We start from the raw sequence: 47643 nt of genomic DNA on the forward strand, positions 1-47643 counted from the left end.
TGCAGGGATTGGGCCAGGGTTTGGGCGTTGTTTACTATCTGCTGCTGGTAGGCTTTAAATTCCGGCTTCAGCGCTTCCCCAAAGGCCGCTGCCTTGGCGGCAATAACGTGCATCAGCGGGCCGCCCTGGCTGCCGGGGAATACCGCTTTATCTATATCTTTGGCATATTTTTCTTTGCACAGTATGGCACCGCCCCGGGGACCGCGCAGCGTTTTGTGGGTGGTGGTGGTTACCACATCGGCATAGGGCACCGGGTTGATGTGCAGACCGGCGGCACACAGGCCGGCAATGTGGGCCATATCCACCATTAGGTAGGCCCCCGCTTCCCGGGCAATTTCAGCCATTTTGGCAAAATCTATTTCCCGCGGATAGGCGCTGGCGCCGGCCACAATCATTTTGGGCCGGTGTTTTAGAGCCAGTTCGCGCAGCCGGTCGTAGTCGATGCGCTGGGTGCGCTCATCCACACCGTAGGCCACGATATTGAAATATTTACCGGATACGTTTACCGGGCTGCCGTGGGTAAGGTGGCCGCCGTGGGCCAGGTTCATACCCAGTATGGTATCCCCCGGTTTCAGCAGCGCCAGGTACACCGCAAAGTTGGCGTTGGCCCCGGAGTGGGGCTGCACGTTAACATGCTCGGCACCAAAGAGTTTTTTCAACCGCTCCCTGGCCAGTTCTTCGGCAATATCCACAAATTGACAGCCGCCGTAGTAGCGCCTGCCCGGGTAGCCCTCGGCATATTTGTTGGTCAGCACTGAGCCCTGGGCTTCCATCACCGCCCGGCTGACAAAGTTTTCTGAGGCAATCAGTTCAATGGTGCTGCGCTGGCGGTCAATCTCCTTGGATATGGCCTGGTAAAGTTCGGGGTCTGTTTCCATTAAATGTCTCACATCTACCAATTTCTCTTCTCCTCTCCAGAATTAGCTTGCTCTACTTACTATACTTCTGCTCTATGCCGGTAATTTTATCCACCCGGCGCTGGTGCCTGCCGCCGGCAAAGTCTGTTTCTAAAAAGGTTTTAACCAGTTCTTTAGCTGTTTGGGCGGTTATTACCCGGGAACCAAAGGCTAAAATGTTAGCGTTGTTGTGCTCCCGGCACATTTGAGCTGTGTATTGATCGTGGCAGTTAGCCGCCCTGATGCCGGGCACTTTGTTGGCGGCAATACTTATGCCGATGCCGGTGCCGCAGATAACGATCCCTCTTTCGGCATCGCCAAAAGCCACCGCCTCGGCCACTTTCAGCGCTAAATCCGGGTAGTCCACCGAGTCCCCGGAATATGTACCGTGGTCTTCCACTTCTACTCCGTCAAAGTTCTTCAGGTACTGGATTATTTCGTTTTTCAGCTCGTATCCTGCGTGGTCGCAGCCGATAGCCAGTTTCAATTGTGTCACTCCTATTCTATTCTAAAAAAGTTATTCTGCTGGGCCGGCAGCTTTTTAACCTGCGCTGAATAATGTTTTTGTTTTTATTCTGTATTTAAATTACTTTTTCCTTCATTGTCCCACAGCCTGTCCAGGGCTTTTTCCAGCAGCTGTTCCAATTTGTCGGCACAGCTTTTGTATACTTCCACCGGCTGTCCCACCGGATCCGGTATATCCCCGGTTTCCCCGGCATAATGGGACAGGGTGTATGTTTTCTCTGCCGCTTCCGGAGAAAGCTCAAGCACCTGCTGTTTTTGGGCAGAGGTCATGGTCAGTATCAGGTCGGCAGATTTTACCAGTTCTTCGCTCAGCGCCGCTGCCCGGTGTTTTTTTATGTCTATACCCCTTTCGGCCAGGGCTTGCACCGCCTGTTCCGCCGCCGGGCTGCCCGGCCAGGCCATGGTGCCGGCAGATATAACTTCTATTTCCGTATCTAGGCCCCGCCCGGCCAGTATGGCCCTGGCCAATCCTTCGGCCATGCTGCTGCGGCAGGTGTTGCCGGTGCACACAAACAGGATTTTCATTCTTTTACCATCACCTCGCCTTCCATAATACGGGTTTATTGTTTTAGAAAAACAGCTTAATACCTATCCCGATCAGAATTATTCCCCCCGCCATCTGCGCCCGCCGGCCTATTTTGTTTCCCACATAGCGCCCGAAGGTCAGCCCGGCGTAGGTCATCATTCCGGCCACCGCTCCCATTACAGCAGCGGCTTGATAAAGATTTACCGTCCGGGTGCCCAGGGTAAAGCCCACGCTTAAGGCGTCCATGCTCACGCTGGCCGCCAGCATCACCAGGCCCCCGGTGTTGGCCAGCAGTATTTTCTGCTCCTCTTCTTCAGAGAGCATATCTTTAATCATTTTCACTCCCAGGTATATGAGCAGCAGCGCACCGGCTATGGCGGCGGCACGACCGATGTATCTTCCCACCAGCTCGCCCGCATAGTAGCCGGCAATGGGCATAATGACGTGAAACACCGCTATGGTAAAGGTAAGAACATAAACCTGCCGCCGTAAAACACCGGACATACCGATACCCACGCACAGGGACATGGCATCGGTGCCCAGTGCCGCCGCCAGCAGAAACAGGGTTACCAGACTCATTATGTACCTCCGTATTTATCACTCCGCCCGAGTTTTAGTTTATGTAGGCGGGTTAAAAAGTATCAGTTTCGGCCGCTGCAGCTTTTACTATCTTCCCGGCGGCTCTTCTTAAACGATCCATTACCGCTCTGCCCAGGCCGGTATCGGGCATTCCCTCGGCTATGATGACATCAACGCCCAGCATGTCAAACCGGCGCAGGGCTGCGTAAAGAACGGCGGCAGCAGCAGCGGGATTGCCGCGGCTGCCGTAAGACAGCACCTCTGCCCCCCGGTAGCGGCGGGCATTTTCTGCGCTGGCCAAAACACCCACTTTTTTATTTTCCCCCTGATAACGTTTAATCAGCTCTTCGGTGTGCCGGGCAATGTCCTCCGCCCTGCCTTCCAGCAGCACCACGCCGGCTTTGGGCGCGTAGTGTTTGTATTTTAATCCCGGTGAGCGGGGTTTGATGTTTTGCCGGTCTTTTTCCAGGGCAGCAGCATATTTTACCTGCCCGATCACCGGAATCAGCTGTTCAGCGGTGATCCCGCCGGGGCGCAGAATAACCGGTTCACCGGTGCTGATATCCAGCACGGTGGATTCCACTCCCAGGTTGGAGGGCCCGCCGTCCAGCACGCCGTCAACGCGCCCCGCCAGGTCTTCCAGCACGTGGCGGGCGGTGGTGGGGCTGGGACTGCCGGACAGATTGGCACTGGGGGCGGCCACCGGCACCCCCGCCGCGGCAATTAACTGCCTGGCCACCGGGTGGTCGGGCATGCGCACCGCCACCGTGTTTAACCCGCCGGTTACTTCGGGGGGTACAAGCCGGCTTTTGGGCAGCACCAGCGTCAGCGGCCCCGGCCAAAAGGTGTGCATCAGTTTTAACGCCCTGGGGCTGCAGCCCGCGGATAGTTTTTTTACTTCGTCGATACCGGCCACATGCACTATCAGCGGGTTGTCTGAAGGACGGCCTTTGGCTTTAAATATTTTTTTTACCGCTTTCCCATCCAGGGCATTGGCTCCCAGGCCGTATACCGTTTCGGTGGGAAAGGCCACCAGTCCCCCCCGGGCAATGATGGCACCGGCTTCTTTTATAGCTTGATTATCCCGGTGGATATCGTCGATTTTCCAGTACCGGGTGTTATTTTTTTGCATTTTCTGCCACTCCCATCTCACGCAGTAGTATAGCACAAAATATGCTGGCATAAAACCGGCAGCAGTTAAATATGGATAAGTGCAGCGGAAATTCATGCCGGTGCAAAAGCCACCGGCCTTGGAACTGCCAATATTTTAAGCGGGGGGTTGGCATGGGTTTTATTGCTATGCTTGTTTCTGCCTTCGGCATCGGGGCGCTGCATGCCCTGGAACCGGGGCACGGAAAAAGTATTATGGGGGCTTATTTGGTGCTTTCCCGGGGGCGGGCCGTTCACGCTGTGGTGCTGGGGCTTACTTCCGCCGTTACTCACACCGGCGTTATTGTAATAATGTCCCTGGCCGCCCATGGTGTTTTGGGGGCGGCAGCGGGGCCCACGGGAATGTCCGGTGAAAGGACGGAACTGTGGCTGAAGGTGATTTCCGGGCTGTTTATTACCGTCATCGGGCTGCGCATGGCGCTGCGGCGGGCGCCGGGGTGCAGCTGCGGCTGCAGCACCGGGCACCTGCCCGCCGACAGCAGCACGGTGGAGTGGCCCACCCTGGTGCTGCTGGGGGTAACCAACGGTTTAATACCCTGTCCCAGCGCGCTGGCAGTGCTTTTGATGAGCATCAGCACCGGGGCGCTGGCCAGCGGTATGGCGCTGGTGGTAGCCTTCGGTGTGGGCGGGGCGGCAGCGTTAATAGCGGTGGGGTTGGCGCTTTTAAAGCTATCTAAAGGTGCAGTTAATTTAACCGGCCGCCGGGGCTGGTCCCGGCTGGCTAATTTAAGCGGGGGGATTATCGCCGCCATCGGTTTCTTTACCTGTTACGGGGCGGTAAAGGCATTACTGGTTTAGATTATCTTTTTTCAGCCGCTATCAGGCGCTCCCTGCCGCCCAGGTCGCGGTACAGCTTCGCCTGCCAATTATTAAGCAGGTTTAGAGCCGTTTCCCCCTGTCCCGGGCCTATTTCCAGCAGCAGGTGCCCCCCCGGTTTAATTAGCTTTTGGGCCTGGGGTATCAGCTGGCGGTAAAGGTCCAGGCCGTCGGGGCCCCCGTCCAGCGCCAGCAGCGGTTCCCGCCGCACTTCCCTGGACAGGCCCGGTATATCACCGCTGGGCACGTAGGGTAGGTTAGCTGCAATTATGTCCACCGGCTCACCGTTCAGCCGCTCCATCACCGGCTCCAGCAGGCTGCCCTTTAAAAACACCACCCGGTCATCCACAGCGTGGGTGCGGGCGTTTTTTTGGGCTACTTCCAGGGCCGGGGCTGAAATGTCCACCGCCAGCACCCGCAGGGTTGGAACCAGGTGGGCGGTACTCACCGCAATGGCACCGCTGCCGGTGCCCACATCCACCATCAGGGGCCGGCCGCCGGCACGCTTTGACAGCAGGTGTACCGCCGTTTCCACCAGCAGCTCGGTATCCGGCCGGGGAATCAGCACCGCGGGGGTAACGGTAAAATCCAGGCCCATAAATTCCTTATGCCCCACCAGGTAGGCCACCGGGTGGCCCTGGGCCCGTTTCTGCACCAGCCGGTTGTAGTGCTGCAGCTGGCCCGGCTCCAGCCGGCGGTGGGCACCGGCATATAGAGCGGCCCGGCTGCAGCCCAGCACGTGGGCCAGCAGTACCTCGGCATCCAGCCGCGGCTGCTCGATGTCTTTTTGCTGCAGCAAAGCCCTGGCACCGGCCAGGGCTGTTTCTATGTTAGTGTATCGCACGTTTTTCTACTCCAGCTCTTTCAGTTTTTCGGCCTGTTCCGCCGTGGTCAGCGCTTCTATAATTTCGTCCAGCCGGCCCTGCAGCACTTCACCGAGCCGGTGCAGCGTTAAACCGATGCGGTGATCCGTTACCCGGTTCTGCGGGAAATTGTAGGTGCGGATGCGCTCGCTGCGATCGCCGCTGCCGATCATTGATTTACGGGCACCGGCAATTTGCTCCTGCTGTTCCCTCTGGGCCTTTTCATACAATCTTGCCCGCAGCACTTTCATGGCTTTGTCTTTGTTTTTGTGCTGGGACTTTTCGTCCTGGCAGGAAACAACTATCCCCGTGGGCAGGTGGGTAATCCGCACCGCCGACTGGGTGGTGTTCACCGACTGACCTCCCGGACCGCTGGAACAGAACAGGTCTATCCGTATATCGTTGGGGTTAATTTCAATTTCTACCTCTTCTGCCTCCGGCATTACCGCCACGGTGGCGGCGGAGGTGTGAATGCGCCCACCGCTTTCGGTAACCGGCACCCTTTGTACCCGGTGCACACCGCTTTCAAATTTCAGCGCGCTGTAGGCACCTTTACCCACCACCATGAAAACGATTTCTTTAATGCCATCCATATCCGTGTAGTGGGTATTCATGATGTCAATTTTCCAACCCCGTTCTTCGGCAAAGCGGCTGTACATGCGGAACAGGTCGGCAGCAAACAGCGCCGCTTCTTCCCCGCCGGTACCGGCTCTGATTTCCACAATGACGTTTTTCTCGTCGTTGGGGTCTTTGGGCAGCAGCAGCACTTTCAGCTGCTGCTCCAACTGCTCTTTTTTCTCCTTCAGTTCCCGCTGCTCCGCTTCGGCCATTTCTTTCAGTTCCGGGTCCAGGTTTTCTTTGAGCATCTGCTTGGTGTCTTCCAGCTCCTGCAGCACTTTTTTGTACTGCCTATATACTCCCACTATTTCCTGCAGCTCGTTGTGACTTTTCACATACTGCTGCCAGCGGTTGTGATCGGCTATTACTTCCGGATCGGAGATTAGTTTGTTTAGCTCTTCATATTTTTCTTCCAATTGATCCAGCTTATCCAACATGGGTTTCACCTTCCTCCAAAACGGCCTTTAATGCTGTAATGGCTACCTCCACCTGCCGGTCGTCCGGTTCACCGGTGGTCAGTTTCTGCAGCCACAGCCCGGGGGCAATGACCGCTCTGCACAGGCGGTTATGGGCGTACCTGCCCGATAGTTTAAGCAGTTCGTACGACAGTCCCGCCACCACCGGCAGCAGCAGTACCCGGGACAGCACGCGCCACAGTATGTCTTCGTTGTGCCCCAGAATGGCAAATACAAATATGCTCACCACCATCACAATGAGCAGAAAGCTGGTGCCGCACCGGGGGTGCAGTGTAGAGTAGCGCTGTACGTTTTCCGTTTCCAGCGGTTCCCCCGCCTCGTAGGCATTTATTACTTTATGTTCGGCACCGTGGTATTGAAACACCCGCTGAATGTCTTTCACCCGGGATATGGCCACCACGTAGGCCAAAAACACCCCGATGCGCACTATTCCCTCTATGACGTTGTTCCAGAAGGGATTTTGCACTGCGGCCGCCGCCCAGTGGGTTACCGCCGTAGGCAGAACCACAAACAGCAGTACGGCCAGCCCCAGGGCAAACAGGATGGTTAAAATCATTTCTTTTTTGGTCAGCTCTTCCTCTTCATCTACAGCCTGGCTGGCTGAATAGCTCAGCGCCTCCAGCCCCATGGCCAGGGATTCAAAGAGAACCACCACCCCGCGAATGCCCGGCCATTTTAAAAAGGGCAGTTTTTGGGTAATGGAGCCGATGGGACGCTTATCGGTAACGATGGAATTATCCGGCCTGCGCACGGCAATGGAACGGGTTTTGGGACCGCGCATCATTACCCCTTCAATAACTGCCTGGCCGCCGTATTGAAAGCCGCCTTTCACTTCAATAACACCCCTCTTGCGTTACTAAGCCGGTGTCTTTTGCAGTAAGCCACCGCTTTGATATTATAAATTAAAATTGGTATTTGGGGGTTTAAGTACCTAAAGAAATAGCAGAGCATTCTGCTCTGCTATCTGTTCACTTTTACTTCTTATCCAAACCGTATTTTTTGCGGAATCTCTCTGCTCGGCCACGGGTTTCCACCATGCGCTGTGCCCCGGTGTAGAAGGGATGGCAGTTTGAGCAGATGTCTACACGCAGCTCCTTCTTGGTTGAACCGGTGGTAAAGCTGTTGCCGCACACGCAGGTTACTTTTGCCTCGTGGTATTCAGGATGGATTTTTTCCTTCACCGAAATCACCTCTTTATATTAAACTTGGGGTATTTTAGGCATCGTTTTCAAAACACTAAGATATTGTAACATACTCTTTTAATATCTGCAACTAAGATTATCAGGTTTGTTATAATTTGCTGCCCCGGTCATCTTTACCGGCAAGGGGTTTGCTGTAGCTGCCGATTAACACCCCCGGCAGCTGGCGGCGCAGGGTTTGTATAAAGGCCGGGATGCCTAAGATTTCCTGCTCTTGGCCGGGCGGCAGTTTGCTTAAAAGGTAATCGGGATCTATGTTCAGGTTTCTTATCTGCACCATGTCCACCGCCGTTTCCTGTATTAACCGGATCAGGCTTTCTGTTTCCTCCACCCGGTCGGTTATGCCCGGCATGGTCAGCAGGTTTAACGATACAAACACACCGTTTTCTTTGGCCAGTTTGATGCTCTCCTTCACGTTATCCAGGCTGTAGCCCCGGGGCCGGTAGTAGGCATCGTATATTTCCCGATTGGCGCTGATAATGCTCACCCGCAGGGAGTTCAAACCCGCCTGCACTATCTTTTTTATCCCCGCGGTGTACCCGGCGTTGGAGTTCATGTTGATGGTGCCCTTTGGGGTTCTGTCCCGCATGGCCTTCACTGCCGGGGCAATGGTTTCTGCCGCCAGGGAGGGTTCTCCCTCACAGCCCTGGCCAAAACTGATGATGGCATCTTCGGCCCGCTCCAGGTGGCAGGCCCCCACTTCCACCAGCTCCTGTACGGTGGGCTTAAAGTCTATCCGCCCCTGGGGCGAGGGGCAGCATTCCGCCGGCTGCTCGGATATGCAGCCCAGGCAGCGGGCGTTGCAGGTGGGAGATACCGGCAGCCCCCCTTCCCACCGGGCGTAAAATATGTTTTGGGCGGTGAAGCAGCGGTACTGCACAGCGCAGCGGGACAGGTGCCGCAGTATCCTGTTCTGCGGGTGTTCCGCCAGGCGTTTTTCTATCAATTCCGGCAGGGCGGCGGTGCTGTAATGTTCCGGTTCCCATTTGTTTAGTTCATCCGTTTGTACCGCCGCCACGTACAGCCGCTCTCCCTTGGAAACCACCGCTGCGTACCCCAGCAGCGGCAGCGGTTTTTTCGCCGTTCTGCGGTATGCCGGCAGCAGAGTTCTGGTATAGCCCTGGGGCAGGGTAGCCCCCACCGCAAAGGCGGGTTCCCCCGGTTGGTAGGGATTTGTTGACAGCAGTTTAAATTCTCCCCGGCCGTTAATCCCGATGGGGCGGCCCTCGGGTATCAGCACCAGCCCGGCATTTTCCGGCAGCGGTATGAGGTCTTCATCCATTATTTCTACAAATCGATCTCCCATTCGACCCGCCGCCCGCAGGCGATAATCGAAAAATTCTCCTTCCCGGTTGGCAAAGATAAGATTGTACATGGTCCGCTCCTTTGTAATATTGTCCTTATTAGGTTTATCCTTAAATTATAGCATAAAAATAAAGGAGACCCGGTGGTACACCAAGGTCTGCTTTAAAATATTAGGCCCGGTCACTGCCTGCGGCCAAATAAAGTTTTTCCGCTTCGATGCAGAAGGTGGGATCAAAGGGCACTCCTTTATACCGCACTTCCCAGTGCAGGTGGGGGCCGAAGGAGCGGCCGGTGTTGCCCACCGTGGCTATGGTGCTGCCCCGGCCCACCCTTTGACCGCATTTTACATACAGTTTTGAGCAGTGGGCGTAAAGGGTACTTGTTCCGTAACCGTGGTCGATGATTACGGTGTTGCCGTAGCCGCTGTAATAGCCGGAATAAACAACCACACCCTCCCGGGGGGCCCTAATCGCTGCCCCGCAGGGGGCGGCAATGTCCACCCCGTGGTGGGGGCGTCCTTCCTTTCTAATGCCAAAGGGAGAGGTAATTTCACCCTTCAGCGGCCACTCCATAACCATAACCGGTATGGGCAGTCCTCTGCCGCTCATCGCGGGCACCACCGGTTCTGCCGGCTGCCGCAGCGGTATGGTCAAGGTCTGTCCTATTTTTACAAAGTCCGGGTTTTTGATGCTGTTGGCTGCCAGCAGCTGGGCCATGGTTACCCGGTACCGGCGGCAGATACCGTAAAGGTTGTCGCCCGGTTTTACGGTATACTTTACACTGCTGCAGTCAGCTTCCACCGGCAGCTCTATGACCTGGCCGGCATAAAGTATACTGTCTTCAGTGAAACCGTTTACCGCCGCCAGCAGTTCCATTGAAACGCCGCACCGCCCGGCCAGTTCCCAAAGGGTGTCCCCTGCCTTCACCCGGTAGAATTGGGTGGCGGTTTGCCGCGGTTCCAGCGGTATCATCTGCAGCCGGCAGTGCACCGGGTCCACACCGTAGGGTTTGTTGTCTATAACCATTTCATCCAGCCGGGCCTGGGCGGGAAGGGCAAACAGGGTGCCTGCCAGTATTAAAGCCGCCAGCGGGCCGGTTATTTTTTTAATTTTGCTGAACATTTCTCTTTCACCTCAAAATGGCAATATCCGGTTTTATTATTGCCCTTTTGAGGGAATTTTATTCATTACTCACTCTTCACTGCTGCCGGCGGTTAAATGTCTGCTGCCGGTCTTACTTACCCGGGTGGGCGGGTAGCCGGGTACAATGCTGCGGGCTTTTTTGCGCTGTTCTAACATGGTGGCAATCATTTCTTCGTTATTTTTGCTGTTTTTTATCCGCTCCAGCAGGCTTTCCAGCGCTTCGTAGGACTGGGCGCTGCTGAAAGCCCGGCGGAATCCCCATACCCATTCCAGCTCATCCCTGCTCAGCAGCCCTTCCTCCCGTCTTGTGCCGGATCTTTTTACGTCTATGGCCGGGAACAGCCTGCGCTCGGCCAGTTTGCGGTCTAAAATCAGCTCCATGTTGCCGGTTCCTTTAAATTCTTCAAAAATCACCTCGTCCATGCGGCTGCCCGTTTCCACCAGCGCGGTGGCCAGGATGGTTAAGCTGCCCCCTTCTTCCACATTTCTGGCCGCGCCGAAAAAGCGCTTGGGCCGGTGCAGAGAAGCGGGGTCAACACCGCCGGACAGCGTTCTGCCGCTGGGGGGTACAACCAGGTTGTGGGCCCTGGCCAGCCTGGTAATGCTGTCCATCAGTATTACCACATCCCTTTTGTGCTCCACCAGCCGCTTGGCCCTCTCCAGCACCATATCGGCTACCTTTACATGGTTTTCCGGCGGCTCGTCAAAGGTTGAACTGACCACTTCTCCCTTTACCGAGCGCTCTATATCGGTAACTTCCTCCGGCCGTTCATCAATGAGCAGTACCATTAATTCGATTTCGGGATGGTTTTGGGTAATACTGTTGGCTATTTCTTTCAGCAGGTAAGTTTTGCCCGCTTTGGGAGGTGAAACGATCAGGCCCCGCTGTCCCTTTCCCACCGGGGCAATCAGGTCTATAATGCGGGTGCTTTTGTTATTTGATTCCGTCTCCAACTTGATTCTTTCTTCCGGGTAAAGAGGGGTTAAACCGTCAAAGTGCAGTCTTTCCGGGGAACTTTCTGGGGGATCGCCGTTAACCTTTTCCACACGCAGTAAAGCAAAGTAGCGCTCGTTGTCCTTGGGCCTGCGCACCTGCCCGCTTACCCGGTCACCGGTGCGCAGGTCAAATTTTCTGATCTGGGATGCCGAAACGTAGATATCGTCGTTGCTGGGGTGATACTTAAAGGGCCTTAAAAACCCATAGCCATCGGGCAGTATTTCCAGCACCCCTTCGGCTTGAATGATACCCTCCTGTTCAATTTTGGCCTTTTCAATTTCAAAAATCAGTTCTTTTTTGCGCAGTTTGTAATAACCGGGAATTTCCATGCTGCGAGCTATTTTGTACAGCTCTACCATGGTTTTGCTTTCCAGGTTGTTGATATTTACATCCAAAGTTATCCTCCTGCCTTTATGAAATTTTTATGCTTCCATTCACTGTGCAACATGAAAACAAACGTAGGTGGGATAGAAAAGTTAAGAAAGAACTGTTGAAATATTGTGTATATGCACAATAAGTAGTATACCGATATTTATTTTCCACTGTCAAGGTATTTCTATTTGGGAGCGGGAACTTTTTTCCAGTCGGCTAAAAACTTCTCTATCCCTATATCTGTCAAGGGGTGTTTAATCATTTGGTTCAGCACTTTGGGTGGTACGGTGGCAATGTGGGCACCGGCCTTGGCGGACTGCAGCACATGCAGGGGATGACGAATACTGGCGGATATAACCTGGGATTTGAGGCCGTAGTTTTCAAATATTTCTATAATGTCATAAATCAGCTGTATGCCGTCGTGCCCGGCATCATCCAGGCGTCCCACGAAGGGGCTGACGTAAGCGGCCCCCGCCAGGGCAGCCAGCAGCGCCTGGTTGGCAGAAAAAATTAGGGTGACGTTGGTTTTAATACCCTCCCGGCTGCAGGCTTTGGTTACTTTTAAGCCGGCGGCGGTCATGGGCAGTTTAAACACAATATTGGGGTGAATTTCAGCCAGCTCCCGGGCCTCAGCCAGCATTTTGTCCGCTTCTGTGCTCACTGCCTCGGCACTGACGGGGCCGTCCACTATGCTGGCGATTTCTTTTACTACCCGGGTAAAATCCCTACCTTCTTTGGCTATCAGCGAGGGGTTGGTGGTAACCCCGGAAATTACACCCAATTGGTAGGCTGCGCGGATTTCATCCACGTTGGCAGTATCCAAAAATATCTGCACTTTACGCGATCCCCCCTATTTTTTAAATTTAAATCACGGGGCGCGATTTATCGCGCCCCTGCAATCTATTCTATGCTCTGCCGCTGGAACCAAATACCCTGATTTTTTCTCTAATTATCTCCATGGCTGCTTCCCTGGCCGGGCCCAGTATCTTCCTGGGGTCAATTTCACCGGGCTTTTCGTTTATCACCCGGCGCATGGTGTTGGTAAAGGCTTCTCTGATGTTGGTGTCGATGTTTACCTTTCTTACCCCCAGGGAGATGGCCTTTTTAATTGCTTCATCGGGCACCCCTGAAGAGCCGTGCAGCACTATGGGAACGTTGACCAGCGATTTAATTTCTTTTAACCTTTCAAAGTCCAGTTTCGGTTCTCCTTTGTACTGGCCGTGGGCGGTGCCGATGGCCACCGCCAGGGAATCTACACCGGTGCGCTCTACAAATTCTTTTGCTTCCTGGGGATCCGTCAGCATGGCCTCCCGCTCGCTTACAGTGATATCGTCTTCGGTACCCCCTATTTTACCCAATTCCGCTTCCACCGATACTCCCACTGCCCTGGCCACTGCCAGCACGCGGTTGGTTTCGGCGATATTTTCTTCCAGCGGCAGCTTTGAACCGTCGAACATTACAGAGGTAAAACCTGCTTTAATGCACTGCATGCACTGTTCAAAGCTGGTGCCGTGATCCAGGTGCAGGGCCACCGGCACCCCGGCCTGCTGGGCAGCCAGTTTGGCCATGCCTGTAATCCAGTCTAAACCGGCGTACTTAATAGCCCCCTGGCTGGCCTGAATAATTACCGGGGACTTCTCAGCCTCCGCTGCGCCGATAATGGCTTGAACAATTTCCATGTTGTTGCAGTTAAATGCACCCACTGCATATTTACCCTCTTCTGCCCTCTGTAAAATTTCGCTCACTGTTACCAGTGCCATATGCATAGCCTCCTCTTATCTTTATTGGCGGCACCTTAAAAAATTACCCTGCTGAAGCCCGGCAGCATCTGCACGCTGCCCACTCAAAGGTGTTTGCCGCCTGCTTTTTCAGCCCCTGCTGTTACCCCGCAGGCGTGAAAAATTACTAAAAGCCCGAACCGCTTTGTCCGAGCTTTTGGGCTGCGGTCACCATCATTATGGCCATACCTGCAGGTGTTTATGTACATTTAACGTTTATTATGCTTGCGGTGGTTTTTTTTGTTTTTGGACTTACCGCTGCTGTTGGACAGGCTGTCTAAAAATTCAAAACCATGCCTGGTGAGCTCGATATATTCCACCTGTTCCATTACTTTTAAGTCTTCCTCCGTTTCGGCATAAATAATGCTTACACTGTCGCACTCCCTGCAGTGCAGTTCCAACCGGTCGGGGAATATATCCACTTCAATGTCATCGTTGCCGCACTGACAGTACAGGGCACCTGCTTCCGCTATATCGTGCAGGTAATTTATTGCCCGGTACATTACGTCACAGTTGACAAAGTAATCGTCACCTTCAAACTGCTCTACCAGCGCCTTAAGGTCATAATCATAGTTTTGAACCGCTTCTCTCACTTTCTCCTCCGGACCGATGTGGCCAAGCTCTATACCGGTTTCCTGGCAGTAGAGGTTAATAACCTGCTGGGACCACATTTGGGCACCGGATACCTGCCGCTGGTGATTGGTCTCGCATATTACACAGGGCAGCTGCAGCCAGTAATTTTTTTTCTTTTTACGGGCCAACAGCAGCAGGGCACCGCAGGAACACCTGATCTCCAGCACCCGTTGGCCGGAAAAAGAAAACACTGACAGCTTATGAAATTCTAACTTGCCGCATTCCGGACAGCGCATGGCCAGCACGGTGCTGGTGCCAACAAGCATTTAAATTCCCTCCCGTTTTTTCATTCATTAAATGCATAATTCGCCACCTGTGTATAAAATCCTTTTTTCTGTATGCACTATACACTGCAAACAGTACCGGATCTTTCTGCTTCCACCAGCAGCTCCTCAACCATCCTTTTGATGTCATTGAGGTCAAAGGGTTTGTTTATGTAGTAAACCGGTGCTAATTCCCTGGTTTGATCTATTACCTCTGTTTCATCAAGACCGCTCATCATCACCACCGGCACGCTGTGGTTAATTTCTCTAATCAGGCGCAGTGTTTCCGGCCCGCTTAAACCGGGCATTTTCATATCCAGCAGTATTAAAGACGGGTTTAGTGCCCTTAGTTTTTCCAGCGCCTCTGTTCCGCTGCCGGCTGTTTCCACGGTATACTCCCCGGAAAAGATCTCGGTAAGTAAAATTCTTATCCCCCACTGGTCGTCTACTATTAACAACTTATGTTCTTTAGACAAACCGCCTGCCACCTCCAGCAAATTAAACCCCTTACTGTTTCGTTACAGAGGTGGAAAAAACCTTTAAAAATTTTTAAAAGGTGCCTCCGGTGCCAGGGAAGACATAGCCGTTATGAATAATACCAGGACCGCAGCAGCCAGCATCAATCCCACCGCCCAGGGAGTAATTACCACCGCCAAGGCCCTGCCGGTGCTTAACCGCTGCGCCTCTCTCAGGCCGATGGTCAGCAGCACTATACCCCAAATCACCACCGCCGCGGTAACAATAATGGACATAACAGCGGTAAAGTGGGAATTGGATACGATTTCCAAGCCCTGCACCGGTATCAGTGCCACCGCGGGCAGACCGGCCAACCCGTAAACTGTAAAAGTGGTCACAGCCCTGCCCCGGCCGCCGTAAAACTCTGCTATCAAATGCAGCAGGCCGCTGTAAACAAACCATATTACTATGTTTATTATAAACCCGGTGGCAGCTATCACCGGTGCCGCTGCCTGCACGGCATTTACCATGGTTTCGTTCATAAAGCCGCTGTTCAGACTTTGGGCCAGCTGGTTGTCCGCAGAGAACATGTCCATCACTGCCAGCACCAGGTTTAACCCAATTACCAGCAGCAGGGTGGAAGCCACCGGGGGGGCTTCCGCCACTCTGCGATATGTTTTCACCGGAGAAAACAGTATTCCGTATATCAGATCGGCCATGGACAGTTTAAGCGGTGCTTTGGGCTCTGTCTCCGGCTTTGCTTCCGGCATATCAGGGGGGGATTCCGGCCCCTGGGGTTTTTGTTGTTCCGTCAAAATTAACACCCACCTTTTACTAATAATTAAAACACAGCTTCCTTCTCAGGCAGCAGCAGCAGACCGAAGTAAGGCAGTTTAAAGCGGTACAGCTGGAATTTACCCCCGGCGGACAGCTGCCCAAACAGTTCATCCCATACCGTCCTGGGGCTCAGATCCACCACCGACGGCTCCCCATCAACACCGGCCAGCTCGGCGGCAATTTGAATGGCGCGGTGCATGTCGCCCAGTTCATCAACCAGGCCCAATTCCAGTGCCTGGCGGCCGGTGTATATCCTGCCGTCGGCCAGCTCTTTAACCCTTTCCACATCCATATTTCTACCGTTGGCCACCACTGTTACAAATTGCTGGTAAATGTCATCAATCATACTTTGAAAGATGGCCCTTTCTTCCTCCGTTACATCCCTGCTGGCAGAGCCCATATCTTTATGGGGGCCGCTTTTATATACATTGGTATCTATGCCCAGCTTGTCATAAAGGCCCTGCAGATCCATGGTCTGCATAATAACACCGATACTGCCGGTGATGGTGGCCGGGTTGGCCACAATGCTGTCTGTTTCGCAGGATATCCAATAGGCACCGGAGGCTGCTATGTCACCCATGTAGGCCACCACTTTTTTTCCCGATTGGCGCAGTCTTTTAATTTCGCTGCCGATTTCCAGCGACCCGGCGGCGCTGCCGCCGGGGCTGTTGATATGTAAAACCACCGCTTTAATATTCGGGTTTTCCCTGGCCTCCTGCAGCTGCGAGATAACGGTTTGGGAACCGGCACTGACATCGCCGCCAAATCCTCCGCTGCCCCCGGTGGTAATTACACCGGTGATGTCCACAATGCCTATATCAGCATCCGCACCGCCGGCAGCCCTGTTTAAGACCGGTTCTTCTTTAAAAACTGCCGCCGCAAAAAGGGACAGCATCACTACGCCTATTATAAGGCCGGCTACTATTTTTCTCTTCAAGAATTTACACCCCCGTGTGTTTAGTAAAGAAATAAGTAATAGTTTTTGCCTTTAGTCGGGTTATTCGACACCGTCACCCGGTTTCCCTCTAGCTAAAAATAAGAGCTTTGGTATCGGTACCAAAGCTGCTTTTGACACGTCGGTATTTATTTTTCTTTTTCTTTTTCATTTTTGTACTGTATTGCCGCCCCGACAAAATCGCGGAACAGCGGATGCGGGCGGTAGGGCCTGGACTTGAATTCCGGGTGAAACTGGGTGGCCACAAACCACGGGTGATCGGCCAGTTCAATTATTTCCACCAGCTCCCGTCCCGGCAGGGTGCCGGAAAAGATCATTCCCTTTTCCGCCAGGGCCTGACGGTAGCGGTTGTTAAATTCATAACGGTGGCGGTGGCGTTCTGAAATTTCTTCCCTGCCGTACGCCCGGTAGGCCAGGGTACCGGTTTTCACGGTACAGTGGTAGCGGCCCAGGCGCATGGTGCCGCCCATATCCTCCACATCTTTTTGTTCCGGCAGCAAATCTATTACCGGGTATTCCGTATGGGGGTCAAACTCTGCGCTGTTGGCATCCTTCCAGCCCAGTATGCTGCGGGCAAATTCCACCACTGCCAGCTGCATGCCCAGGCAGATGCCCAGCATGGGAACACCGTTTTCACGGGCATATTTAATGGCGTTGATTTTACCTTCAATGCCCCGGTCGCCGAAACCCCCCGGCACTAAAATGCCGTCCACGTCGCGCAGGTAATCGGCGGCGGGCATGCGCTCTAAATCTTCACTGTTGATCCAGCGGATGTTTACTGCCGTGCCGTGATGCAGCCCGGCGTGACGCAGTGCCTCCGCCACACTGATGTATGCATCGGGCAGTGCCACATATTTGCCCACCAGGGCAATGGTGGTAGACCAGCGCAGGTTCTTCATGCGCTCCACCATATCCCGCCAGTCGGTGAGATCCGGCTTATCGCATTTCAGCTTCAGCCGGTTGACCACATAATCATCAAAACCTTCTTTTTCCAGCTGCAGGGGCACTTCATATATGGAGTGGGCATCCAGGGCCTGTACAACGGCTTCTTTTTCGATATCACAGAACAGAGCCAGTTTTTCCACCATTTCTTTGGAAAGGGGTTTTTCGCTGCGGCATACTATCATGTCCGGTTGAATACCAATGCCTTTCAGTTCTTTGACACTGTGCTGGGTGGGCTTGGTTTTTAACTCATTGGCCGCTCTTATGTATGGTACCAGCGTAACGTGTATGTACATAACGTTGTCCCGGCCCAAGTCGCTTTTCAGCTGCCTGATGGCTTCCAAAAAGGGCTGGGATTCTATATCGCCAACGGTCCCGCCGATTTCTGCAATTACCACATCGGCGTTAAATTCTTTTCCCATGCGCAGCACTTGCTCTTTTATTTCGTTGGTAACATGGGGAATAACCTGAACGGTGGCGCCTAAGTAATCTCCCCGCCGTTCTTTGTTTAATACCGACCAGTAAATTTTACCGGTGGTAACGTTGCTGCTGCGGCTGAGATTTTCATCGATGAAACGCTCATAGTGACCTAAATCCAGGTCTGTTTCCGCACCGTCTTCGGTAACAAATACTTCGCCATGCTGGTATGGGCTCATGGTGCCCGGATCTATGTTAATGTATGGGTCTAATTTTTGTATAGCTACTTTTAAACCTCTGTTTTTTAATAACCGACCCAGTGACGCAGCGGTTATACCTTTCCCCAGGGAGGATACAACACCCCCGGTAACAAAGATATATTTGGTCATAACTTCCTCCTATTACTGTTTAGAAATTGTTGATGATAAACTACCTGTTACATTCTATATCTTTGCCAATGGGGTGTCAATATGTTAACGTACCCATCCCAGCCTTACCGCCAGCAAATATCCCAAAAAGATGCCCACAATTCCCATCACCCCGGCCAATGTGGGCGGGGCGGGAATGGGCAGTTTCAGGCGCGCAAAAATCAGGCCTAAAAACAACCCTGTGACTAAGGCTAAAACTATTTCTTTAAAATTCTGCATTTTTAATGCCCCCCTTATTCTCCTCTGGAAAAAGCTGCGGTTCTAAAGCCGGCAGCCTTTGCAGGTCCGCCGTGCCGCACAGGAAGTGCGGCACGGGGATTTACATTTTTTCCGGCGCGGAAACGCCGATTAATCTCAAGCCGTTTCTCAAAACTATGCCGGTGGCATTCACCAGCACCAACCTGGCCGCGGATAACCGGGGGTCGTCTACAATTACCCGGCTGCTGTTGTAAAAGCTGTGGAACAGCCCGGCCAGCTCGTGCAGGTATTTGGCAATGCGGTGCGGGGCCATTGTTTGGGCGGCCATGGATATTTCCACCGGGAAGTGGGCCAGTTTGCGAATTAAATTTATTTCCTGCTCGTTCTGCAGCACTTTCAGGTCCACTTCTTTGGCGGTGGGTTTTTCACCGCCCCGCTCTGCCAGCTGGCGGAAGATGCTGCATATGCGGGCGTGGGCATACTGGATATAAAACACCGGGTTGTCGTTGGTTTGGGATTTGGCCAAATCCAAGTCGAATTCCAGGTGGCTGTCAGGACTGCGCATAATAAAGAAGTAGCGGGCGGCATCTTTACCCACTTCGGCAATTAGTTCCGACAGCGTTACAAACCGGCCGGTGCGCTTGGACATGCGCACCACTTCTCCCCCCCGCAGCAGGCGCACCAGCTGCATCAGTATTATTTCCAAGCTGTCTCTGTTATAACCCAGGGCTTCCATGGAACCTTTCATCCGGTTGACATGGCCGTGATGATCGGCACCCCAGATGTTGATTACCCGCTGGAAGCCGCGCTGAAACTTATTTTTATGATAAGCAATGTCGGCAGCAAAGTAGGTGGGTATACCGTTGGAACGGACTACCACTTCATCTTTTTCATCGCCAAAGGCGGTGGCTTTAAACCACAGGGCATTTTCGTGCTCGTAGATGTAACCCTTTTGCTGCAGTTCCTTTATAGTTTCTTCAATTGCGCCGGATTGATGCAGGGATTGCTCTGAAAACCATACGTCGTATATCACACCAAAATCTAACAGGGTGTTTTTAATGGCGGTGAGTTTTTCTTTCAGGGCAAATTGAACCAGTTTTTCCCGGCGGGTGGCCCCGTCGACGTTTAAATATTTATCCTGGTACTGCTGAATAAAGTTCTTTACCGTATCTATCAGGTCTTCACCATGATACCCTTCCTCCGGCAGGGGCACGTCCTGGCCCAACTGCTGAAGGTAGCGGGCTTCCAGGGATCTGCCGAAGTTCTCAATTTGGTTGCCGGCATCGTTTATGTAGTATTCTCTCTGCACGTCATAACCGGCAAATTCTAAAATTGAAGCCAGGCTGTCGCCTAGGGCCGCCCCCCTGGCATTGCCCATGTGCAGAAGCCCGGTGGGGTTGGCACTTACAAACTCCACCTGTACTTTAGTGCCTTCTCCCAGGTCTACCCTGCCGTAATGCTCCCCCTGTTCTTCCACCTGGAGCAGCACCCGGTGCATCCAGTAGGGATCAAGGTGAAAATTAATAAAGCCGGGACCAGCTATTTCTACCTTCTGCACCGAAGTCCCAGCCAGTTCTAATTTATTTACTATTATTTCCGCCAGTTTGCGCGGTGCATTTTTGGCCGGCTTGGCCAGCATTAAGGCCAGGTTGGTGGCAAAATCTCCATGGCCCTTTTCCCGGGGCACCTCTACTATAAATTCGGGCACGGTCAGCGGCGGTATTTCTCCATCTTGGATGGCCTTTTCCACCGCCTGGGCCAGCCTCTGTGCCAGTTGTGACTGCATTTGTGCAACTATACCGCTCATATCGAGAGTTAAACCTCCTTAACGGTGATTATCAGCTTATTACGGCCTATTTTTTGCTGATTTAGCTCTAATTCATAGTCTAGATTAATACTTCCACCGGTCTCTGTCAAGTTAACCTCCAGTTTCCGGGCCTGCACCCTGGTTTTAAAGCTGCCGTACGGTGTAACGTAGGTTCCCCGGCATCCGGTCCCTTCTTTAAACAGTTGTTTTTGTCTTACGGCACCCACGCGGTTTAATGTCACCCGGTGGGGTTCCACTTTCAATGTGGTTGTGGTGCCTTCCAGGCCGGAAACGGCACTTTCTTTGTACATGATGTAAATGCTGTTGTTTTTGGCAAATAAACTGCCCGTGGTGACAAATTCAATGGTTTCTCGTTCTCCCCACTGGTTGATTTGGGTATTTTTTATGCTCACCCGTACTGCTTTACCCATTTTAAACACCACCGGTAATTATATCTGAATATTTTACAATATCGCCGGGGGTTTTGCAACGTCATTCCCATTTGTCTGCAGGCCGGCCGCGGCAGTGCTCAGCCGGGCAGCTGCCCGCTCTATTCGGTCTTATGTACACCGTGAAAAGAATAAAGAGCAGGTTTTACCCTGCTCTTTAGTGCTTGTTTTAGCCTTTAGGAGTATGGTCTTTACCGGCCAAGGTAATGTAGGAAGTACCGATGTAAAGGTATTCCACCTTGCCTTCTTTGGCCAGCTCAGCGCAGGCTTTATCTACCTCACGCTTTTTAGCACCAATTTTTTCGGCAATTTCCTTACTCTTAGCCTTGCTGACGGTACCCAGGTACTCCAGAATTTTGGCTTTTAATTCTTCCATGGAATTTTCACCACCTATCGGACTTTACCACAAACAGATGTGGTGCTTAAACGGTAGTTTACCTGTTTACGACCGCTTCTATCCTACCACTTGAATTGAGTGGTGGAACGGAAGGTGGTTACAGCATGGGTGAAGTCGTCAATGTGCTTGTCGGTGAACTCGAGGCCGGAAATTTCGAAGAATTTCTCCCAACCGATGCGCTCGATCCACTCACCCATTCTTTCACCTTTCTTAGCATTGGCTGCGTATACTTCAACCAGATGCTTAACTGCGTCAACAACCTCTGGCCAGCGCGGAGGATTGTTAGGCAGATAAGGAATAGCCAGACGTGAGAACATCGGAGCTGTACGAGCGTTGGATACTTTACCACCTACCCAGATGGACACAGCATCGTTTTCAGGGTCGATGATGTGGATTGACGGGCACATGGTGTAGCAGTTACCGCAGTACATGCAGCGCTCTTCCTTAATTTCAACCGATTTCAGTTTCGGGTTTGGACGAATAGCAGCTGTGGGACAGCTGGCAATAACAGTGGGGATCTCACAGGCGCTCTTCAAGTTTTCATGGTTAACTACAGGAGCTTTTCTGTGGATACCCAGGATAGCAATGTCGGAGCAGTGAACAGCACCGCACATGTTCAAGCAGCAGGCCAAGGAAATTCTCAGCTTGGCAGGCAGCTTCATGTTTTCGAAGTACTCGAACAGTTCGTCCATTACAGACTTCACAATCCCGGATGCATCTGTAGCCGGGGTGTGGCAGTGTACCCAACCCTGGGTGTGAACCATGTTGGAGATGGAGTTACCGGTACCACCAACGGGCAGACCTTTTTCTTTCAGTTCTGCAATTAACGGTTCAACGTTTTCTTCCTTGCTCAGCAGGAATTCAACATTGTGACGGCTGGTAAATCTGAGGTAACCATCACAGTATTTATCAGCCAGATCGCAGAGATCGCGAATGAAGTAAATGCTAACCAATCTCGGTGAGCCAACCCGCACGGTGTACAGTTTGTCGCCGGTTTCAGATACGTGTACCAGCACACCAGGCTTCAGAATTTCGTGGTACTTCCATTTACCGTAGTTTTCCTTAATAATCGGCGGAAGCATTTGTTCATAATGCGGAGGGCCGATATCAGTTTTAGCCATTTGCGTCACCTCTCCCCATATAATAATTTATTTATAATACTTTTTAGTTAATTAACCTTAACCGGGTGTTATTTAACTTCTTCCGGCCACCAGAATACGTAGGGGTTAGCCCGTGGACGGAATACCATTTGCGGAATGGGATCAAGTTCAACGGCACGCAGGAAGTTGCGCATACCGAGGCGGCAGATGGTTTCACCCACACGCTCACGGACTTTACCGTTTTCATCCCACCATTCCCAAATCTTATCCAGCAGGTCTTTAATTTCTTCGTAATCGTTGTCTTTGTTGATTTCCATGAAGGGAACCAGTACCCAGCCCAGGAACGCGGACTGCAGAATGGTAGCCTTACCACCGATCAGGATGGAAGCACCCTTTTCTTTGCCGGGGCGCAGAGCCTTGGGCATAACGTTGATGCAGTGCATGCAGCGCACACACTCTTTGCCTTCCAGCTTCAGCTCATTGCCGTCCCAGCTCAGAGCGCCGGTGGGGCAGCGATCGATTACCAGATCTTCAATATCTAAACCGTTCTTAACGTACTCGCGTACGCCTTCCTGGTCGATTTGCAGATCATCTTTCCAAGTACCGATGATGGCAAAGTCAGAACGCGCGATTGCTGCAACACAGTCGTTGGGGCAGCCGGAAATCTTGATTTTGAACTTGTACGGCCACATGGGACGGTGCAGCTCGTCTTGGAATGCATTAGTCAGGTTGTGGCACAGATCCATGGTGTCAAAGCAGGAAAACTCACAACGAGCCATACCGCAGCAGCAGCTGGGGGTACGCAGGTCGGAACCTGAACCGCCGAGGTCGAAACCCTGCTCGCTGAATTCATCGAAAGTGGGTTGTAATTCTTCTGTGGTGGTACCCAACAGAACAATGTCACCAGTAGAGCCGTGCAGGTTTGTCAGACCGCTACCGTGTTTTTCCCACAGGTCACAAATTGTGCGCAGAGCTTTGGTGTTGTAGAACCAACCGCTGGGTTGATTCAGACGTATGGTGTGGAACTCAGCTACGTTGGGGAATTTTTCCGGAATGTCACTGTAACGCCCGATTACACCACCGCCGTAACCCATAACACCGACGATACCGCCGTGTTTCCAGTGCCCTTTTTTCTCCTCATAAGATACCTCTAATTGACCGAGGAGGTCTTGGGCGGCGGGCTTTTCAGGAGCCATTTTCTTGATTTCTTTCACAAAACTTGGCCACGGTCCTGTTTCCAGTTGATCCAAGAGTGGAGTCTTGGAATCTGCCATTAAGCTCACCTCCAGTTTTTTTACAGTGGGGACAGCACTGCCGTCCAACCTAGTTATAAATTGCTAAAGCCTGAAACCAATGTTTAGACATTAAATTGGGACGAGTTCAATCACCCGGTGGTTAACTCGCCTCGGCAATGTCCAACATATGGTTTTCAGACACAGCTTACCGCCGTTTGTACAACAATGTGTACAAAATACAAAAAAAACGCAATGTTATATAAATTCGCTATATATAATTCTAGCTTGCATGTACAAAGTTTAACATCTTCCAGTTAGTCTGTCAACCGGCAAACTACCATTATATCCGGCAGATTTTTCAACAGTTAGAATTTTAAGATAATTCGCTGGCAAACTATAATAATTCTACAAACAGCATTAACAATGTAACTTTGTTCCAAAAATGCAGCGGGTTGTTTACAGCGGTTGGGGCACAGGGGCGCCAACCGCTGTTTTCTATTAATTGTGTATATTCTACATTTATATTCCGTATCCTGCAGCAAAAGCAGATTTATTTACTTCCAAAAACCTATCCGGGACCACTTCTTCCAGTGCCTGTTCCCATATTTCCCGCTCTATGGGCATGTGCTTGGCCAGCACACCCAGGAGCACCACGTTGGCGGTACGGGGATTGCCGCAGTTCAGTGCTATGTCCAGCGCCTTTACCACTTTAGTATTATGCACTCTGCCGCCAATATATTCCAGCACCCCTTCGGGATAAGCGGCAGCACCTGTCAATACCGGGACGGGGTTTATGGCTTGATTATTGATAATTATCGTCCCCTCCGGCTTTAAGTATGAAAGCCAGCGCAGCGCTTCCAGTTTTTCAAAGGCCAGTACGACGTCGGCACCGCCTTCTGCAACGAGGGGCGAGTGAACCTCTTGGGCCAGGCGCAGCTGGGTTACAACACTGCCTCCCCGCTGGGCCATCCCTTTAATCTCGGATACTTTAATATCGTATCCCTTTTTTCGGGCCGCCCGGGCCAGTATTTTAGTGGCTAAAATGGTGCCCTGCCCGCCTACGCCCACCAGCATTACATCAAAGGGTTTAAGCATCCTTCTGCCCCCCTTTCTTTATGGCTCCCTGCTTGCAGACACTGGCACACAGGCCGCAGCCGCTGCATTGAATGGCACTGATCTCCACTACCCCGCCGCTGCCGGAAATGGCCGGGCAGCCCAGTTTTAAGCACAGTTTGCATCCTATACACAGTTCGGCATCCACCGTCACCGGCTGCTGCCGCTCTTTATTCAGCAGGGCGCATGGATGGCGGGCTATGATTACCGATGGCTCATGTGCCGCCGTTTCTTCCTTCACCACCTGTTCAAACCGGGCAATGTCCAGCGGATCTACCACTTGTACCCGTTTTACTCCCAAAGATCTGGCCAGGGCTTCCAGGTCCACTTCCGGGGCCGGTTGTCCCATCAGCGTGCGCCCGGTGGCCGGATGTTCCTGGTGACCGGTCATGGCGGTGGTGCGGTTATCCATAATTATCACTGTGGCACTGCCGCCGTTATATACCACATCCATCAGGCCGGTAACGCCGGAATGCAGGAAGGTGGAGTCACCAATCACCGCCACTGCTTTATTCTGCATGGACGGGTTGGCCAGCGCCATGCCGTGGGCCATGCCCACACCGGCACCCATGCATACGCAGGTATCCATGGCTGACAGGGGAGGCATTGAACCCAGGGTATAGCAGCCGATATCGCCGGTTACTGTAAGTTTAAGCTTTCTTAATACATGGAAGGTGGCCCGGTGGGGACACCCGGCACAGAGCACCGGCGGCCTTGGCGGTGTTTCCGGCGCGGCATCGTCAACCGGTAAGGGGCCGGCATCCCGGTACCGCTCGCTGACCGGTATACCGGCTTTCTTTAACGCCCGGGCAATTATTTGGGGATTTAGTTCTCCAATGCCGGGCAGTATGTCTTTGCCCATTACTTTTATACCCAGGGCTTTTATTTGGGTTTCCAAAAAGGGTTCCAGTTCTTCCACCACTACCAATCGGGAAACTTGGGCGGCAAAATTTTTAATTAAATTTTCCGGCAGCGGGTTGGTAAGGCCCAGTTTAAGTACCGAAGCCCGGGGAGCTGCTTCGCGCACGTACTGGTAGCTGATGCCGCTGGTAATGATGCCCACTTCTTTTTCGCCCCAGTGGATGGTGTTTAGGCTGCAGGTTTCACTGTAGCGCCGCAGTTTTTCCATCCGCTCTTCCACCTGTACCCGGCGGCCCCGGGCATTGGCCGGAGTCATAACAAATTTGGACGGGTTTTTTTGATATTCTTTAATTTCCGGAACGCTGCGCTGTGCCGTTTGCACCATGGATTGGGAATGGCTTACCCTGGTGGTGGTGCGCAGCATCACCGGGGTGTCAAACTGCTCGCTGATTTCCAGCGCCCTGGCCACCATATCCTTGGCCTCCTGGCTGTCGGAGGGTTCCAGGCAGGGAATTTTGGACATTAACGCATAGTAACGGTTGTCCTGCTCGTTTTGGGAGCTGTGCATGCCGGGGTCATCGGCAGACAGCAGTACTAAACCACCGTTTACCCCGGTATAGGAAAGGGTAAAAAGGGGGTCGGCGGCCACATTTACACCCACGTGTTTCATGGTTACCAGCACCCTGGCTCCCCCCAGGGACGCACCGATGCCCACTTCCAACGCCACTTTTTCGTTGGGAGACCACTGGGCGTAAACGCCGGGGTAGCGGGCAAAGTTTTCCAGCACTTCGGTGCTGGGCGTGCCGGGGTAACCCACTCCCACCGTCACTCCCGCTTCATAGGCCCCGCGGGCAATGGCCATATTTCCGGACATAAGTTCTTTCAAGAAAAGCACCTCCAATCCCCCCATCGGGAGGAACGTTGTAAGTCACTGGTTAGTAAATTGCTGAAAATGAATAATTCTATATTAACTTTACATTTTGCGTTTGTCTATCACTCTTTTCGCCTTTCCTTCAAAGCGCTCCAGGGAACCCGGCTCCACCAGCTTTACCTTGGCCCGCAGAGATAAAACGGCGGCCAGGCGGTTTTTCACTTTTTCTTCCAGTTCTTTCAGGTCTTTAAAATGGCCGGTAAAGGATTTTTCCGCCGGTTCCACCTGTACTTCCAAGGCGTCCAGGTAACCTTTTTTGGTTACTATAATTTGATAGTGGGAAGAGATGCCGTCAATTTCTAATAACACGCTTTCTATTTGAGAAGGAAAGACATTTACCCCGGAAATTATCAGCATGTCGTCGGTGCGCCCGCTTACTTTTTTCATCCGGATGGTGGTACGGCCGCATCTGCATGGTTCCGGGTTTAGGGCGGTAATATCCCTGGTGCGGTAGCGGATGATGGGCAGCGCCTCTTTGGTCAGGCTGGTAATCACCAGTTCACCTTCCTGCCCGTAATCCAGCGGTTCTCCCGTTTCCGGATCTATCACTTCTACCAGGAAGTGATCTTCGGCTATGTGCATGCCGCAGGTTTCCAGGCATTCCCCCGCCACGCCCGGCCCCATTATTTCACTGAGGCCGTAGTTATCGGTGGCTTTAATGTGCCAGGTTTTTTCTATTTCCGCACGCATATTTTCCGTCCATGCTTCAGAACCAAAGAGTCCCACCCTTATGGGCAGCCGCGCCGGGTCTACACCCATCTTCCGGGCCACTTCGGCCATATGCATGGCATAGGTAGGGGTGCTGATTACTGCCGTTGTTTCAAAATCCTGCATCAGCATGATCTGCCGTTCTGTGTTGCCGGTGGAGGTGGGAACCACCATGGCTCCCACTCTTTCTAAACCGTAGTGCAGGCCAAAGGCCCCGGTAAACAGGCCGTAGCCGAAGCACACCTGGGCCACATCATCACTGCTTACCCCGGCCATGGTAACCATCCTGGCCACCAGTTCCGCCCAGGTGTTGAGGTCATTTTTGGTGTAGCCAACCACCGTCGGTTTGCCTGTGGTGCCGGAGGAGGCGTGAATGCGCACTATTTTCTTTTTCGGCACGGCAAACATGTTAAAAGGGTAGTTCTCCCGCAGGTCTGTTTTGACAGTGAAAGGAAAACGGGATAAGTCTTTTAAACTGCGGCAGTGCTCCGGTTTTACTCCGTACTGATCAAATTTTTGACGGTAAAAGGATACGTTTTCATAAACATTTTTTAGGGTTTGCTGCAGCCGTTCCAATTGGATAGCCTGCATCCGGCTGCGGCTCATGGTTTCTTTTTCCACATCCCAAATCATAACTTTCCACTTCCTTGTTTTTATTAGCACCCTGAAAAAGCCATCTTACCGGGACGGCGGCTCTTGCAGAAACGCCTGCTCCCGCAAGGGGCTGCCCGGGTTTTCATATTCAGCACAGCCAGGCCGGGTTTGCTCGCCAAACACAAAGGCCAGGTGCTTTTGGGGCAGCGGTTTGGTAACCATGCTCACCGCCGGCACCACCAGCAGCGAAATCAACATGGCCGCCGAACCCACCGTGGGAATGGCTGACGGGTAGATTACCGAAAAAACAATTGATATGGTTAAGCCGGCCAGCGCCCCGGCCCAGGCCCCGGTTTGGGTGGCACCGCGCCAAAACAGCCCGTACAGGTACGGGGCCAAAAAGGCTCCCGCCACCGTGGACCAGGAAAGGGCCATTAAGCTCAAAATAACAGCCGGTTTCGCCAGCGCCAGCACCAAAGACAGCGCTATAAATACGGCACAGAGCAGTCTTAATATCATTACCCGCCGTTTGTCGGACAGCTTAGGCAGCACCGTCGGCAGCAGATCAACGGCCACTGCCGAACCGGATACCAGCACCAAAGAAGCCAGGGTGGACATGGAGGCTGACAGCACCAGTATTAAAATCACCGCCGCCACAAATTCCGGCAGCACGGTACTTATCAGCTGGGGCATCAGTAAATCCACAGTGGGTTTACCGGTGAGCGCGTCCACCGGGGGCTGTTTAAAGAACAGCCGGGTAAGGGCCCCGGTGCAGTATGCCCCAAAGGTGATGACCAGGGCAAAGGTGCTGGCCACAATGGTGGCCGGTTTGATAGAGTGCTCGTCTTTAATGGCGTAGAATTTCTGCACCATCTGCGGCAGCCCCCAGGTTCCTAAACTGGTAAGTATAACCAGGGAAATCATGGGCAGCCATCCCGGGGGGCCGATAATTTGGGCCAGCTGCGGGTCTATGGCAGACATTTTTTGTACCGCCGGCACCAGCCCGCCCACCTGGGGGGCTTTAAAAACGTACCACAGCATTAATACTATTCCCAGCAGCATCACACAGCCCTGGACAAAGTCGGTGAGGGCCATGGCCCGGTAGCCGCCCAGCACCAGGTACACCCCGGTAAGGGTGGCCATAGCCACAGCGGCGTAAATATAGGGAAGGCCAAAGATTTGTTCAAAAAGATAGGAAAGCCCCATGTAAACCGATGCAGAATAAGGAACCATAAATACAAAAATGACCAGTGCCGCGAATATCTTCATACCCGGGCTTTGGTACCGGGCACCAAGAAACTGGGGCATGGTCATGGTGTTTAATCTGGTGGTAATTAATCTGGTGGGCTTGGCCAGTATCATCCAGGCTAAAAGGCTGCCCACCAAAGTGTTTCCTACAACAATCCACAGGCTGGATAAGCCGAAGGCCCAGCCCACTTTACCGGCATAGCCGATAAAGATTACCGCGGAAAAGTACGTGGTTCCATAGGCAAAGGCGGACAACCACGGGCCTACGCCCCGCCCGCCCAGCAAAAAGTCGTTCACGGTACGGGCTTTGCGCATGTTAGCCAGCCCGCTGTATAACAAGAAACCAACAAACAAAAACAGCAGTACACCTTTTATCATTTTTTAACCATCCTCCCATACTACTTTTCAGTTCTGGAAAAAGAAACTACCCTCTTCCCCCCTTCCGTCCTGCCATCCTGCAAAATTAAAATGGGCGCAAAAGTTTATATAGCCGGTGTTATTCTATATTTATATGCAAATTCCTGCCATAATGACAAAATATTTTCCCCGCCGTCTTCGCCCCGTAAATCTACCTTATCCTGCTGACAAAAGCAGCAATTCTTTTTAACGCCTCTGTCAAATCCGCCAGCGATGTGGCATAGGAGCAGCGTACAAATCCTTCTCCCGATTGCCCGAAGGCATTGCCCGGTATCACAGCCACTTTTGCCTCTTTTAACAATGCCTCGGCAAACTCTTCGGAACCCATACCGGTGGAAGTGATATCGGGAAAGGCGTAAAACGCCCCGCCCGGCTCAAAACAGGCGAGCCCCATTTCGTTAAAAGCGTTTACCACCATCCGCCGGCGCCGGTCATACTGTTCCACCATTTTAAGCATGGCCCGGCGGCCGTTTTGCAGCGCCTCTACAGCGGCCATTTGCGCGGTAATGGGAGCACACAGCATGGTATACTGGTGAATTTTGGTCATGGCCGCTATAAAGTCCGGGTTGGAGGCAGCGTAACCCACCCGCCAGCCGGTCATGGCATAGGTTTTGGAAAATCCGTTCAGCAGGATGGTGCGTTCGCGCATGCCGGGCAGCGATGCAAAGCAGGTATGCTCACCGGTATAGGTCAGTCGGTCATAAATCTCATCGGATATAACGATTAGGTCGTGCTGTTTTACCACCTCTGATATTTCCAGCAGGTTTTGCTTGTTTATGGTGGCCCCGGTGGGGTTGTTGGGGTTGCATAAAAACAGCACCTTGGTGCAGGGGGTAATGGCCTGCTGTACCATTTCCGCCGTCACTTGAAAGTTGTTTTCCGGTTTTGTGGCCAGCGGTACCGCCTTTCCCCCGGCCAAGGCGGTACAGGGAACATAGGAAACAAAGCACGGTTCCGGTATCAGCACTTCATCCCCCGGCTCCACCACCGCCCGCAGGGCCAGGTCCAGCGCCTCGCTTACACCCACGGTAACCAGCAGTTCCCGTTGAGAATGATATTCCAGGTTGTATCTTTCTTTTAAGTAAATACTAAGCAGCTGTCTTAACGCAGGCAGGCCCTGGTTGGCGGTATAGTTGGTATAACCCTTTTCCAACGCATAAACACATGCCTCTCTGATATTCCAGGGAGTTACGAAATCCGGTTCCCCCACCCCCAGGGAAATAACGTCATCCATTTCGGCGGCCAGGTTGAAAAACCGGCGGATGCCTGAAGGGGGTATATCTCTTACCGTGCTGTTGAGGTATTTTTGCCAACCGCTCATGGTGACACCACCAGCCTGCGTTCTTTTTCCTTATCTTCCAATATCCGGCCGTGACGTTTGTAGGATTTAAGTACAAAGTGGGTGGCTGTGCTGAGCACGTGCTCCATAGTGGCCAGCCTGCTGGATACAAATTGAGCCACTTCTTTCATCGTTCTGCCTTCCAAAAACACTGCCAGGTCGTAATCCCCGGACATCAAGTGCACACTGTGCACCTCGGGAAAGCGATAAATTCTTTCTGCCACCGCGTCAAAACCCACCTCCCGCTGGGGGGTGATTTTTACTTCAATGAGGGCATTTACCTTTTGTTCTTCCATCTTATCCCAGTTAATCATCGCCTGATAACCGCTTATAACCCCGTTTTTCTCCAGTTTTTCTATTCTCCGTTCCACTTCCCGCGCATCGACACCCAACAGCGCTGCTATTTCTTCCGGTGTGACTTTGCAGTTCTGTTCCAGCAGCTCTAAAATGGCTTTGTCAGTTTGCATTACAGATCACTCCCCTACTTGAAATGTTAAACAATTATTTAACTAATATCAGCTGACTATAGTAAAAAAACTTCGTCCCGGTAAGGGACGAAGTTTTTCTCGTGGTACCACCCTATTTCAGCTGCACCCGGCAGCTCTCTTTCGGGTAACGGCGGTTGTTTCGCCGGCGGTACTTACTTTTATTTCGGTCCGCAGCTTCTGGGGGGCTCGGATAAATTTCCTTCCACCGGGCTCACACCATCCCCGGTTCGCTGGGGGAGAAATGTTATCCTTCTTCCCATGCATCGCTGTTTTATATTTGTTTAATGATATGCAGTATAGCAAAGGAATTGTCTCCTGTCAATAACTGTTATTTTTTTACATGGTCAATTTGCCGTTGGGGGTATCCACCAGCATTAATACTTTCTCCCGCTTGCCGGTTTCCGCGTTAATATAAACCAGGTAATCGTTTTGATTGAGCCGGCCGATAAATTCCCAGCACAGCACCTCGTCGTAGTTGGCTTTCGGAATTATCGCCAGTCTGGAGGACCGCACATTCATGCGTTCGTTTAATTTCTTTTGCGCTTCTTCCCTGCTCAACTTGGGTTGGGGAATATCCCTGTCTTTATGACCCATCCAATACTGGGATGCCTCGTAACCCAGCACCCGGCCGTCATCCAAAGCCACGGTGCATTTAACCTGATCGGGATAGATCATTACATCGTCCTGCACAGCGGCAAATTGAATGGTCACTGTGCCGCCCTGCTTGCTGAAGTAGGTGTCTTTCATGTTTTTAATGCCGCGGCTTTCTAAAAAGCGCCGGGCTTTTTCTTTGGCCTGCTCCACCGTCATGCCGCCTGTTTTAACGTCCCTGCTGCCCAGATACCAAATTACTTTGCCCCCCTGCAGGCTTACATCGCAGGTATACCGGGGCAGCTTGTTATTTTTATCGTTGCGGGGTATCAGTTCCACCGTATACGCACCAATACGCCCTTTATTTTTACCCGTTACCTTGGCGGTGTAATCGTTGTTTGCTTTATCTATAAACTTTAATGCTATGTTTTTGGCCCGGTCTGCGGTAATTTTCTTGCCTCTCAATCCTTCCGGCTTCCGGTTCTCCAGGTGATCGGAAAAGGGGCCATCATATATCAGGGTGGGATATGTTTGCATGTTTCTGTTGATGGACTCAAAGTCGCGATCCGGCCCCTGGCCCTTGTTAATATCTTTCCTGGCCCCGGCCCGCAGTTCGCTCAGCGTCAGTTTGCCGTCCACCAGGCGGGATTCCATGTCATTGAGGTCTTTATTCAGTTCCGACGCCTGGCGGTACAGGCGGTTGAGGGTATTCCAATGCTGTTCTTTCAGTCCCCTGCCGTCAATTACATCCCTGGAAATGGTGTAGGCGTAATCCCCCACCTGGGCCAAAAATTTGGCGGTCTTTTCTGTCACAGCCGAAGAAACCGGCAGCTGGGTCAGGTTTTCCTGGGCCATATCGGACCGGAGCCATATTTCAGAAAAGATGGCCGCATCTTCACCGTGACCGCTGGCCACCAAACTCTTGGCCAGGGATGTTTCTAAATTATTGACATGGGTTTTCATATTGAAAAAGGCCATTTGATACTTATTATTTAAAAGTGTTTCCATATCTTGGCGCATTTGATACTGGCGGTAGCCCCAAAATCCCACTGCTGCCAGCAGGACAATACCCAGCAGCGCCGCTGCTCCCCAGCGTTTATTCATCAGTACCCCTCCTGTTTAAAAAAGTTAAACGCTACTTTTCGTCTTGGCCCGCATTTATTTATATACCAAAGACATGTTTGCCAAATTGTCCCGTTATGGTTCGGCCCCAAATCCATTTAGATACCGGCTTATAGGGGTTCCAGAAGTAAAGGGCTCCCCCGGTGGGATCCCAACCGTTCATGGCATCCCTGGCCGCTCTCAGGGCCTCGTCACTGACCTTCCTGTTGTATTGCCCGTTGCTGACCGACTCAAAGGCCATTGGTTGATACACCACACCGGAAAGGGTATCCGGAAATTTGGGACTGTCTACCCGGTTTAGAATAACCGCCGCCACCGCCACCTTGCCGATGTAGGGCTCATCTGCCGCCTCACCCATCACTACCTTTGACAGCAGCCATAAATCACCCCGGTTAACGGTACTGCGGGAAACGGTGGTTTTTTTATTGCTTTGTTTTGCCGCGTAAGCGGGATTAAACCCCAACGCCCTCCATGTGCTGGGCCCTACCACCCCGTCCACCCGGAGGCCGTTTCGGGCCTGAAATTTTTTCACTGCGTTAAAGGTTTTCGGGCCGTAAATCCCATCTACCACGCCGTCGTAATAACCCCAATTTTTCAGCTTAACCTGAACGTTAATCACGTCATTACCCCGGCTGCCCCAGTAAAGAGTTTTGTTTTGGGCATCGGCGTTATTAAATACCACTGTAACGGCTGCCAACGCCATCACAGCCAGCAGCATAATTACCAATGGCTTCCATGGTACTTTGAAGTTATCCATCATATCCCTCACCCCAATTTTGTTTTTTGCTAGTGTTATTTTTCTAATTTTGGGGAGGTTTTATGTAGAAATATTTAAATTCTATTTCTCAAAAAGAAGGGAAGGGGCGCGTAAAACACGCGCCCCTTCCCTTCTTTTACAGTGCACACTTAGCATTTTTCATTTTATATTCCCCTGCCCGCTGCACCAGGTTTTCCGCCCATCCCGGCACAGCCAGGGCATGCAGGTGGTTGTAGGAGGCCATTACGTTTTTATATACCAAGCCGTCCCGGCACCCGTCTATTCCCCAACCGCGCTTAACCCGGTAGGCAAAGTAAACTTTACTTTTATCCAGGTTAATTACCTTGGAGTGATGAAACTCATGTCCCTTTATTTTACTGCCCACCGGGAAAAAGGGGTTTTCCCGGTGCACTTCCACTTCCATATACCCGTGACCCTGGGGCTTTTGGGTTAACTCCACATCAAAAGGCAGGGCACCCACCATTTGATACACTTTATCCTGCCAGTTAATGGTACGGCCCAGGTACATCAGACCGCCGCACTCGGCGTACACCGGCAGACCCTGTTCAATGCGGCGTTTTATTTCTGAACGCAGCGAAGCATTTTTCTCCAGCTCACCGGCCATCACTTCCGGAAAACCGCCGCCAATAAACAGGGCATCCACACCGGGCAGAGAAGCGTCATTTATGGCATCAATGGCCACCAGTTCCGCCCCGCACCCGTACAGCGCCTCCAGGTTTTCCGGATAGTAAAAGGTAAATGAACGATCCATCAGCACACCAATCAGCGGCCGCTGGGAAGAACCGGTTATTTCATGGGGCCGCTTTACAGCCGGCAGCGCTGCCGGTACAGTTGTTTCCACATCTAAAGCAGGAGCCTGGGCAGCCACGGCCATTATTTTGTCCAGATCCAGGTATTTTTCCGCCGCTTCCGCCACCCGTTCCACCGCTTGATGCAGCAATTGGTCTTCCCCCGCCGGAACCAACCCTAAATGCCGGTCGGGAATGGTGTACTGTTTGCCCTTGGGCATGGCACCCAGTACAGGTAGATCACAATATTTTTCTATCGACGCGCGCAGCATGTTTTCGTGCCGGCTGCGGGCAACATTGTTCAATATCACCCCGGCCACATTGATACCGGGATCAAAATGTTTATAACCGTTTACCATAGCCGCCACACTGCGGGTCATCCTGGTGCAGTTGACCACCAGTATTACCGGGGCTTGAATTATTTTGGCAATTTCCGCAGCACTGCCGCTGCCCTCTACATCTACACCGTCAAAGAGGCCCATGGCCCCCTCAACAATACTGATGTGGGCACCCCGGCTGTGGGTGGCAAAGGAGGCCTTGATTTTTTCTTTGTCCATTAAGTAAGCATCCAGGTTGCGGCAGGTTCTGCCGGCTACCCTGGTTAACCAACTGGGGTCAATAAAGTCAGGTCCCTTTTTGAAGGGCTGCACCTTAACGCCGCGGGCAGTGAGGGCAGCTACCAATCCCACTGTAATTGTTGTTTTCCCGGAGCGACCCTGCGGTGCCGCTATTAATATCCTCGGTACGTTCTGCAGTTTTTGCATCAGCCATCCCTGCCTTCCTAGTTTGTTCTTAGGTGCATTTTACATAGTTAATTGGCTCACCAAGACAGCCGCCGGTAAAAACGCAACCTATTAGAAAAGTACACCCCCACCAGATCGTTGGTGAGGGTGAAGGTTTTTCCTGTTCCTGTGATTATACACAACCGGTAGGCTTGGGCAGACCAGCAATCTTACAAGCACCCTTAGCCGGTCCGGTGGGGAACAATTGATAGATTTGCTTGAGGCTGAAACCGGTTTCTTTGCAAAGCTTACGGATCATGGGAGCAATACCAAACTGGAAGAAATAATCACGCAGGTAGTTGATAACCTTCCAGTGATCTTCTGTCAGCTCGTCAATGCCTTCTTCTTTGGCAAAGTATTTAGCAGCTTCTTCGCTCCACTGATCAGTGTTAACCAGGAAACCATCCTCATCAACTTCAATTTGTTGCCCATTTACCTCGATCATTGGCATTGGGGGACACCTCCATAATGTTTTTTATTACTTACTTGCGGTGCTGCATTGATGATAACGCAGCACCGCATAATAGCACTTTTTAACATGCCTTTATTATTTTAATATATTTCTGGCAATTATGCTAGTCCCTTTTATTTATTTATTGGTGGATATAAAGCTGTTCCCACCAAATCTATTAAGCCTTTTACTTCTACTCCCAGTTTATGCTCTTCTACCATCGGATACAGCTGTGCCTTACAGATGGAGCAGGGAGCTACCAGGTAACCGTCACCGTTTTCACCCACACCGGTGGCCCGTACCTGCTCGGCCTTTTTGGCGGAGAACTTGATGCGCAGGTCGTACATCACCGGATCATCGTAGAGAATAGCAGAGCCGCCGCCGCAGCAGAAGTTGCGCTCGCGGTTCGGTGTCATTTCCCTGAAGTCGGTTACGCAGGGTTTCAGTACTTCGCGCAGCTTTTCCGCCAAGTTGCATGCCCGGGTAAAGTTGCACGGGTCATGCAGTGTAGTGGGATGATCGTTTGCCTCGGGATGCAGTTTCAGCTGACCGGTGCGAATGTAATAAGCAGTTTCATCGTGCAGGTGCACAATGGGCACCGGAATGGGACGGTCTGCCATGCTGGGCACGTACATTTTACCGGTCCGCCAGCCGTGACCGCATTCACCCCAAACAATCTTCTTGACACCCAGTTTAACCGCTTCGTTTAACAGGCGCATGGTGTTGTGGCGCATGGTATAGCGCTGGTCAAACAGCAGCCCGAAGTTGCCCGCTTCGGCAATCTCACTGCTCATGGTCCAGTTAATTCCCAGGTAGTGGAAGAACTTGGCCGCACCCATCATGGTGTTGGGGTTGAGCAGGAAGTCCGCAGAAGACGGAATGTACAGCACATCAGAATTGGGCTTGTCAATGGGAATTTTAATTTCCACACCGGTTTCTTCCAGCATTTCTTCTTCCAAGAATTCACAGGTATCAACCAAGCCCGGCTTGGGCAGACCGGTGTGGTTACCGGTACGGTACATGGCCGCACCAACCTGGGCCTGCAGTTTGGGCACCATACCCAGCCAGTGCAGAAGCTGGCGTCCGGCAAAGGTTACTTCACAGGTGTCAATACCAAAGGGACAAACCAAAGCACAACGACGGCACTCATTGCACTGGTAGAAATATGAGTACATTTTATTAATGGTATCCAGGGACAGCGGTTCCGCACCCACCAGCTTGCCAAACAACCTGCCCTCTAAGGTATAGGCGGCTTTCCATGCTTTTCTGAACAAATCTGCCCGGTTGGTTGGAATGTTATTGGGGTCACGGGTACCCAGGTATGTGTGGCAGTTCTCGGCGCAGTGGCCGCACTTGGTACAGGACTCCATGGCCAACATCAACGGGCGGTATTTTTCCACCAGGTATTTCAGGTGTTTAAGCGCCTCTTTAACCTTACGATCATCAGGAACAGGGTTTATAAACAGGGCACGCATTTCAGATTCGTTTGCCATTGCCGGAGCTTTATATTTTTTTTCAGTCACGCGCTACACCCCCCCTGAAGCTGTTTTCCCGGCAGTAACGACGCCGGTGGCATTTGTAGATACCGCCGCTTTTGCACCTGGCAGACCGGGCGCGGGCTCAACATAAGGACGGTCGACAATCCAGCGCTCGGCAAACATGCCAAATACGTGCATCAGCTTGCTGAACGGGAACACAATCATCAGAATTTGTACCAACAGCAGGTGGAGTGTAAACACAAAGTTAAAATGACTGAAATCCACCGGCTGGAAGGTAGCCAGTTGAATAATGTACGCCTGGGCAGTTTCATAGTGAATACTGTACTCGGGAACTAAACGCATAAAGTTACCGCAGCTGACAATACCGAGTAAAAGTAATAAGTGCAGGTAATCTGCAGGATTGGATACCATCTTAACTTCATTGACTGCCAAACGCCTGTACAGCAGGTACAGCAGGGCAACCCAAATAATAATACCCATCGAAGTACCCAACACGTTGGACAGGTATTTGCTCAATTCTGCAGATGTACCGATGTACTTAAACTGCTCTCCTAAAAAGGCAAATCCCACAATGTGCCCGCCGATAATGTTCAGCAGCGCAATATGCATAATCCAAGCGCCGGCCCACAAACTTTTGTCTCCTTTAAATAAACTGCGGAATAAAGCCACCTCTGCAGCATAATTTACCGCCGCGCCCCCCAGTGTTTCGGGTGCGGGAGTTAAAACAATATTGTGTACAATCCGCGCGTGTGCCCACTTACCAACGCGGTACAGCACACCAATTGTAAACACTGCCACAGAAATATAAGGCAGAACTTGTAGTACAAAATATTCCACAGGTACACCTCCTTGGGGTGATCCCCGATATTATTTTTAATTTTGGGCAGGTGATGTCATAAGACAGCACCTGCTCAATGCCGGTAAATTTTTTGTTGGCTGCTTACAGTTCCTGAACAGAGGGTGCTCCGTGCGGACAGGTTACTACACAGGTTTCACAGCCCATGCAGTCTGTTTCGCTGCCGGTTACAACAGCTTTGCCGTCAACCATCTCTAAAATGGCAGCCGGACAAGCATCTACGCATTCCCCACAACCTTCACACTTGTCAGGATCAATTGACACCATGTACATGCCCCAAGACCTCCTTTTATTTTATTATTAACATCCCACTCCTTTTCCGGAGAGGTTTTGCACCCCGGTGATATTAAAAAATCAGTTAACTGACAACCCATATTGTAGCATAAGATACCAATGCAAAAAAAGCACAAGTACACTTAATCTTTATATAAAGCAATATTCGTTGTATCTTAAATTATTCCTTCCGAAAACAGACACTTTTTTTCAGAATATACTAATGTTTTTCTTTTCTATATCCAAATGGTAGCACCATATATATTCGACAGTAAATAATATAATTTTTCAAACTTTGCACATAAATAGCCGGGTTGGAATTTTTTATTTAAACGTATAGAATAAAATAGGATTTTTTTGTACCTCTGGAGAAACTACAAAGAGGGGGTGAATAATATGACTGGTAAAAACAGGTCTATCATAGAGCTGGCCGAAAAGCTGGGACATGCACTGGCTGAAACCGAGGAATTTAAGCTGAAGCAGGAGGCAGAAGAAGCGCTGCGGCAGGATGAACAGGCCCGCAAGCTGGTAAAGCAGTTTAAAAACTTAAAGAACTCCTTTGACCGGATGGAAAAACTGGGCACACCGTTAAGCGAAAAAAACCGCAAGCAGTTGAAGGATGCTGAAGAAAGGGCAATGCAGCACCCTCTAATTAAAGACTGGTATGATAAAACCCAGAAGTTTTATGATTTAGTAATTGCCGTTAATAAAAAAATGCAGGAAGGTATGGTGGGCAAATAATAAACCGTGCTGAAAAAATGGTGGGAAATTCCCATCATTTTTTTATTCCTTCCAAGCAGCAGGCTAAAATCTGCATTTCTGTGGTTATGATATTGTTCAGCAGCTTAATATCTTCCGGCACGCATACATCCACCGGCGAAAAGTTTAAAATTGCTCTGATACCGGATCGGACTATTATGTTGGCCGCCACCTGGGCATCCAAGTCCGAAGTGGCCAAAACGGCCATCTTTATATCCCGGTCTTGAACAAATTTAGGCAGTGCTGACAGCGGCTGCACGGTGAGGTGCTCCACCATCATGTTTTCAGAAACTGTACCGGGGGCAAAGGCTGCCACTATGCGAAAATTTCTTCCATATAAGCAGTTATATTCCACCAGCGCAGAAGCCATTTTTCCTGTACCAACAATTATAACTTCCCAGTGCTGGTCCAAGTTCAAAGTTCTACCAATGGTGCGGTAAAGCAGCTCCACGTTATAACCCACTCCACGCTTACCCAACTCACCAAAGTAGGTGAGGTCTTTCCGGATCATGGTGGCCTCTACACCCACTTCTCTGCTCAATTCCTTTGATGAAACGGTATATTTGCCCTGTTCTCTCAGCTTGGCCAGGCACCGGTGGTATAAAGGAAGCCTTTTGGCAATGGCCTTGGGAATGCCGCCAGCAGAAACCATTCTGGAATCCACTCCTTCACAAACTAGTCAGAAAAATGATATTTTTCAATAATTTAACTATATCACTTTATCATTATTAAGTAAATAGTTGTCTAATTATTTACTATTATTATTAAAAGAAAAATTTTTATTCCGATAATTTTTTCTGCAGTTAAAAGGGGCGTTTTGCCACTGCCAAAACGCCCCAAACTTGATTTTTTATTTTTTTAGGTCTGCGGGTGAAAATGCCCCCGGCAGCAGCTCTTTAACGGTCATTTCTTGTATATCACCGTTCATGTTGGCTAAAATAACTTTCATGTCCGGCGGGCACAGTTCCGAAATTACTTGGCGGCAGGCCCCGCAGGGGGGAACCGGCCGCTCTGTATCGGCCACAACTGCCAGCATGTCATATTCTTTGTCTCCTTCTGAGTAGGCTTTGAACAGGGCTGTGCGCTCAGCACAGTTGCACAGGCTGTAAGCGGCGTTTTCAATATTGCAGCCGCGATAGATTTTTCCATTCTTTGTTAACAGCGCGGCCCCCACTTTAAATTTGGAATAAGGGGCATAGGCCATTTCCCTGGCCGCTTTAGCTTCTTCAACCAGTGTTTCTTTGCTCATAAATCACTCAACCTTTCTACCGTCTTCGCTAAGTTCGACAGCTGCTCACTCAAAAACGTTTGCTCCTGCAAATGCTGCCGGGGTTTCATTTCCTGTTGGTACAGGTTTAATAATCGGCATTAGACTCTTCGCCCTTCACAATGGCAACGCCGGCACTGGCACCGATGCGGTTGGCCCCCGCCTCTATCATGGCCAGGGCATGCTGGCGGTTTTTAATGCCGCCCGATGCCTTAACACCCATGTTTTCCCCCACTGTTTTCCGCATCAGAGAGATATCCTCAACCGTTGCCCCGCCGGTAGAAAAACCGGTGGAAGTCTTTACAAAATCCGCTCCGGCCCGGGCGGCTATTCTGCAGGCCCGCACCTTTTCTTCCTCGCTTAAAAGGCTTGTTTCGATAATTACTTTTACCAGCGCCTTTCCACCGGCAGCATCAACAACCTCTTTAATATCCCGTTCCACAAGTTCATCGTTTTTATCTTTCAGCGCGCCGATATTAATCACCATATCCACTTCTGTGGCTCCGTTTTTAACAGCCTCTTTTGTTTCAAAGGCTTTAACCTCCGGTGTGGTGGCACCCAGCGGAAAACCAATAACGGTGCAAACCCTTACTGCCGGCGTATCCTTCAGCATTTCTGCCGCTGTCTTTACCCAGGTGGGGTTTACACAAACCGATGCAAATTTATATTCCTTCGCTTCTTCCACCAATTTAATAATTTGATCTTTTGTGGTGTCGGCCTTTAATAATGTATGGTCAATCATACTAGCCAGTTCTTTACTCATGGTCAAAAATCTTCCTTCCTTTGGTTTGTTAAAACAGCATCCCCGCAATAGAGGCATTCAATAAAGAAGCCAATGTTCCTGCCAGAATTGCCCGCATGCCGAACCTGGCAATGTCACCCCGGCGGTTGGGGGCAAGGTTGCCGAGACCGCCCAGCAGTATACCCAGGGATGAAAAGTTGGCAAATCCACAAAGGGCAAAACTTACAATAGCCACTGTTTTGGGTGTAAGCTGGTCAATCTGCGGTGCAAAGGAGGCGTAAGCAACGAATTCGTTTAGTACCAGTTTTTGTCCAATAAATCCACCGGCCTGAACTGCCTCGGCCCAGGGCACCCCAATGGCAAAGGCAAGGGGCGAGAATAGTATCCCCAGTATACCTTCCAGCGACAGCTTATAATTAAACAACCCGCCGATATAACCTAAAATGCCGTTAATCAATGCGATCAAAGCAATAAAAGCCAGCAGCATGGCAGCAATATTGAGGGCCAGCTGCAGGCCCACACTGGCTCCCCGGGCTGCCGCATCAATTACATTGGCCGAGTCTACATCTTCTTCCATTTTAAATTTATCGTCCTCATCTAGAGGCTGGGTTTCAGGCATCACCATTTTTGCCATCACCAGGCCGGAGGGAGCGGCCATAAAACTGGCCGCCAGCAGGTATTCCAACGGCACACCCAGCAGCGAGTAACCAATGAGCACAGACCCGGCAACGGAGGCCAGCCCGCCGGTCATAACGGCAAATAATTCCGAACCGCTCATTTTGGCCAGGTAGGGGCCCACCACCAGGGGTGCTTCCGTCTGGCCCACAAATATGTTGGCTGCCGCCGACATGGATTCCGCCTTGGTGGTGCCCAGTAATTTAGACAATCCCCCCCCGATAATTTTAATAATCCACTGCATTATTCCTAAATAATAAAGTACAGAAATTAAAGCCGAAAAGAAAATTATCACCGGCAGCACCTGGAAGGCAAAAATAAAGCCAAACTGCTCCTGAAATTTCGGGCCTATAAAGGGACCGAATAAAAACCTGATACCTTCATTAGAATAATTTATAATTTCGGTAATGGCAAATGTCAACCTTTCCAGCACCGCCCTCCCTGCCTCCCACTTTAAAACAATAAAGGAAAATGTAACCTGAATAGCCAAACCGCCTAAAACAGTGCGCAGGTTAATGGCCTTCCTGTTGGTGGAAGCGAGAAAAGCAATGGTAAAAACAACCAGCATTCCTAAAAGGCCCCATAAATAATTAATAGTTATCACCCCTTTTATGTATTGCTGTATTTCTTCCTTTAAATTCTCCCTTATACTTTGAAAATATTCTTGGTAAACATGTAAAGAGCGTGAATAATGCAGCAGCGATTTTAACACCGATTCCGGCAGCTGCTCACGGGATGAAAACCACCCGCCTAATAAATAAGCGGTACCCCATTAGACCAGGGTACCGCACCGGCAAACCTTTTTCCGCATATTTTCTCAGCAGCATATTACCAGCTGTACATGCTCATAAAAAACGAATATATTTATTCACAAAATGAATATGTTTTGTAATTCCAACCTCATCAAATTCCTGTTATTTCTTATTCAGTTCTAAGGATTAATAATGCTTACCCTTCTTTCTTTTGTTTTTAACCCCTCCTGATTTCTTTCTGGCCTCGAATTTTTTCTTTTTCATGCGCAGAGGCGCTTCCTCGGTTAACTTCACAGGCATTGTGTTCGGTTCTTTCGTCAGCATCTTTAAGGCAGCGGAAATCAATGTGGCGGAATCAACTTCTTCAAGCAGCTGTTCGGCCATCGCTTTATAAGCGTGAAGATTACCTTCCTCTACCACTCTCAGCAGCTTTTCAACAGCCAAGCGCTGCTGTCCCTCAATAGCCTCAGCCATCGTTGGAATGGGCTGGCGGCCCAGCTTTCGTTTGGTAATTTTTTCGATGGTTCTTAGAAGATTCATTTCCCGCGGGGTAACAAAAGTAATGGCCAATCCCATTTTACCTGCGCGTCCTGTTCTCCCGATCCTGTGCACATAACTTTCCGGATCTCGAGGAATATCAAAATTATAAACATGGGTCACTCCACTGATATCAAGCCCTCTAGCTGCCACATCGGTGGCCACCAGCACTTCAATAGCACCTTCTTTAAACCTGCGCAGAACGCTATCCCGTTTTGCCTGACTGAGATCCCCGTGAATCCCTTCAGCCCCAAAGCCGCGTTTATTTAATGCTTCCGATAACTCATCCACCCTTCGCTTTGTTCTTCCAAATACAATTGCTAATTCCGGGGACTGGATGTCCAATAAGCGGCAGAGAACATCAAATTTTTGTTTTTCCCGTATTTCCATATACCGCTGTTCAATGTTGGGAACGGTAACTTCTTTGGGTTTAATGCTGATTATGTTCGGATCTTTCATAAACTTTCGGGCCAGATCCTGTATGGGCTTGGGCATCGTTGCTGAAAACAGCAGCATTTGACGTTCCCCGGGAATTTCCTGCAGAATAGCTTGAATATCTTCAATAAAGCCCATATTCAGCATTTCATCCGCTTCATCCAAAACCACCATTTTGATGGCATCAAGCTGAATCGTTTTTCTTCTCATATGATCCATGAAACGGCCCGGCGTGGCCACAATAATATGCGGCTTTTTCTTTAAAGCCCTAAACTGGCGATTAATATCCTGCCCTCCATAAATTGGTAATGTGCGTATTCCCTTATATTGGGCAATTTTATTTAATTCCTCCGCTACCTGTACCGCCAGCTCTCGGGTTGGGGTCAAAACAACTCCTTGAACCTGTTTCTGCTCAACACTTAGTCTTTCCACCAGAGGAATTCCAAAAGCAGCTGTTTTCCCCGTACCGGTTTGAGCCTGCCCAATCAAGTCGTTTCCTTGTAACGCTGTGGGAATGGTTCGCTCCTGAATGGGAGTAGGTTCTTCAAATCCCATATGACTGAGTGCACGAATCACTTGTTGATTAAGTCCAAATTCATAAAATGTTGCCAATTACAGTTAATCTCCTTTATTTCATTTTTTATCTTTACTTAAAATTACCGAAAAAAAGAGGCATTATTCCTTATTTATGGAATATGCCTTCTTTTTTAGGCTTATATAAAGAATTATAGTCGATCTGCATTCTGCGGCCTCCTTAAAAATTATTGCTAAAAAGCCGAAACCGTAACAACGACTTCCGTCCTAAAGCAATTTCAACAAGAGGCCGTAAAATCGTTCTTCGATATCCATGACATTTTAACTGGAAATAAGAATATCATACATCTCACAAAAAAGCAAATAATAAATTAATACACAAGCATAAATTATCTAGAACAGGCAATAAATTCACTTCATTTATGATATGGTTCATTCTATCACTGCAGCTGCAGTTTTTATATAAACAACAAAACAAATAAGCCATAAACTCATTCGTCTATATGAAATTAACAATCTGTTGAAAATAATGTTTCCAAACTACAAATAAGGATATCAATGCTTTACCTATATCAATTAATACAAATATTGCAGCTAGTATTATAATGAATAAAACAGATATAACCAATAAAAGACGTAAATATCTTGATACTGCATTCATTAATTCCAATAAAAATGGCCTTCGACAAAAGTAGACTGTTTGCTTAGAGTAAAAAAACCGGATTCTAGGTAATATTTCTCGTCTGACTTTTTTCTTTAACCAAATTAGGTTATATCTAGTTCTAATTCCAAAAATCTTAAAATCATAAAACTCCCCTAGATTTAATTCAAAAAAATATGTTCTTATAAAATGGTTTCCTTCTATTGTAAAGTTGTTATCTATTTTATCACCAACCTGAATTTGATACACATAAATATCAAATCCATCCCAAAATAACTTTTCATGGTCTATAAAATCATAAAATACTCTTTCACTAAACAATTCTCGGAGATTATTAATTTCAAAGTCAATTTTACTTACTCTCGTGAGACGCTTATATAATGATATATACCCTTTTATATAGTTAATGTCATTATCAGACTCATTTTTTATTACAATATCAAGCACCCTCCCATCCACATTGTTTAGTTTCTCATGTCTTTCAATTAATTTCACACTAATATATTCTCTACCTTTTGATTCAACTTCTAAAGGTTTATTATATTTATCAATTTCTTCCTGAGACTTTCTGTCGCTTAATTTAAATAAATATCTAACTATAACAAATAAGACCACTATAAATAGCATACTTTTCCAGTGTAAAAATAAAATTATTATTGATTTAAATAAACTTTTCCCTGTTAAAACTACTAAATCCAAAAACTTAACCATTAAAAAGCAAGTAAAAATCAGAAGTATAATTATATATATAACTACATTTCTTTCTTTAATTTCATCAATAATTCTATCAAACATGTTCAAGCACTCCATAAAATTACATCACAACATATTTCCATTTATTATAATTATATTGCATAAAAGTTCAAGTAATATATAAAAATACTGTATTTGTTAACATAAAGCACAAAGCAATGGTATATCATTCCAATACTCTATTAATACCATTCTTGTATATACCATTATTCACAATATATAAGTATCATTTCCAGCAGATACAAACTAACAAAAAACCGCCGTTACTTGTGGTACGGTTCACCGCGGTTGATTTTGAAAATGCGGTAGATTTGTTCCAGTAAAATTAAACGCATTAACTGGTGGGGAAAGGTTAGTTTGGAAAATGATAATCTCAACTGGCATCTTTTCAGCAGGCCGGCACTTAAACCCAGGGAACCGCCTATCAGCATGGTTATATCACTTTTTCCCTTTAACATGAGCTTTTCAAAATAACCGGCCAGTTCCTCCGAGCTGTACATTTTACCTGCCGCATCCAGTGCAATTAAAAAAGTGCTGCTTTTAATATGTCTCGACACCCGCTCCGCTTCTTTCTGCCGTACCTGTTCCGCCGCCTGTTCAGATATTCCATCCTGGTGGGGTTCGTCGGCCACTTCTATGATTTCTATTTTGGCATAGGGCTGCAGGCGCTTTAAGTACTCCTGCACACCCTGTTTCAGGTATTTTTCTTTCAACTTCCCCACTGATATTATGGTAATGCGCATGATAACACCTCAATTAAATATAGGGCGCAAGCTGCCGCATCAGCAAACACTTACGCCCTAAAAGTTAATTTATTATGCTCATGTATTAATATAATAATTCTTTTTTACAGGCATCTTACTTCGGCCCCCAGCAGTTTTAATTTGTTTTCTATGTCCTGGTAGCCGCGGTATATATAAATGGCATTGCTGATATGGGTTTCACCGCTGGCAGCTAAGCCGGCAATCACCAGTGCCGCCCCGGCTCGCAGGTCCGTGGCTTTGACGTGGGCGCCGTGCAGTGAAGATCCCCCTTCAATTACCGCCATCCGTCCTTCTACCTTTATTTTGGCACCCAGGCGTTTTAATTCATCGGCCACCTGAAAGCGATTTTCAAAAATATTTTCTATTATTACACTTGTTCCCGGAACGGTGCTTAAAAATACCATCATTTGTGACTGCAGGTCGGTGGGAAAACCGGGATAGGGTAATGTCTTAATATCCACAGGTTTTAACTGCTTTCCTGCCGTTACCGTAATGGTATCTTCGCTTTCTTCCACATCCACATTCGCTTCCCGCAGTTTGGCAATCAACGGTTCAACATGTTTGGGAATAACGTTTTCAATTAAAACATTTCCCCGGGTGGCGGCAGCAGCCACCATGTATGTTCCCGCTTCAATACGATCGGGAATGATTGAATACCGCTGGCACTTATCCAGGGAAGTAACTCCTTCAATTTTTATTATATCGGTTCCGGCACCGCGTACTTTGGCTCCCATGGCATTTAAAAAGTTTGCCAGGTCCACTATTTCAGGCTCTTTGGCCACATTCTCTATTATCGTCTGCCCTTCGGCCAGGCAGGCAGCCATCATGATGTTTTCCGTGGCACCAACACTGGGAAAGTCCAGGTATATTTGGGTGCCGGTTAATTTACCCGCCCGGCCTATAATGTGGCCCCGTTCCAAAGACACTTCGGCTCCCAGCCCCCTCAGCCCTTTAAAGTGCAGATCCATCGGCCGGCTGCCAATATTACAGCCGCCGGGCAGGGATACCTTGGCACAGCCGAATTTGGCCAGCATCGGCCCCAGCAGCAGGTTTGATGCCCGCAATTTTTTTACCAGCTCGTAAGGAGCATCCCCATTAATTTTTTCCGGCGGTTCAATATACAGGGATTGATAATCCTGCCAGTAAATTTTGGCTCCGATTGTGCCAATTATTTCAATTAATACTTTAACATCATTGATGTACGGTATATTTTCCAGCACCAACGGCTTATCCGCCATTAATGACGCGCACAGTATGGCCAATGAAGCATTTTTGGCCCCGCTGATTCTAACTTTTCCTTCCAGCGGGCGCCCCCCTTTTATAATCACTTTATGCAAGATAATATGCCTCCTTTTATGTCACAAAACCATTATTCTCCGGTTTTAGGTAATTTTCCTTCTTTAAAATTTATAAATCGAGTAGGAGGGAGTGATTAACTCCCGTCCTCTCACACCACCGTACGTACCGTTCGGTATACGGCGGTTCATGTTGTGGAACGAAGTTCATCGTAGCGCTTGACTAAGCTCTTAAGTCCTTGTTCTCGCCA

At 50.1% G+C, this 47643-nt stretch carries 48 protein-coding genes and 1 other annotated feature (1 of these 49 running past the window's edge); of the genes, 2 read left to right on the forward strand and 46 right to left on the reverse strand.

Annotated elements, in window-relative coordinates:
* The 5 genes from glyA to JOC37_RS00535 form a co-directional block, all read right to left on the reverse strand.
* A protein-coding gene (gene glyA / locus JOC37_RS00515; protein ID WP_204614935.1) for a serine hydroxymethyltransferase crosses the window boundary here: on the reverse strand, nt 1–878 show its 5' portion. Its footprint begins 349 nt before the window's first position; 878 of the gene's 1227 nt are visible here — the first part of the coding sequence; the start codon lies at nt 876–878; its stop codon lies beyond the left edge, outside the window.
* A 52-nt stretch (nt 879–930) separates the two neighbouring features.
* On the reverse strand, nt 931–1383 hold the full coding sequence (gene rpiB / locus JOC37_RS00520; protein ID WP_204614887.1) for a ribose 5-phosphate isomerase B: 453 nt from the start codon (nt 1381–1383) through the stop codon (nt 931–933).
* Between the two features lie 83 nt (nt 1384–1466).
* On the reverse strand, nt 1467–1946 hold the full coding sequence (locus tag JOC37_RS00525) for a low molecular weight protein arginine phosphatase (RefSeq protein WP_204614888.1): 480 nt from the start codon (nt 1944–1946) through the stop codon (nt 1467–1469).
* A 43-nt stretch (nt 1947–1989) separates the two neighbouring features.
* Entirely contained in the window at nt 1990–2526 is a 537-nt protein-coding gene (locus JOC37_RS00530) for a manganese efflux pump MntP (RefSeq protein ID WP_204614889.1), read from the reverse strand.
* A 52-nt stretch (nt 2527–2578) separates the two neighbouring features.
* On the reverse strand, nt 2579–3658 hold the full coding sequence (locus tag JOC37_RS00535; protein ID WP_204614890.1) for an L-threonylcarbamoyladenylate synthase: 1080 nt from the start codon (nt 3656–3658) through the stop codon (nt 2579–2581).
* Between the two features lie 152 nt (nt 3659–3810).
* On the opposite strand from JOC37_RS00535, the gene JOC37_RS00540 reads away from it, so the two are divergent.
* On the forward strand, nt 3811–4494 hold the full coding sequence (locus tag JOC37_RS00540; RefSeq protein WP_204614891.1) for a nickel/cobalt transporter: 684 nt from the start codon (nt 3811–3813) through the stop codon (nt 4492–4494).
* A 1-nt stretch (nt 4495) separates the two neighbouring features.
* Here JOC37_RS00540 and prmC read toward each other — a convergent pair whose 3' ends face one another.
* The 33 genes from prmC to JOC37_RS00705 all read right to left on the reverse strand — a co-directional run bounded on the left by prmC (nt 4496) and on the right by JOC37_RS00705 (nt 38218).
* Nucleotides 4496–5356 carry a peptide chain release factor N(5)-glutamine methyltransferase gene (gene prmC / locus JOC37_RS00545; RefSeq protein ID WP_338017308.1) on the reverse strand — a complete coding sequence of 287 codons (861 nt, stop codon included), beginning with the start codon at nt 5354–5356 and terminating at the stop codon, nt 4496–4498.
* A 6-nt stretch (nt 5357–5362) separates the two neighbouring features.
* The gene (prfA, locus tag JOC37_RS00550; RefSeq protein ID WP_204614892.1) at nt 5363–6430 is read right to left on the reverse strand and encodes a peptide chain release factor 1; all 1068 of its coding nucleotides are present in this window, start codon (nt 6428–6430) and stop codon (nt 5363–5365) included.
* The gene (locus JOC37_RS00555) at nt 6420–7301 is read right to left on the reverse strand and encodes a DUF1385 domain-containing protein (protein WP_338017309.1); all 882 of its coding nucleotides are present in this window, start codon (nt 7299–7301) and stop codon (nt 6420–6422) included. Before JOC37_RS00555 ends, prfA begins: the two co-directional genes overlap by 11 nt.
* 142 nt (nt 7302–7443) lie before the next feature.
* Nucleotides 7444–7650, reverse strand: a complete 207-nt coding sequence (rpmE, locus tag JOC37_RS00560; RefSeq protein WP_204614893.1) for a 50S ribosomal protein L31 — start codon at nt 7648–7650, stop codon at nt 7444–7446.
* A 109-nt stretch (nt 7651–7759) separates the two neighbouring features.
* Nucleotides 7760–9043 carry a radical SAM family protein gene (locus JOC37_RS00565; protein WP_204614894.1) on the reverse strand — a complete coding sequence of 428 codons (1284 nt, stop codon included), beginning with the start codon at nt 9041–9043 and terminating at the stop codon, nt 7760–7762.
* Nucleotides 9044–9143: 100 nt separating this feature from the next.
* The gene (locus tag JOC37_RS00570; RefSeq protein WP_204614895.1) at nt 9144–10094 is read right to left on the reverse strand and encodes a peptidoglycan DD-metalloendopeptidase family protein; all 951 of its coding nucleotides are present in this window, start codon (nt 10092–10094) and stop codon (nt 9144–9146) included.
* Nucleotides 10095–10163: 69 nt separating this feature from the next.
* On the reverse strand, nt 10164–11471 hold the full coding sequence (gene rho / locus JOC37_RS00575) for a transcription termination factor Rho (RefSeq protein ID WP_204614938.1): 1308 nt from the start codon (nt 11469–11471) through the stop codon (nt 10164–10166).
* 197 nt (nt 11472–11668) lie between these two features.
* A complete protein-coding gene (gene fsa / locus JOC37_RS00580) occupies nt 11669–12319 on the reverse strand; it encodes a fructose-6-phosphate aldolase (RefSeq protein ID WP_204614896.1) in 651 nt (216 codons plus the stop codon).
* 70 nt (nt 12320–12389) lie between these two features.
* Nucleotides 12390–13244 carry a class II fructose-1,6-bisphosphate aldolase gene (locus tag JOC37_RS00585; RefSeq protein WP_204614897.1) on the reverse strand — a complete coding sequence of 285 codons (855 nt, stop codon included), beginning with the start codon at nt 13242–13244 and terminating at the stop codon, nt 12390–12392.
* Nucleotides 13245–13471: 227 nt separating this feature from the next.
* Entirely contained in the window at nt 13472–14161 is a 690-nt protein-coding gene (locus tag JOC37_RS00590) for a hypothetical protein (protein ID WP_204614898.1), read from the reverse strand.
* Nucleotides 14162–14238: 77 nt separating this feature from the next.
* Nucleotides 14239–14634, reverse strand: coding sequence for a response regulator (locus tag JOC37_RS00595; protein ID WP_238480672.1), 396 nt, complete (start codon nt 14632–14634; stop codon nt 14239–14241).
* Nucleotides 14635–14697: 63 nt separating this feature from the next.
* The gene (locus tag JOC37_RS00600) at nt 14698–15429 is read right to left on the reverse strand and encodes a Yip1 family protein (RefSeq protein WP_204614899.1); all 732 of its coding nucleotides are present in this window, start codon (nt 15427–15429) and stop codon (nt 14698–14700) included.
* A 26-nt stretch (nt 15430–15455) separates the two neighbouring features.
* Entirely contained in the window at nt 15456–16388 is a 933-nt protein-coding gene (sppA, locus tag JOC37_RS00605) for a signal peptide peptidase SppA (protein ID WP_204614900.1), read from the reverse strand.
* A gap of 146 nt (nt 16389–16534) precedes the next feature.
* Nucleotides 16535–18154 carry a CTP synthase gene (locus tag JOC37_RS00610; protein ID WP_204614901.1) on the reverse strand — a complete coding sequence of 540 codons (1620 nt, stop codon included), beginning with the start codon at nt 18152–18154 and terminating at the stop codon, nt 16535–16537.
* Nucleotides 18155–18238: 84 nt separating this feature from the next.
* Nucleotides 18239–18412 (reverse strand): XapX domain-containing protein, encoded by a 174-nt coding sequence (locus JOC37_RS00615; protein WP_204614902.1) that lies wholly within the window; start codon nt 18410–18412, stop codon nt 18239–18241.
* A gap of 100 nt (nt 18413–18512) precedes the next feature.
* On the reverse strand, nt 18513–20198 hold the full coding sequence (gene argS, locus JOC37_RS00620) for an arginine--tRNA ligase (protein WP_204614903.1): 1686 nt from the start codon (nt 20196–20198) through the stop codon (nt 18513–18515).
* Between the two features lie 8 nt (nt 20199–20206).
* Nucleotides 20207–20629: a YwiB family protein gene (locus tag JOC37_RS00625; protein WP_204614904.1), complete on the reverse strand. Its 423-nt coding sequence runs from the start codon at nt 20627–20629 to the stop codon at nt 20207–20209.
* 187 nt (nt 20630–20816) lie between these two features.
* Entirely contained in the window at nt 20817–21023 is a 207-nt protein-coding gene (locus JOC37_RS00630; RefSeq protein WP_204614905.1) for a hypothetical protein, read from the reverse strand.
* Nucleotides 21024–21106: 83 nt separating this feature from the next.
* Entirely contained in the window at nt 21107–22165 is a 1059-nt protein-coding gene (gene dsrB / locus JOC37_RS00635) for a dissimilatory-type sulfite reductase subunit beta (RefSeq protein WP_204614906.1), read from the reverse strand.
* 68 nt (nt 22166–22233) lie between these two features.
* Nucleotides 22234–23418 carry a dissimilatory-type sulfite reductase subunit alpha gene (dsrA, locus tag JOC37_RS00640; protein ID WP_204614907.1) on the reverse strand — a complete coding sequence of 395 codons (1185 nt, stop codon included), beginning with the start codon at nt 23416–23418 and terminating at the stop codon, nt 22234–22236.
* Between the two features lie 480 nt (nt 23419–23898).
* Nucleotides 23899–24474, reverse strand: coding sequence for an indolepyruvate oxidoreductase subunit beta (locus tag JOC37_RS00645; RefSeq protein WP_204614908.1), 576 nt, complete (start codon nt 24472–24474; stop codon nt 23899–23901).
* Nucleotides 24467–26239, reverse strand: coding sequence for an indolepyruvate ferredoxin oxidoreductase subunit alpha (iorA, locus tag JOC37_RS00650; RefSeq protein ID WP_204614909.1), 1773 nt, complete (start codon nt 26237–26239; stop codon nt 24467–24469). Before iorA ends, JOC37_RS00645 begins: the two co-directional genes overlap by 8 nt.
* 87 nt (nt 26240–26326) lie before the next feature.
* Nucleotides 26327–27625: a phenylacetate--CoA ligase family protein gene (locus JOC37_RS00655; protein WP_204614910.1), complete on the reverse strand. Its 1299-nt coding sequence runs from the start codon at nt 27623–27625 to the stop codon at nt 26327–26329.
* A 45-nt stretch (nt 27626–27670) separates the two neighbouring features.
* Nucleotides 27671–29212 (reverse strand): sodium:solute symporter family transporter, encoded by a 1542-nt coding sequence (locus JOC37_RS00660; RefSeq protein ID WP_207754817.1) that lies wholly within the window; start codon nt 29210–29212, stop codon nt 27671–27673.
* A 190-nt stretch (nt 29213–29402) separates the two neighbouring features.
* Entirely contained in the window at nt 29403–30572 is a 1170-nt protein-coding gene (locus JOC37_RS00665; RefSeq protein WP_204614911.1) for an aminotransferase class I/II-fold pyridoxal phosphate-dependent enzyme, read from the reverse strand.
* Nucleotides 30569–31057, reverse strand: a complete 489-nt coding sequence (locus JOC37_RS00670) for an Lrp/AsnC family transcriptional regulator (protein WP_204614912.1) — start codon at nt 31055–31057, stop codon at nt 30569–30571. The genes JOC37_RS00665 and JOC37_RS00670 overlap by 4 nt, the downstream gene beginning before the upstream one ends.
* Nucleotides 31058–31137: 80 nt before the next feature.
* Nucleotides 31138–31351 (reverse strand) — a binding site (T-box leader).
* A 63-nt stretch (nt 31352–31414) separates the two neighbouring features.
* Complete coding sequence (gene ypeB, locus JOC37_RS00675) at nt 31415–32773, reverse strand: germination protein YpeB (protein ID WP_204614913.1); 1359 nt, start codon at nt 32771–32773, stop codon at nt 31415–31417.
* A gap of 58 nt (nt 32774–32831) precedes the next feature.
* Nucleotides 32832–33551, reverse strand: coding sequence for a spore cortex-lytic enzyme (gene sleB / locus JOC37_RS00680; RefSeq protein WP_204614914.1), 720 nt, complete (start codon nt 33549–33551; stop codon nt 32832–32834).
* Between the two features lie 133 nt (nt 33552–33684).
* Nucleotides 33685–35121, reverse strand: coding sequence for a cobyrinic acid a,c-diamide synthase CobB (locus JOC37_RS00685; RefSeq protein WP_204614915.1), 1437 nt, complete (start codon nt 35119–35121; stop codon nt 33685–33687).
* A gap of 151 nt (nt 35122–35272) precedes the next feature.
* The gene (locus tag JOC37_RS00690) at nt 35273–35590 is read right to left on the reverse strand and encodes a TusE/DsrC/DsvC family sulfur relay protein (RefSeq protein ID WP_204614916.1); all 318 of its coding nucleotides are present in this window, start codon (nt 35588–35590) and stop codon (nt 35273–35275) included.
* Between the two features lie 134 nt (nt 35591–35724).
* Nucleotides 35725–37083, reverse strand: coding sequence for a (Fe-S)-binding protein (locus JOC37_RS00695; protein WP_204614941.1), 1359 nt, complete (start codon nt 37081–37083; stop codon nt 35725–35727).
* A gap of 33 nt (nt 37084–37116) precedes the next feature.
* Nucleotides 37117–37926, reverse strand: a complete 810-nt coding sequence (locus JOC37_RS00700) for a respiratory nitrate reductase subunit gamma (protein ID WP_204614917.1) — start codon at nt 37924–37926, stop codon at nt 37117–37119.
* A gap of 103 nt (nt 37927–38029) precedes the next feature.
* A complete protein-coding gene (locus JOC37_RS00705) occupies nt 38030–38218 on the reverse strand; it encodes a 4Fe-4S dicluster domain-containing protein (RefSeq protein WP_204614918.1) in 189 nt (62 codons plus the stop codon).
* 396 nt (nt 38219–38614) lie between these two features.
* Here JOC37_RS00705 and JOC37_RS00710 point away from each other — a divergent pair, with 396 nt between their 5' ends.
* A complete protein-coding gene (locus JOC37_RS00710; RefSeq protein ID WP_204614919.1) occupies nt 38615–38959 on the forward strand; it encodes a YlbF/YmcA family competence regulator in 345 nt (114 codons plus the stop codon).
* Between the two features lie 34 nt (nt 38960–38993).
* Here the strand turns inward: JOC37_RS00710 and JOC37_RS00715 are convergent, their stop codons facing one another.
* From JOC37_RS00715 to JOC37_RS00750, 8 genes are all read right to left on the reverse strand, one after another.
* Nucleotides 38994–39629, reverse strand: a complete 636-nt coding sequence (locus JOC37_RS00715) for a redox-sensing transcriptional repressor Rex (RefSeq protein WP_204614920.1) — start codon at nt 39627–39629, stop codon at nt 38994–38996.
* 198 nt (nt 39630–39827) lie between these two features.
* A complete protein-coding gene (locus JOC37_RS00720) occupies nt 39828–40226 on the reverse strand; it encodes a cytidine deaminase (RefSeq protein WP_204614921.1) in 399 nt (132 codons plus the stop codon).
* 106 nt (nt 40227–40332) lie between these two features.
* The gene (gene deoC, locus JOC37_RS00725) at nt 40333–41007 is read right to left on the reverse strand and encodes a deoxyribose-phosphate aldolase (RefSeq protein ID WP_204614942.1); all 675 of its coding nucleotides are present in this window, start codon (nt 41005–41007) and stop codon (nt 40333–40335) included.
* A 28-nt stretch (nt 41008–41035) separates the two neighbouring features.
* Nucleotides 41036–42256, reverse strand: coding sequence for a NupC/NupG family nucleoside CNT transporter (locus JOC37_RS00730; RefSeq protein ID WP_204614943.1), 1221 nt, complete (start codon nt 42254–42256; stop codon nt 41036–41038).
* Nucleotides 42257–42599: 343 nt separating this feature from the next.
* Entirely contained in the window at nt 42600–43997 is a 1398-nt protein-coding gene (cshA, locus tag JOC37_RS00735) for a degradosome RNA helicase CshA (RefSeq protein WP_204614922.1), read from the reverse strand.
* Nucleotides 43998–44418: 421 nt separating this feature from the next.
* On the reverse strand, nt 44419–45375 hold the full coding sequence (locus JOC37_RS00740) for a hypothetical protein (protein ID WP_204614923.1): 957 nt from the start codon (nt 45373–45375) through the stop codon (nt 44419–44421).
* Between the two features lie 221 nt (nt 45376–45596).
* Nucleotides 45597–46076, reverse strand: coding sequence for a 23S rRNA (pseudouridine(1915)-N(3))-methyltransferase RlmH (gene rlmH, locus JOC37_RS00745; protein WP_204614924.1), 480 nt, complete (start codon nt 46074–46076; stop codon nt 45597–45599).
* Between the two features lie 104 nt (nt 46077–46180).
* Entirely contained in the window at nt 46181–47434 is a 1254-nt protein-coding gene (locus JOC37_RS00750; protein WP_204614925.1) for a UDP-N-acetylglucosamine 1-carboxyvinyltransferase, read from the reverse strand.
* Nucleotides 47435–47643: the final 209 nt, after the last annotated feature.

It is taken from the genome of Desulforadius tongensis (genome assembly GCF_016907915.1).
Taxonomy (GTDB): Bacteria; Bacillota; Desulfotomaculia; order Desulfotomaculales; family Desulfohalotomaculaceae; genus Desulforadius; species Desulforadius tongensis.

Excerpts from the sequence above, each read along its gene's own strand:
- JOC37_RS00525 (WP_204614888.1), bottom strand. The coding sequence starts at position 1,946 with ATGAAAATCCTGTTTGTGTGCACCGGCAACACCTGCCGCAGCAGCATG.
- JOC37_RS00570 (WP_204614895.1), bottom strand. The coding sequence starts at position 10,094 with ATGTTCAGCAAAATTAAAAAAATAACCGGCCCGCTGGCGGCTTTAATA.
- JOC37_RS00610 (WP_204614901.1), bottom strand. The coding sequence starts at position 18,154 with ATGACCAAATATATCTTTGTTACCGGGGGTGTTGTATCCTCCCTGGGG.
- JOC37_RS00720 (WP_204614921.1), bottom strand. The coding sequence starts at position 40,226 with ATGAGCAAAGAAACACTGGTTGAAGAAGCTAAAGCGGCCAGGGAAATG.
- JOC37_RS00585 (WP_204614897.1), bottom strand. The coding sequence starts at position 13,244 with ATGGCACTGGTAACAGTGAGCGAAATTTTACAGAGGGCAGAAGAGGGT.
- JOC37_RS00625 (WP_204614904.1), bottom strand. The coding sequence starts at position 20,629 with ATGGGTAAAGCAGTACGGGTGAGCATAAAAAATACCCAAATCAACCAG.
- JOC37_RS00630 (WP_204614905.1), bottom strand. The coding sequence starts at position 21,023 with ATGGAAGAATTAAAAGCCAAAATTCTGGAGTACCTGGGTACCGTCAGC.
- JOC37_RS00710 (WP_204614919.1), top strand. The coding sequence starts at position 38,615 with ATGACTGGTAAAAACAGGTCTATCATAGAGCTGGCCGAAAAGCTGGGA.
- JOC37_RS00740 (WP_204614923.1), bottom strand. The coding sequence starts at position 45,375 with ATGTTTGATAGAATTATTGATGAAATTAAAGAAAGAAATGTAGTTATA.
- JOC37_RS00615 (WP_204614902.1), bottom strand. The coding sequence starts at position 18,412 with ATGCAGAATTTTAAAGAAATAGTTTTAGCCTTAGTCACAGGGTTGTTT.
- JOC37_RS00660 (WP_207754817.1), bottom strand. The coding sequence starts at position 29,212 with ATGATAAAAGGTGTACTGCTGTTTTTGTTTGTTGGTTTCTTGTTATAC.
- JOC37_RS00530 (WP_204614889.1), bottom strand. The coding sequence starts at position 2,526 with ATGAGTCTGGTAACCCTGTTTCTGCTGGCGGCGGCACTGGGCACCGAT.
- rlmH (WP_204614924.1), bottom strand. The coding sequence starts at position 46,076 with ATGCGCATTACCATAATATCAGTGGGGAAGTTGAAAGAAAAATACCTG.
- JOC37_RS00685 (WP_204614915.1), bottom strand. The coding sequence starts at position 35,121 with ATGCAAAAACTGCAGAACGTACCGAGGATATTAATAGCGGCACCGCAG.
- JOC37_RS00655 (WP_204614910.1), bottom strand. The coding sequence starts at position 27,625 with ATGATTTGGGATGTGGAAAAAGAAACCATGAGCCGCAGCCGGATGCAG.
- JOC37_RS00535 (WP_204614890.1), bottom strand. The coding sequence starts at position 3,658 with ATGCAAAAAAATAACACCCGGTACTGGAAAATCGACGATATCCACCGG.
- prfA (WP_204614892.1), bottom strand. The coding sequence starts at position 6,430 with ATGTTGGATAAGCTGGATCAATTGGAAGAAAAATATGAAGAGCTAAAC.
- rho (WP_204614938.1), bottom strand. The coding sequence starts at position 11,471 with ATGGTAGAGCTGTACAAAATAGCTCGCAGCATGGAAATTCCCGGTTAT.
- sleB (WP_204614914.1), bottom strand. The coding sequence starts at position 33,551 with ATGATGGATAACTTCAAAGTACCATGGAAGCCATTGGTAATTATGCTG.
- dsrA (WP_204614907.1), bottom strand. The coding sequence starts at position 23,418 with ATGGCAGATTCCAAGACTCCACTCTTGGATCAACTGGAAACAGGACCG.
- JOC37_RS00705 (WP_204614918.1), bottom strand. The coding sequence starts at position 38,218 with ATGTACATGGTGTCAATTGATCCTGACAAGTGTGAAGGTTGTGGGGAA.
- JOC37_RS00690 (WP_204614916.1), bottom strand. The coding sequence starts at position 35,590 with ATGCCAATGATCGAGGTAAATGGGCAACAAATTGAAGTTGATGAGGAT.
- JOC37_RS00665 (WP_204614911.1), bottom strand. The coding sequence starts at position 30,572 with ATGAGCGGTTGGCAAAAATACCTCAACAGCACGGTAAGAGATATACCC.
- JOC37_RS00695 (WP_204614941.1), bottom strand. The coding sequence starts at position 37,083 with ATGGCAAACGAATCTGAAATGCGTGCCCTGTTTATAAACCCTGTTCCT.
- deoC (WP_204614942.1), bottom strand. The coding sequence starts at position 41,007 with ATGAGTAAAGAACTGGCTAGTATGATTGACCATACATTATTAAAGGCC.
- JOC37_RS00565 (WP_204614894.1), bottom strand. The coding sequence starts at position 9,043 with ATGTACAATCTTATCTTTGCCAACCGGGAAGGAGAATTTTTCGATTAT.
- JOC37_RS00645 (WP_204614908.1), bottom strand. The coding sequence starts at position 24,474 with ATGCTTAAACCCTTTGATGTAATGCTGGTGGGCGTAGGCGGGCAGGGC.
- ypeB (WP_204614913.1), bottom strand. The coding sequence starts at position 32,773 with ATGAATAAACGCTGGGGAGCAGCGGCGCTGCTGGGTATTGTCCTGCTG.
- JOC37_RS00715 (WP_204614920.1), bottom strand. The coding sequence starts at position 39,629 with ATGGTTTCTGCTGGCGGCATTCCCAAGGCCATTGCCAAAAGGCTTCCT.
- JOC37_RS00670 (WP_204614912.1), bottom strand. The coding sequence starts at position 31,057 with ATGCAAACTGACAAAGCCATTTTAGAGCTGCTGGAACAGAACTGCAAA.
- argS (WP_204614903.1), bottom strand. The coding sequence starts at position 20,198 with ATGAGCGGTATAGTTGCACAAATGCAGTCACAACTGGCACAGAGGCTG.
- dsrB (WP_204614906.1), bottom strand. The coding sequence starts at position 22,165 with ATGGCTAAAACTGATATCGGCCCTCCGCATTATGAACAAATGCTTCCG.
- JOC37_RS00540 (WP_204614891.1), top strand. The coding sequence starts at position 3,811 with ATGGGTTTTATTGCTATGCTTGTTTCTGCCTTCGGCATCGGGGCGCTG.
- JOC37_RS00590 (WP_204614898.1), bottom strand. The coding sequence starts at position 14,161 with ATGCTTGTTGGCACCAGCACCGTGCTGGCCATGCGCTGTCCGGAATGC.